This window comes from Bradyrhizobium neotropicale, from assembly GCF_001641695.1.
Taxonomy (GTDB): domain Bacteria; phylum Pseudomonadota; class Alphaproteobacteria; order Rhizobiales; family Xanthobacteraceae; genus Bradyrhizobium; species Bradyrhizobium neotropicale.
Map to the genome: position 1 here is coordinate 166,022 of NZ_LSEF01000089.1, position 45,874 is coordinate 211,895.

A 45,874-nucleotide genomic window follows, 5' to 3' on the forward strand; every position below is an offset into this window, starting at 1 on the left:
ATCTCCTCGCCGCGGCTCGCACCCGCGGTGGCAGCACAGACAGACGCCAGCGCAATCAGAACTGCCAAGGCTTTATGCCGCACCGCCATGGCTAGAACTTCACCGTCGCCGACAGCGACACACGCCGCGCATCGCCAACGGCGACGCCCAGATTGTTATTGGCGGAAGGGTAGTAGACGGTGTCGAACAGGTTCTTGACGTTCAGTTGATAGATGACCGGCAGGGCCTGGTAGTTCGTTTCATACGTCGCGAAGATGTCCGCGACCGCATAGGACGGGAGCACGAACGTGTTCAGGGCGTCGCCAGGCCGGTCACCGACATAGCGCGCGCCGCCGCCGAGCCGAAGCCGGCCCGGCAGCACGGTGCCGAAATCGTAGACGAGATAGAGCGAGGCCGTGTTCATGGCGACGTTCTGCAACTGCTTGCCGGCGTAGGTCGGGTCCTCGGTCACCCGCGCGTCGGTATAGCCATAGCTTCCGATCATGCTCCAATTGTCGGTGAGCCTGCCGGTGACGTCGAGTTCGACGCCGCGCGAGCGGACCTTGCCGGCCGCCGTATAGACGTTGAGGCTGGTCGCGGTGTTGAGCTGGCTGACCAGGACGTTCTGCTTCTCGATGTCGTAGACCGCAAGCGTGCCGGACAGGCGCTTGTTGAGGTCGAATTTGAGGCCGGTCTCGTACTGCGTCCCCTCTTCGGGCGCGATGTTCGAACCGAGTACGACGCCGCCGCCATTGCTCAAGGGAGCGATGGTCGAGTTCGGCTTCAGCGACTGCGTGTAGCTTGCATAGAGCGAAAGCTCGTCGGTGAGCTTGAAGATGGCGCCGCCGAGCGGAAGCACCGCATCTGCCGACACGTTGGTGTTGGTGATGAACGGCTTTCCGCGTCCGGCGAGCTGATCGTAGTCCATGTAGCGCACGCCGCCGACCAGCGCGAACCGCTCGGTCAGGTGCAGCGTGTCCTGGAAGAACAGCGACCACTGGCCGAGCTTGTCGGTCTGGGCGCTGTCGGTCGGCGACACCGTCGTACCTGGCCCGATCAACCCGTAGACCGGATTGTAGAAGTTGAAGGACGGGGTCGCCTGCCGGATCAGATTGTCGCGATAGATGGTGCGATACTGGCCGTCGCCGCCGAACAGCACCTCGTTGCGCATGTCGCCGAGCCAGAAATTGCCCGAGATGTAGGACGTGCCATAGCTCGAATTGCTGAGCGAGCCTTGCGTGCCGTCATTGCTGCGCGTCTCGACGCCGGTCTTGGCATTGACGCCGGTGATGCGGAGCTGGTTCGCACTAAAAGTCTCGGTGTTGTAGCTGTAGGCCGCAAACAGCTTCCAATCCTGGTTGAGGCGGTGTTCGACCGAGGCCTGCATCAGGTCGGAGGTGCCCCACATGTTGTTGAAGGGCTCATCCAGCCGGCGCGTCGCCGGGATTGCCAGCGGAGCGCCGTTGACGAAGGCGGTGCCGCGATCGAACGGGTAGATGAACTCGCGATGCTCGTAGTTGAGGTAAACCGTGGTGTCCTTGCCGTACCAGGCCAGTGATGGCGCCACCAGCATCTCGCGGTGGCGTCCGAAATTCCGCCAGTAATCCTCGCTGACGCCGTAGCCGATGAACCGATAGGCAAGACCTTGATCGCCGATCGGGCCGGTGATGTCGAACACGCCATCGGCGCCGCTCTTGGAGCCGCCATAGGTCGAGCCAAGCAGCGTCACCGAGCCGTGCTGATCGAGCTCCGGGCGCTTGCTGATGGTGTTGACGATGCCGCCGGGATCCATGATGCCGTAGAGCAGCGAGGCCGGCCCCTTCAGCACCTCGACGCTTTCGACCGCGGCATTGAGGCTGCGCCCCTGTACCAGCGGCATGCCGTTGCGCATGATCGAGCCGTCGCGGTTGTCGCCGAAGCCGCGGCGGATGACTGCGTCCTGCGTGCCGGCGAGCGTGTTGGCCTGGGTGATGCCGGAGACGTTGCCGAGTGCATCGTCGAGGTTGCGCGGCAGTTGGTCTTTCAGCACCTGCTCGGGCACGACGTTGACGGCCTGCGACGTGTCGAGCGGCGAAGCGCCGCTGCGCAGCGTGGTCGAACTCGGCATCGCGCGATAGCCGAGCTTTGCGGCTTGCTGCGCGGCGGCAGCCGCCGCGGCGCGCTCCGACGGCGTCGGCTCAGTGGCGCGCGGGGCGCCGCTGTTGCGCTGGCGCGCGACGGTTTGCGTGCGGCGTTGCGCGGCGTCCGACGCGCGCGCCGGCTTGGGCCGCTGCGTCGGTGCATCCACCGTCACCGGCGGCAGCGCCGCTTGCGCCTCTGCGGTCGTCGTGGTGGCGGGACATTCGGCGAGCAGGACGGCTGCTCCGAAGAGAAGACTCGCACGGCTCTTGCCGGCGCGGTTTCGATGGCAGCAGACGCGCTGGCCATCCACATAGGCACGCACTTTCGATTCACTTCCAAGTCAGGGACGTCGAGGTGTGCGCCTCTAGCAGTCGCCGGAGATGGAGAGAACCGTAGAGGAACTTGAATCCCTCTAGTGTTGAATCGTTCTAAGTGCAGATGGGCACCGCGCGGCAGTCATCGATGGGTACCGATCGCGGCACGCAACACGCGAATGCGCGGCAACGTGTCGCGGCGCTGCGCGAGCTCACGCGATCGCCGGACTCGTCAGCTCATCGAGCTTGCGCTTGGGCGCGGCGCCGTCGGACAGCGCGCGCAGCGGCGGACGGACGCGGAGCCAGCCTGCGTCGCCGGTCTGCGCCGCGAGGATCGCTTTCAGCGTCGCGAGGAAGGACGGCGTCTTCACCACGATGTCGACTGCGGCCTGCATGCGCGCCTCGACGTCAGCGCCGTCGATCATGCCCTTGACCAGCTCCGGCACGACGTTGGCCATGCCGCAGATCGTGCCGGCACCACCTTGCGCGATCGCGCGGGCGATGTCGGCTTCGTTACCGACGGTGATGGCGAGCTCGGGCGCGGCCGCGCGGAACGCCAGGAATTGCTTGAAGTCACCGCTGGAATCTTTCAAGCCCGCGACCAGCTTGCCGTAGCGATTGCGCAGGTTCGCGGCGACCGAGGTCGGGATCGCGACGCCGGAGACCTGCGGGATGTGATAGAGCGTGGCACGCAGGCGCTCGTCGGCGACCGCATCGATGACCGCGGCGAAAGCATCCTCGATCCCCTCGGGCGTGACGCTGCGATCGAAATAGGGCGGCAGCAACAGCACGTGGCGCAAGCCGAGGCCTAGCACGCCGCGCGTCAGCGCAATGCTGTCGCTGATCGCGGGAAAGCCGCCGCCAATGCCGATCCGCTCGGCCGCGACGCCAGCCTTGAGCAGCGCCTCGACGGTCGCGACCCGCTCGGCGACATTGAACGAGGTGCCCTCACCGGTGGTGCCGAACAGCACGACGCCATCGACGCCTTTGCCGAAGAGCCGCTGGGCATGCGCCGCCAGCCGGGCGTGATCCACACCGCCCTCCGACGTCAGCGGCGTCGCCGCCGCCACCCAGAATCCGCGAATTGCCTCGGTCATGACACCACCCATTGCTGCGGCCTCGGCGTAAGTCCCTGATTCATAACGATCTTCAGAGCTTGAGCGAGGCTTGTTTTTGCTTTACTTTTCATCTTGTACCTTACATACAAGAACGACGCAATTCCCCTCGCCTCGCTCCCGCTCAATGAGCTCCGGCCGACCTTAAGAAGGTGCTGCATGGACATGGTGCCCCCAGCCGACCGCCCCCTCCAATTGCTCGGCGCCCTGCGCGACAAGCTCGGCGCGGCGGCCGTGCTGACCGGCGCGGAGGTCCCCGCGCGCAATTGCAACGACTGGAGCGCGAGCCTGCCGCAAACGCCGCTCGCCGTGATCCGCCCGGTCGATGCGCAAGGCGTTGCCGATGCGATCGCGACCTGCCGGCAGGCGCGGCTGCCATTCGTGCCGCAGGGCGGATTGACCGGTCTCTGCCGCGGCGCCTCGCCCGAGCCGGGCTGGGTCGCGATCTCGCTCGAGCGCATGGTCGGCATCGAGGAGATCGATAGTGCCTCCGCGACGATGACCGTAAAGGCGGGCACGCCGCTCGAGACGATCCAGAAGGCCGCCGACGAGGCCGGCTTCTTCTTCCCGCTCGATCTCGGCTCGCGCGGCTCCTGCGCCATCGGCGGCAATCTCTCCACCAATGCCGGCGGCAACCGCGTGATCCGCTACGGCATGACGCGCGAACTGGTGCTCGGCGTCGAAGTGGTGCTGCCGGACGGCACCATCATCACCAATCTCAACAAGCTGATGAAGAACAACGCCGGCTACGACCTGAAGCATCTCTTCATCGGCTCGGAAGGCACGCTCGGCATCATCACCCGCGTAGTGCTGCGGCTTTATCCGAAGCCGCGCTCGACCATGGCGGCGCTCTGCGCGCTGAAGGACTATGCCGCGGTGATCGAGCTGCTCGGCGCCGCCCGCAGCGGGCTCGGCCCGCTGCTGTCGGCGTTCGAGGTGATGTGGCCGGACTATTGGGAGGTGATCACGGCGCGCGCCGGCGTGAAGCCGCCGGTCGCCGCAGGCCACGGTCTCTACGTGCTGGTGGAGGCGCAGGGCACGGAGGAGAGCATCGATGCGCCGCGCTTCCAAAACTGGCTCGAAGAGCTGATGGAGCGCGGAATGCTGGCTGACGCCGCGGTGGCGCAATCGCTGGGGCAGACCCAGGCGTTCTGGCGGGTGCGCGACATCTGCGCCGAATTCGGCCAGGTGCTGGGGCCGCACATTTCCTACGACATCGGCCTTGCGGTGGCGCGGATGGACGAGTTCGCCACGCGCTGCAAGGCGGCGCTCGCGCAGGGCATCACCGGATGCGAGAGCGTCTATTACGGCCATATCGGCGACGGCAACCTGCACCTCGTCTCCTGGGTAACGGGCCTCTCCGTCGAGCGCCAGCCGAAGGAAGAGATGGACGCGATCATCTATGGCCTCGTGCGCGAGATGGGCGGCAGCGTCTCCGCCGAACACGGCATCGGCACGCTGAAGAAGAAGTGGCTGGGGCATGCGAGGAGCGAGGCCGAGATCGCGCTGATGCGCACGCTGAAGGCCGCGCTCGATCCCGACCATCTGCTCAACCCCGGCAAGGTGATCTGACCGGCCGGTAGCGCCATGGGAGCGCCGATGAGAGCCTTGAAGCTCGATACGCCGAAATCGCTGTCGCAGCGGGTCATGCTGCGGCTGCGTCAGGCCATCGTCGACGGCGAGTTCGCGCTCGGCGCTGCGATCTCCGAGGAGATGGTGGCGAATTCCTTCGGCGTCAGCCGCACGCCGGTGCGCGAGGCGATGGGGCAGTTGCAGGCACAGGGCCTCGTGGTGATCAGGCCGCAGGTCGGCAGCTTCGTCTTCACGCCGAGCGCCGAGGACATCACCGCGCTCTGCACCTTCCGGATCGCGATCGAGCCGAAGGCCGCCGAGCTCGCCTTTCGTCACGACCGCGACGGCGCAATTGCGACGATGGGTGCCGCGATCGCAGCGATGGAGCCTGCGGTCGCGGCAAAGGACAACATCGCCTACGGCCGCGCCGATGCCGCTTTTCACGAGGCGCTGTTCGCGCATTGCGGCAATCGCTATCTCGTCGAATCCTACCAGCTCGTCTCGGGCCGCGTCGCAGCGCTGCGCACCAACCTCACCTCGCCGATCGATGTCAGGACCCGCACGTCGTTCGACGAGCATTGCAGACTGCTCGATTTGTTCGGGCGCGGCGAGCTCGCGGCTTTCGAGACGCTGATCACGACGCATATCACCAATTCGGGCGTGGCCTATGCGCGCGCGTTGAAGGTGGACTGAGCGGCCGTTACCGCCCGTCCTTGGGTTCGGGCCGATCCAGAAAATCGAGTGCGGTATTGATCTGTTCGAGCTGGTGCTCGATCTTGTCGCGCTCTTCGACCGCCTGCGCCTGATCCAGTTGCTCCACGAGCTTCTGCTTTCGCGCCAGCAAGTTCTCTATCACCGTACTCACAGCTCCCCCTCGCCCCAGACGAACATTCAGGCGAAATCCGGTTGCAGGCATGGGCGCTGACATGGCGGCAGTGCGCGCAATCCGGGCTCGCGTCGAACCCTTAACCAGAATGTTCGCGGAAGCAGTTGGTTCCTGGGGCCACGATCAGGGAACCGCCTGCGCAAGGCCTGCCCAGAACCGCGATCTATCACGCGCCCGTCGGTTGAATTCGCCGGTCCGCAGCCTTATGCGTAGGCGCCATGGACACCCAAATCACCGCCGAAAGACCCCTGATCGCCCGGGCGCGGCCCGGCAAGCCAGCGCCGTTCCTCCCCATGAGCCGCGCCGAGATGACGGCGCTCGGTTGGGACGCCTGCGACATCGTGCTGGTGACGGGCGATGCGTATGTCGACCATCCGAGCTTCGGCATGGCGATCATCGGCCGGCTGCTGGAGGCGCAGGGCTTTCGCGTCGGCATCATCGCGCAGCCCGACTGGCATTCGGCCGAGCCGTTCAAGGCGCTCGGCAGGCCGCGCGTGTTCTTCGGCGTCACCGGCGGCAACATGGATTCCATGGTCAACCGCTATACGGCGGACCGCCGCCTGCGCCACGACGACGCCTATACGGCCGGCGGCGAAGGCGGCGGGCGCCCGGACCGCTGCACCATCGTCTACGCGCAGCGCTGCCGCGAGGCGTTCAAGGATGTGCCGATCGTGCTCGGCGGCATCGAGGCCTCGCTGCGCCGGATCGCGCATTACGACTACTGGTCCGACAAGGTGCGCCGCTCGGTGCTGGCTGACGCCAAGGCTGACCTTCTGCTCTACGGCAATGCCGAGCGCGCCGTCGTCGAGGTGGCGCAGCGACTCGCCGCGGGCGAAGCACCGCGCGAACTCGACGACGTCAGGGGCGTTGCGCTGTTCCGCCGCGTGCCCGAAGACTACGCCGAATTGCACGCCGACGATCTCGATTCCGCCGACGAGGGCGCATCGCGCCAAAAAGGCGCGACCGTGATCCGGCTGCCGGCGCTCGAGCAGGTCGAACAGGATCGCGAGGCCTATGCACGCGCGTCACGCGTGCTGCACCGGGAGAGCAATCCCGGCAATGCGCGGCCGCTGGTGCAGCGCCACGGCGATCGCGATCTCTGGCTGAACCCGCCGCCGATCCCGCTCACCACCGAGGAGATGGACGCGGTCTACGACCTGCCCTATGCGCGCGCGCCGCATCCCTCCTATGGCGAAGCGAGAATCCCCGCCTGGGAGATGATCAAGTTCTCGGTGACGATCATGCGCGGCTGCTTCGGCGGCTGCACCTTCTGCTCGATCACCGAGCACGAGGGGCGCATCATCCAGAATCGCTCGGAAGGCTCGATCCTGCGGGAGATCGAGAAGATCCGCGACAAGACGCCGGGCTTCACCGGCGTGATCTCCGACATCGGCGGTCCCACCGCCAACATGTACCGGATGGCGTGCAAGGATCCGAAGGTCGAGGCGGCGTGCCGGCGGCCGTCCTGCGTCTTCCCCGAGATCTGCCCGAACCTCAACACCTCGCATGACGATCTGATCCGCCTCTATCGCAAGGTGCGCGAGACCAAGGGCATCAAGAAGGTGATGGTCGCCTCCGGCGTGCGCTACGACCTCGCGGTGGAGAGCCCCGAATACATCAAGGAGCTCGTCACCCATCATGTCGGCGGTTACCTGAAGATCGCGCCGGAGCACACCGAGCGCGGCCCGCTCGACAAGATGATGAAGCCGGGCATCGGCGCCTACAACCGCTTCAAGCGGATGTTCGATGCCGCCGCCGAGCAGGCCGGCAAGAAATACTATTTGATCCCCTATTTCATCGCGGCGCATCCGGGCACGACCGACGAGGACATGATGAACCTCGCGCTCTGGCTCAAGAAGAACCGCTACCGCGCCGACCAGGTGCAGACCTTCCTGCCCTCGCCGATGGCGACCGCAACGGCGATGTACCACACCGGCGTCAATCCGCTGCGCGGCGTGCGGCACAGCGGCAGCGACAAGGTCGAGGCGATCAAGGGCCTGCGGCAGCGCCGCCTGCACAAGGCGTTCCTGCGCTATCACGACCCCGACAACTGGCCCGTGCTGCGCGAGGCTCTGAAGGAGATGGGCCGCGCCGATCTGATCGGCTCGCAGCCCCACCAGCTCGTCCCCGCGCACCAGCCGCCCGGCACCGGCAAGGCCGCCGGCACGCGCCGGCCGCTGCGGCCGGGCGGCAAGACGCAGCGCTTCACGACCAAGGGCGTGCGGTTGATGAAGTAGCGGGTAAGCGAGAGGCGATCAGGTCCGGCCTGACGCTTTCGTGCCCCTACAACAAAAATATCGAAAACAACCCCATGCAAAGTAGCCGGCGGCTGCCGGCCTGATGCCGCGTGCCTCCGGCGAAGCCATTGAGAGGGCGGGTAAATTTCAGGAGCATGACGACAAACGGGGAGAATCCTTCGCGCGAGGGATGTCTTGACCTTCGTCTCATCACGCAACATATGAAGTTACATGAGGCGAGATAGCAGATTGTCGGGAGTCCTCCACGTGCTGCTGCACATGGCGCAGCAGCCCGGTCCCTTCACGTCCGAGACGCTGGCGAAGGCCATGGACACCAATCCCGTGGTGATCCGCCGGATCATGGCGGGCCTGCGGGACCTCGGTTATGTCCGGTCCGAGAAGGGGCACGGCGGCGGCTGGACGTTGGCTTGCGATCTTTCGAAGCTGACGCTTCGCGACGTCTACACCGCGCTCGGCAGTCCGCCGCTTCTGGCCATGGGCAGCAGGACGCAAGCGCCGGACTGCCTCGTCGAACAGGCCGTCAATGCCGCACTCGATCAGGCGTTTGGCGATGCGGAGGCGTTGCTGCTGTCGCGCTTTGGCGAGGTGACGCTGGCGATGCTGAGCGATGATCTGCGCAAGCGCCTCGGGTCCCTCAAGCTTCATGGCATGAGCGCGCACGCATGATCGGCTTCATCGAGTAGGACGACATCGTGAACGACATTCAAAACGCGTTCGCCGAACAGCAAATGGTGGCGAAATATACCGAAGGACCGCCGCGGTTCGTTCCCGGCTACAATTCCATGCTGTCCATGGCGGCGATCCTTCTGGCCGAGCGTGCGCATGAAGATGCGCGAATACTCGTCCTCGGAGCCGGCGGCGGCCTGGAGCTGAAGGCTTTCGCGCAGGCGCAACCGAGCTGGACCTTTGATGGCGTGGACCCGTCCGCGCCGATGCTGGACCTCGCCGGGCAAACGTTGGGTCCGCTCGCTTCGCGCGCGCATCTCCACCGAGGCTATATCGACGATGCGCCGGAGGGGCCGTTCGATGGCGCCACGTGCCTGTTGACCCTGCACTTCGTTGATGTCGAGGAACGTCTGCGAATAGCATCGGAAATCCGCCGCCGCCTCAAGCCGGGCGCGCCGTTCGTGGCGGCCCATTTCAGCATCGTCGGTGGCGCCGATGAGCGGCCGCTCTGGCTCTCGCGATATTCCGCGTTCCTGGCCGCATCCGGTGTCGAGCCTGACAAGGCGGTGGCCGCCCAAGATGCGGTCGGCAAGCGATTGAGCATCCTGACGCCCGAGCAAGATGAAGTGATTTTGCGTGAAGCGGGCTTCTCGGACACGACCCTGTTCTATACTGGGTTCACCTTCCGCGGCTGGGTCGCCTACGCCTGATGCGTCCCTGCTCCTCCAACACAGATAGATTGCCAGCATGAAGAAGATCGGATTCCTCTCGTTCGGACATTGGACGCCTTCGCCGCAGTCGCAGACCCGCTCGGCCGCGGATACGCTGCTGCAATCGATCGAGCTCGCCGTGGCAGCGGAGGAGCTCGGCGCCGACGGCGCCTATTTTCGCGTCCATCACTTCGCGCGCCAGCTCGCTTCGCCCTTTCCCCTGCTCGCCGCCGTCGGCGCCAGGACCAGCCGCATCGAGATCGGCACGGCCGTGATCGACATGCGCTACGAGAACCCGCTCTACATGGCCGAGGACGCAGGCAGCGCCGATCTCATCGCCGGCGGACGGCTGCAGCTCGGCATCAGCCGCGGCTCGCCCGAGCAGGTGATCGATGGCTGGCGCTATTTCGGCTATCAGCCGGCCGACGGCCAGAGCGACGCCGACATGGGCCGGCGCCACGCGGAAGTCTTTTTGGACCTGCTGCGCGGCGAAGGTTTTGCCGAGCCCAATCCGCAACCGATGTTTCCGAATCCGCCCGGCCTGCTGCGGCTCGAGNCCACATGCCGCAGGCCTGCGCGAGCGGATCTGGTGGGGCGCCGGCTCGAACGCGACCGCTGTCTGGGCGGCACAGCTCGGCATGAATTTGCAAAGCTCGACGCTCAAGAACGACGAGACCGGCGAAGCCTTCCATGTGCAGCAGGCCGCGCAAATCCGCGCCTATCGCGCGGCGTGGAAGGAAGCCGGCCATACGCGCGAGCCGCGCGTATCGGTCAGCCGCAGCATCTTCGCGCTGATCGACGATCGCGACCGCGCCTATTTCGGCGGCGGACGCGCGGAGGAGGATCAGATCGGCTTCATCGATCCGCGCACCCGCGCGATCTTCGGCCGCAGCTATGCCGCCGAACCGGATGTGCTGATCGAGCAGCTCCGCAAAGACGAGGCGATCGCCGAGGCCGACACATTGCTGCTGACCGTCCCCAACCAACTCGGCGTCGCCTACTGCGCGCATGCGATCGAGGCGATTTTGACGCACATTGCGCCGGCGCTCGGGTGGCGCTGAAGCGGAATGGCATGCCCATGGCAAGTGCACGTGTGCAGCCGCAATGGGTTCAAGTCAATTCGGCGACACGACTTGATCAAGCAGTACATCATCGATGTCGAGTGGCGCGCCCGCCGATGCAAACCACTCCTTTCGGGCGGCGGCCCTGCGGCGGACACGCTCGGTGATCGGCAGGTTCAGGAGGCCAATCAGATCGTGCATCTCCTGCTGAGCCAGTCGGTGTGACTGACCCGGCTTGGCGCCGAAGGTCGTCTCGTCCAGCGCATCGAGAGCAGTGAGGCCAGAGAGGAAAAGCTGGCGATACACGACGCGCTCGGCGCAGCCTCGGATATCTCTGAGCCCCAGCCTTATGCCGAGTTCGGCAATGTTGGGATACGGCAGTCGGCCCCGCGCCGAGCGATTGCGCAGGACGACCCAATCGGTCTGGCATTGGTCGAAATGGCGCCGATACCTGCGAGCTTCGCATACCATCTCGGCGTAGTGACCGGTTCCCTTCACCTCCTGCGTGATGGGGTCGACCGAGGCCAGCGAGCCGAAATCAAGAAAACTATCAGTGACGGGCGTCACCAGCGTATCGGCCACCAAATGTGCAAGGCGCATCAGATAAGTGTCGGTCGAGGGCGTATCGATCACGAGGAAATCGACGGACTTTTTGAGGTCGGAAACAGCCGCCTGGAAGGCGGCGAGTTCCTCGACTTCGTTGTCCTCCAAGATCGCGCCCTCGGCGCGCCGAACCAGACGGTGCAACGGCAGTTCGAGTTCGATCCGCCGATGCCAGGCCCAGATGCGCCGGTTTTCGATGTAGCGCGTCAGAGCTTCCTGATTGCTATCGAGATCGATCGTCCCGACGCGCTGGCCCTCTTTCAGAAGTGCGACGGCCAGATGCATGGCCATCGTCGTCTTCCCCGAGCCACCCTTCTCGTTGCCGATGACGACGACATACGGCGATCCCGCCCCTGCGATTGGTGTCGCGTGCAGCATCGCAGGCCTTATAAGTACCTGATTCCACTTTAGGACTAATGCGGTCGACCCACGCCTGGTTCCGAGCCGATCCTCATTGACCCCGGCCAACAAGGGACGCGCCGGTCATCCGACCGTCATCCTGGGCGCGCCATCCCGTGCTATTATGATGATCGACGATCCCGGAGCCTCGGTTGCAGCGAGAGCAATTCAAGATCGACATCCAGTCCGACGAGCCGGTCTGGACGGCCGCCCGGCAGGAGCTGTGGCGACGTATCGAGCAGCATGATTTCGAGCCGGACACACGGCTCAACTTCACCCGCCGGCTTGCGCGCGACCATGGCTGGAGCCTCGAGGAGGCCCGCGCGGCTGTCGATGCCTATCGCCGCTTCTGCTTTCTGGCCGTCGTCTCGCCGACGCCGGTCACGCCGAGCGAGGTCGTCGACGAGGTCTGGCACCAGCATCTGATCTATTCACGCGACTATTGGACAGTCTGGTGCGGAGAGAGGCTGCAGGCGCCACTGCACCACGATCCGACTCCCGGCGGCAGTGAGGCCCAGGCGCTCTATTGCCGGCAATATGCCGAAACGCTGGCGCTGCACGAGCGCGTGTTCGGGCCGCCTGCCCCGGAGCTGTGGCCGGCGACACACTTACGCTTCGGACGACAACGCTATCATGTGACCGATCGCAACCGCTGGCTTATCATACCAAAGCCCATGGCATGGATTCGACGTTTATTCAGGAGATGAACTGATGACCTTGAATCCGTTCGACTGGACGGCCGGCCCGTTCCTGACGTTCTACCTGACCATGGCGGCAATCGTCTTCCTGGCCGGCTACAGCCTCAGACTGCGGATCGGCCCGGCCGCGCACGCTGCCCGCAAACTCAACGCATTGGAGCTCGCTTATCTCTCCGGTGGCGCACGCCGCGTCGGCGATGCCGCGCTGCTCAGCCTGATGTCGGCGAACGCTGCGTCCATCGGACTCAGGGATCACAGGATCACCGTCACTGATCAAACGCCGCTGGGCACAATGATGGGGCGGCCGACACATCTGCCGGTCGAACCCGGCATGACACGGCAGCAGTTCCAGACCGCGGTCAGGCCACTCGTCGAGCGGATTCAAACGCGCTTGCAGGACATCGGCTATTGCCCGACCGACGAGCAGATGCTGTCCTTCCGCATGACCTTCCTGCCCTTCGTCATGCTCCTGATCGGCACAGGTTTCATCAAGGCTGCTGTCGGCGAGGCGCGGCATCACCCGATCGGAATTCTGGTCATCCTCCTGATGCTCACGGCCTTTGCGGGGTTCCTGCTCGCGCAGCGTCCGACGCGGACGCGAGCCGGCGCGGACGTTCTGGAGAAGTATAAGTCCTCCCACGCACGGGCCTCGCGCGCGCCGCTCGATCACGAGCTCGTCCTCGCCGTGGCGCTCTCCGGCGCCGTGGTGCTGTCGGGCACGCCCTACGCGTCGGTCTATGCCGCATCGAAAACGATGAGCGGCAGTGGCGACGGTGGCGGCGGATGTGGTGGTGGTGGCGGCGGCGGTGGCGGATGCGGCGGGTGTAGTTGAAGGGCGGCCGAAGAGAGCTGCCGTTCGCTCCGCGTCCAAGGGCCACGAACTCATATACAATTGAAATTTCTCGTGATTTTTTCTGCCCCCAATGGTTCGACAGACCGCCGACGCCGACCTCGGCCTCACCTGCTGTCGTCGGAAAAATTCAGCACCCCTCACGACAGCGTGCGCCTTTCGCTCCGGGATCGTAGTATTGTCGTCGAAAGCCGCCGAAGCTTCGAGGCTGCGCAGCACTCGATCGCGGCGCTTGAAGAGATGCACTCCAAAATCAAGCTGACGATTGCACCTGCGGTCGGACGGCACGGCAAATGGAGGACATTATGGCGTGGCGTGACGACAAGGCCCGGGCAACCCTGATCCGCGATGCAGCGGGTAGCGTGCCAGCGGGCAGGAGCCCCCGGGCCTTTGCCGAGCCGTTGTTCGGCTACACCAATATCGAGGATCTCGCCAATTACGATGCCGCCTCGCTTGCCCTCCTTGCCGAGCAGGCCTGGGAGCACGTGCAGCGGCGCACGGCCGGCAGCGCCGATATCCGCGTCGTCAATCCGACCTTGCCGAACGGGCGCGAGATTTCCGTGCTCGAGATCCTCAACGACAACATGCCCTTCCTGTTCGATTCCACCATGGCGGAGCTCGCCGAGCAGGGCATCGAAGTCACCTTGGTCGCTCACCCCATCATCGCCGTGGAGCGCGACGATGGGGGCAAGCTGCTGCGCTTCTACGGGGAAGCACTGCCGGACGGGGCAAAGGGCGCGCGCGAAAGCCTGATTCATCTCCACATCACGCGCCTGGATGCCGATGCCGACCGCCAGAAGCTGATCGACGGCCTGACCAGGACGTTGAACAATGTCCGCGCCTGCGTCGCCGACTGGCGCGTCATGCGCGACCGCGTCGAGGAAGCGATCAAGACGTTCTCTTCCAATCCGCCGCCGCTGCCGATCGACGAGGTCGCCGAAGCCAATCAGTTCCTGCAATGGCTGTGCGCGGACAATTTCACCTTCCTCGGCGTGCGCGAATATCGCTTCTCGCCCGACAGCGACGCCTCGGACGACATCACGACCGGCGAGGGCCTCGGCATCCTGCGCGATCCGGACGTGAAGGTGCTGCGCCGCGGCACCGAGATGGTGGTGATGACGTCGGAAATTCGCGAGTTCATGCACGAGCCGACCCTGCTGATCGTCATCAAGGCCAATGTCAGTAGCCGCGTGCATCGCCGCATCCGGATGGACTATGTGGGCATCAAGCTCTACTCGCCCGACGGCCGGCTCGAAGGCGAGCTCCGCGTCGTCGGCCTTTTCACCTCGGGCGCCTATACCCGCTCGGCACGGCAGATCCCTTATGTGCGCCTCAAGATTTCGCGGGTGCTGCAGCGGGCCGGCTTCGATCCGAACGGCCATTCCGGCAAGGCGCTCATGCATATTCTCGAAGATTATCCGCGTGACGAATTGTTCCAGATCGACGTCGACACGCTCTACAATTTCGTCATCGAGATCCTGATCCTCTACGAGCGCCCGCGCGTCCGGGCGCTGGCGCGGGTGGACAAGTTCGATCGCTTCGTCTCCATCCTCACCTTCATTCCCCGCGACAAATACGACACCGACGTCCGCACGCGCGTCGGAGCCTTCCTGGCGCAGGTCTACAAGGGGACCCTGTCCGCTTCCTACGTGTCATTCCCTGAAGGCGCGCTTGCGCGCGTCCATTTCATCATCGGGCGCTATGAAGGCAAGACTCCCGTCGTCGACCACGCCACGCTCGAAGCTGGGATCAGCGCCATTGCCGCGACCTGGGCCGACAAGCTGAAGACCGCGCTCACTGCGTCGACCGATGGTATGCGGGCGCGCATGCTCACCAACCGTTATGCCCGGGCTTTTACCGGTGGCTACACCGAAATTTTCAGCGCGGAGCAGGCAATTGCCGATATCGCCACCATCGAAAAGCTGACGCCAGCCCGCCCGGTCACGATTTCGGTTCACCGTTTCGAGGAGGACGATCCGAGGCGCCTCGGCCTGAAGGTCTTTTCGGACGCCGCACCGCTGTCGTTGTCATACCGCGTGCCGGTGATCGAGAATCACGGCCTGCGCGTGGTCAACGAGCGCACCTATCAGATCGTCCCCGGTAACCGGCCGGAGCCGGTCTGGCTGCACGACATGACGATCGAGACCGGTGACGGCCAGCCCATCGAGATCGACCCGGAATTCAGCCATCGCCTGGAAGCCTCGATCATGGCGGTGGTCACCGACCGTGCCGAATCCGACGGATATAACGGACTGATCCTGCGCACCGCCCTGGGCTGGCGGGAAGTCTCGACGATCCGGGCGCTGTCGCGCTATTTGCACCAGATCCGCGCTCCGTTCACCCAGGATTACATGTGGGAGACCTTGCGCAAGAACGCCGCGATCACGGCCAACCTGGTCGCGCTGTTCCAGGCCCGCCTCGATCAGCGCCTCGTCCTTACGGATCGCGAACGTTCGGCACGCGAGACGGCCCTTCTTGCCGAGATCGAGGAGCAGCTCAAATCCGTCGCCTCGCTCGATGAAGACCGCATCCTGCGCCGCTTCACCAATCTGGTGCAGGCAACCGTTCGCACCAATCTGTGGCAGATCGGCGAGGATGGACATCCGCGACCGGTGATCTCCTTCAAGTTCGAGGCGCGCCGGATCGACGACTTGCCCGCGCCACGACCGCTCTACGAGATCTTCGTCTATTCACCTCGCGTCGAAGGCATTCACCTGCGCTTCGGCAAGGTTGCGCGCGGCGGCCTGCGCTGGTCCGACCGGCCGCAGGATTTCCGCACCGAGATCCTGGGCCTGGTAAAGGCGCAGCAGGTCAAGAACGCCGTGATCGTGCCGGTCGGCGCCAAGGGCGGCTTCGTGCCCAAGCGCCTGCCGCCGCCTCTCAATCGCGACGCCTGGCTCGTGGAGGGCACCGAAGCCTATCGCATCTTCGTTCGCTCGCTGCTCGAACTCACCGACAATCTCGACGGCGACATCGTCGTGCCGCCCGAATCCACCTTGCGGCATGATAGCGACGACCCCTACCTCGTCGTCGCCGCCGACAAGGGCACCGCCACCTTCTCCGACGTCGCCAACGCGATCTCGGCCGAGAAGAACCATTGGCTCGGCGACGCCTTCGCCTCGGGCGGCAGCCAGGGCTACGACCACAAGAAGATGGGAATCACGGCGCGCGGCGCCTGGGAGGCGGTCAAGCGCCACTTCCGCGAACTCGGCACCGACATTCAGACCATGCCGTTCACCGCGGTCGGCGTCGGCGACATGTCCGGCGACGTTTTCGGCAACGGCATGCTGCTCTCGCCGACGACGAGGCTGGTGGCAGCTTTCGATCATCGCGACATCTTCATCGATCCCTCGCCCGATCCAACGACCAGCTTCGCCGAGCGCAAGCGGCTGTTCGATCTGCCGCGATCGAGCTGGCAGGACTACAACAAGTCGCTGATCTCGCAGGGCGGCGGCGTGTTCTCGCGCCAGCTCAAGGCGATCCCGCTCGCTCCGGAAGTGCGCACCCTGCTCGAGCTCGACAAGCCGCAAGCCACGCCTTTCGAGGTGATGACGGCGATCCTGAAGGCTCGCGCGGACCTCCTGTGGTTTGGTGGCATCGGCACCTATGTGCGCTCCTCCGGGGAGAGCGACGATCAGGTCGGTGACCGCGCCAACGATCCGATCCGCATCGCGGGCGGTGACGTGCGCGCCCGGGTGATCGGCGAAGGCGCCAATCTCGGCGTCACTCAACGCGGCCGCATCGAAGCGGCGCAGAAGGGCGTCAAGCTCAACACCGACGCAATCGACAATTCGGCCGGCGTGAACACGTCCGACGTCGAGGTCAATATCAAGATCGCGCTGGCGCGCCTCGAGCGCGAGGGACGCCTCAGTCCCGCTGAGCGCAACAGCCTGCTTGCCGCGATGACCGACGAGGTCGGCGTGCTGGTGCTGCGCAACAACTATCTGCAGACGCTGGCGCTCTCGCTCGCCGAGCGCAAGGGCGTGGCCGAGACCGGCTTTCTCACCCGCCTGATGCAATCGCTCGAGCAGCGCGGCCTGCTCAGCCGCGCGGTGGAGTTCCTGCCCGACGACGCAGCGCTCGCCGAGCGCACGAGGCGCGGCCAGTTCCTGACACGGCCGGAGCTTGCCGTGCTGCTCGCCTACGCCAAGTTGACCCTCTACGATGACCTGCTCGTCACCAGCGTGCCCGATGATCCCTATCTCGCCCGCGAACTGTCGCAGTATTTTCCGCGCGAGATTCAGGACAAATTCCCGACCGCGGTCGAATTCCACCGCCTACGGCGAGAAATCATCGCGACCAGTCTCGCCAACGCGGTGATCAACCGCGGCGGCCCGGCCTGTGTCGTGCGTCTGATCGACGAAACCGACGCCGATATCCCGACCATCGTGATGGCCTATGTGGCGGTCGATGAATGCTACGGACTGAAGTTGCTCAATGACGCGATCGATGCACTCGACACCTGCATCGACGGGCAGTTGCAGCTGTCCCTCTATGCGTCTGTGCAGGACCTGCTGCTCTCCCGCATGGTCTGGTACGTGCGCAATGTCGATTTCAAGGACGGACTGGAGGCCGTCGTCGCGCGCTTCGGCCCGGCGATCCGCCAGATCGTTTCCGGGCTCGACACCGCCCTGCCGTCGGACTTGCAGGCCGGGCGCAGCAAGCGGCGGCAGGAACTCACTGAGGCCGGTGTCCCGGCCGGCCTCGCCGGCGAGCTCGCCGATCTCGACGCTCTGGTCTCCGCACCCGACATCGTGACGGTTGCCGAGCGCACCACCCGCCCGATCGGCGATGCCGCCGCGACCTTCTACGCCGCCGAGGCGAATTTCCGTCTCGACCGCATCATCGCCGCCGCACGCGGCGTGCCCGCAAACGATTATTTCGAACGCATGGCCATCGATCGCGCCGTCGAGCAGATCGCCGGCGCCGAAAGGAGGCTGGCCGCGGACATGCTGGCGACCGGCCAGTCCGGCCAGCAGGCGGTCGAGACCTGGCTCGCGGCGCACCCCGAAGCGATCCGCATCCGCCGCTCGGTCGAGGAAATTGCTGCAAGCGGCCTGACGCTCGCCAAGCTGACCGTGGCGGCGAACCTATTGGGGGATTTGGTCAAAGCCTAAAGCATGATCCGGAAAAGTGCGAAGCGGTTTTCCGAAAAGATCATGCTCAAAAAAGAGCGCGTTGCGAGGCAGCGATGTGAGAAGCGCAACGCGAGCGCATGTTGCAGCCGGCGAACGGAGGAAGCCAATGATCCACGCCACTTGCCATACCGCCGACAATGTCCGCTGCATCGAGTTCGACGCCACCCCCTGGTTCAGCGAGGCTGACGCTCCGAGCATCATCGATTTGGCCCAACGCGGATGGACCAGCTCGGCGATTGCAGAGTCCCTCGAGCACCGACGGGGATACGAAGGCCTGCACGAACTCGTCGAGTATGCGGCGAAGCGACTGCAATTGGAATCCCTGGAGGACCCAACCTGGGAAACCTTCGAGTGTGTCGTCGATGGACCCGAGGCCGTCGCCTGGCTCGAGAAGAACCGGCCCAACGTCGTGGCAAGGATCCCGTAAGCCACGGAAAGCGCAGCAAGGTCACAATCGATTGGCGCAAACGACGCGGAAACGGCGCGCCCGGAGCGATTCGAACGTCCGACCCGATTGCGGCATTCGAGGGCAAGGCCTATGCTGAAGTCCGGCAATCACGCGGCCGCCCATCGTGCGGCGGGGGCAGCCTCACGGTGGATGGCTCGCATACCCATCCGGAGGCTACGCCATGTCCATTGCCCCCACACTGCACCGATATCTGGCTGCCGAGAACATCCAGTATGCCGAGATCCCGCACGATCTCACCATGTCATCCGCGCGCACGGCGCAAGCCTGCCACGTCTCGGGCGATCGTCTCGCCAAGGCCGTCGTGCTGCGGCATGACGGCGGCTATATGCTCGCGGTCGTGCCGGCATCGCACCATCTCAACCTGCCGGACTTGAAGGAGAGGCTTGGCGAGGATCTCGTCATGGCCAACGAAACCGAGATCAACCGCCTGTTCGCGGACTGCGCGCACGGAGCCGTTCCGGCGGTCGGCCGCTGCTACGGGCTCGATCTCATCGTCGATGACAGCATCCGCGCCCAGCCCGAGATCTATATCGAAGCCGGCGATCACGAGACGCTGCTCCAGCTCACCCATGCACAGTTCGCGCGCCTGACGGCCAGTGCACCGCATGGGCGCTTCAGCATGCACGACTGATGCGGCATCACGGCGGGATGATCCCGGTACACCTTCGTCGCGGCGACGCGTGCGGTCGCGGCCGGTTCATTATATAGTCACGTCACGGGGGCTGCGTTCGCAACGGAGGTCCTCCATGAAGGTCAAGGATGTGATGCACAAGGGTGTCGATTGGGTCAGCCCCGACACCCCAATCACCGAAATCGCGAAGCTGATGCAGGGGCACGACATCGGCTGCATTCCGATCGGCGACGGCGATCATTTGATCGGGATGGTGACCGATCGCGACATCGTCTGCAAAGGCCTTGCGCGCAAGGACTTCAACGTCGCGCGCATGACAGCGCGGGAGGTCATGACCGAAGGCATCCATTGTTGCCGGGAAGACGACGATCTGGCGAAAGCCGTGCATCACATGGAGACGCTGAAGATCCGCAGGCTGCCCGTGATCAACAAGAGCAAGCGGATGGTCGGCATGATCAGCCTGGGTGATATCGGCCAATCCGCCACCGTTGATCTGTTGACCCAGTGCGTCAAGGGCGTGTCGGCCCACCATTGAGGCAATGCGGGCCCGTCTCCGGAACTTCGCCGGCTCGCTCGCAGACCCTGCGGCCGGCGAACGGGCAGCGGATGATCCGCGGCTCGATTGATGAATGTGAGGAGCTGGTGCCATTGCGCGCGTGCTCCGTCGCACGCTCCCTGGTGGGATGCAGACATTGATCGGGTCGACGGCCCCGCGAAACGTTCCGGCCTAGCGCTTCGTCTTATGAAGGACCAACCTGCCCTGTGACGCAACACCACCCCATCTGGCGGACCAATTGACTTCCGCGGCGGAAGGTTGCTCGGCGCCCTTCTGATCCCAAGCTCCCTGCAGCGCAAACAGGGCACCTTGGGGATCGGCGCATCGCACGATCCAGCAACCATCGGGCAACTCGATCGGACCCTGGAGGACCCGGCCTCCGCCAGCATTGACGCGCCTGGCGGCCGCGCCGATGTCGTCGACATTGAAGTAGTAGAGCCAACAGGGCTGCGATACGCTCGGAAGCTTGGTGAGCATGCCGCCGATCGTCTGTCCGGCCGCCGAGAACAGCTCGTACAGATCTGCCGGATCGGCTTCAGCGGAGGCCTTCTGCCAGCCAAGAAGCGCGCCGTAAAATGGAAAGATCCTGGTCCGGTCTTCAGCCAGCAGCTCGTGCCAGCCGACGCGCCCGGGCTCGTCCAACCCGCAGGCCTGCCGCTGGCCGTATGACAGTCCGGTGACCAGAGCAAACGTCGCTCCTTGCGGATCGGCGACCACCGAAATTCGGCCGATATTGCTGTCGGTCGGCGGCACCAGAATGGCGCCCCCAAGACGGCGGATCTGCGCGGCCTTCGCATCCATGTCATCGACGGCGACATAGCCGACCCATCTCGGCGTCGCACCCATTCGTAGCCCCTCTTCGGGGAGCCCCATGAACCCAACGACCGGAGCGTCGCCAGCGTTGAGCACCGTGTAGGCCAGTTCCGGCGTCGACGCATCTTTCGCAGCCCAGCCGACGACCTTGCCGTAAAACGCAGCTGCTCCCGAGATGTCCGTCGTCAGAAGCTCGTACCAGGCGAAGCGTCCGGGTTGATCGACCAAGCTAATGTCCCCATTCAAGCGGGTAGACGATTGCGCACTGCATCAAACCACATCCGTTGCTCTCCGCTCTACAAGCGCGGATACTCGATGCAATCGACGGATTTGCGCGATATCGTTCATGAAGATGAATGCAATCTGAACGAGCTCATTACATTTCGTGTATGCGTGATTCTTGCCTGCCTTGTTTGCTCGGCGTAGGATCATCTTCTCAAGATCCTTCCAACTGGAGGATGCGGCCATGCAGCGGGCGAAGCAAGCTTCGAAAAAGAAGCGAGTGACCAATGTCGCGGTACCGGCGCTGGGAGTGGCCGGTCTAACTTTTTCGCTGGCGGGAAGTGCACTGGCGTCGACCGTGCCGACCGGCGACGTTCAACACAGGACGAACTTCGTGCCCAGCGGGGTGAGCCCGCTCAGCGAGGAAGAACTCGCTGACGTCAGCCTCGCCACCTTCCATCTCTTCGACAATGAAAGCGTCGGTGACCGCATACAGGTCGCACGGGGATGCGGCGGCTGTGGCTGCAGAGGTTGCGGAGGCTGCAGAGGTTGCGGAGGATGCAGGGCCTGCAGAGGCTGTGGTTGCGGCGTCGGCATCGGCTGCGGTGGATGTGGCGGCTGCGGCGTCGGCTGGATAGGCGTCGGCGTGCCGTGGGTGACGTGCGCAGGGTGCTGTGCATCGTGGGGCCGCTGCCGCTGGTGCTAGGAAGCAACGCTCCCTGACCATGTATCGACACGTCGCGATTTCGTCGGCTGGGCCTGCGAACGGCCCGGCCGATTTTTGCTTTCGTTGCACGTTCGCCGCGTCCGGCTGATCAGCTTGCCGATGGTGGGCGAGTGTGATCCAACTTATTCAGAAACAGGATCAGCGTGCTGACCCGATGACAGTCAATGGCAAGAGCCGCGCTGCGAGGCAGACCCGCAAGGGCATTTTGCGATTCGCGCCGAACTTCACCGCCTATCTAATTCCTCCCGATGCGGTCTGTCTCTATTCCGAGAACCGCAAGTTCTTCCTGCACGGCGATCTGTACTGCGCGGTGGCCGCGGCGATCGGAAAAAATGGCAAGGCTGCGCCGGAGATCGTTCGCCAGCTTTCAAGGAATTTTCCCGCCGACAAGATCGAGGAAGCGATCAGGCGGCTGCTCGATCGCCGATACGTCGTCAGCGGAGCATCGCGCGCATTCGATGGCGCCGTCGATGGATATTGGGCGAGCCTCGGCCTGCCTGTCGAGGTCGCGGAGCAGAATCTCCGCGAATGTCCTGTGCGGGTGGAATCGATCGATGTCAAAGGCGCCAAAGAACTCGCCGCGGCCTTGAGCCAGCTCGGCGTTCGGATCACCAAGCGCTCGCCCAAGCTCACAATCACGCTGGTGAGCGACTATCTCGATCGGCGGCTCGCTGAAGTGAACAGGGAGCGCGCCGGCGATGGGACGCCCTGGCTGCTGGTGCAGCCGTCCGGCGTGTTTCCGCTGGTCGGACCTGTATTCAAGCCGGGCGAGAGCGGCTGCTGGACCTGCCTGTTCGATCGCATGATACGCAATCGGGAGATCAAGGGATTTCTCGACCGCGGACCGGCGCAAGCGGTCGCGATATCACCCCTGGTCAGTGACACCGTAGGGCAGATCGCCATCCACTTCGCTGCCGTTGAGATCGCGAAAGCGATCGCCTCGGGATTTCGCACCGATCTGCGCGATCACATCGCAAGCTTCGACCTGACTGGGGCGGTGATCGGCAAGCACTACGTCGCGCGGCGCCCGCAGTGTCCGACCTGCGGCAGCAAGAAGCTGCAGAATCCGCGCCGGACGGCGGCGCCGATCGAGATTGCGGAGGGCAGAAAGCTCATCATGACGAGCGGCGGATACCGCACCGTGACGTCGCGAGCCACGGTCGCGCGGTTCCGCAAGCACGTAAGCCCGCTGACCGGCGTCGTTTCGCGGCTCGAGCGGATCGAGGTCGATCTGCCGATGAACACCAATTTTTTCGCCTACCACAATTTCTCTGCGCCAGCCTGGAACGTCGACCAGCTCAGATCCGGACTGAGCGGCGGCAGCTTCGGCAAGGGGTCCACGGCCGAGCAGGGCGAGGCCAGCGCACTGATGGAGGCGATCGAGCGCTACTCGGGCATTTTCCAGGGTGACGAGATCAGGACGAAGCGCCGCTTTGCCGATTTCGCTCCCGGCGACGCTCTCCTCCCCAACGACGTCCAGCTTTTCAGCGACACGCAGTTTCAGAACAGGCATGCCCCGCAGGGGGACGATTCGCATCCGGTGCCCGAGCCGTTCGATCCCTCGACCAAGACCGAATGGTCGCCGGTCTGGTCGTTACGCGACAAGCGTTTCAAATATCTTCCGACCGGCCTCCTGTACTTCTTCTACGGCGGCTTCCACACCGATTCCAACGGATGCGCGGCCGGCAACACCCGCGAGGAAGCCATCGTTCAAGGCTTCCTCGAACTGGTCGAACGCGATGCCTACGCCATCTGGTGGTACAACCGGCTGCAGCGCGCCGAACTCGACCTCACGCAATTCGACGATCCCTATGTGCGGGATCTGCAAGCCCAGTTTGCCGATGCGGGGCGCAGGCTTTGGGTGCTCGACATCACCAGCGATCTCAGCATTCCCTCCTACGTGGCGATCATGCACTGGATGCAGAACGGACACGAGAACATCGAGTTCGGCTCCGGCTCGCATTTCGATCGCCGCATCGCCCTGCTGCGTTCCCTCACCGAGCTGACCCAGTTCATGTCGATTGGCATGATGGGCGGCGGAAGTGGCGAGAAGCCGACGCTGGACGGCGTCACGCCGCTGCGCCTCGACGATTACCCGTTCCTGATCCCCAGCGACAATCCGCTTCTCCCGCCGGCGCCGAGCCTCAAGGTTCACGGCAATACGCGCGACCAGGTCAATGCCTGCATCGAGATTGCGACCCGGGCGGGATATGATTTCCTCGTGCTCGACCAGACGCGGCCCGACGTCGAAGTCCCCGTCGTCAGAGTGCTCGTTCCGGGCTTGCGGCATTTCTATCGCCGCTTCGGGCCCGGCCGGCTCTACGACATTCCGGTGAAGCTTGGATTGTTGGATCGCCCGCGACTGGAAAGCGAACTCACTACGTTCCTTCCCCACACCTGAAGGTTGGCCTCGTTGCGCAACGTCCGGAAAAAGCCGGTCAGGAAGAGCGCGCCAGTCATCGCAGCCCGGTTGAACGGTCGTTTTTCCTTTCATATGCAGGCCGACGGAAGCATCGCCGCGGCCGTGGGCGGCTATTCGGTCAATCTGGGACAATTCAGCGCGGCGGCGATCGAGCGCGCGGGACAACTCAGCACCGGCCTGCCGCTCGCCTCCCTTGCCGGCAAGAGCGTGCTCGCGCGGCAGGTTCATGCCCTGCTGCAGCGACTGGCGCGGCACGGGCTTCTCGAATACCGCCTGTCCTCTCCGCATGACGAGCAGGACCTCGTGGTCCTCGAGCCGCAGGTCGCCGAATACTGGCCGCAAGCGGCAAAGCTGGGGAACGGCGATACCGTCGTGCTGTCGCGCTTCGCATATCTGCGCCGGCGCGGCAACGAGATGGTGCTGGAATCGCCGCGCGCCGGCGCGCTGTTCCGGATCTGCGATCCCGCCATCGCGGCCACCCTCGCGGCGCTGTCGCGGCCCCAGAAGATCAGCAAGCTTCGCCGCGACGCGGCCTCCTTGAGCCTCGATCTGCTCGGATTGCTGCTTCATAGCCGGATGCTGATCAAGCTCAGTGCGAAAGACGGCGACGGCCTTCGGGTGAATGAAGGCGACGGCAATCTCGTTCTCTGGGATTTCCACGATCTCGTGTTTCACACGCGGAGCACGGAGGGCCGGCATGCCAATCCGGTTGGCGGCGCATTCACCTATGCGGGCGTCGTTGCACCGCTGCCCGCGGTGCGTCCGCCCTGGCCCGGCAAGCCAATCGACCTCGGCAAATTCGCAACGCCTGAGCCGGTCTCGTCCTTCGCGAAGCTGCTCCGCGAACGCCATTCAATACGCGATTTCGACGACCAGCATCCGATCACGCTCGCCGAGCTCGCGCAGTTTCTCGGCACGACGGCCCGCGTGCTGTCGGAATGGAACGGCGCAGGTTTCGACGGCGGTCCGGAGCTCACCTACAGCGCAAGACCCTATCCGTCGGCAGGCAGCGCGTATGAGCTTGAATTGTACCTGGCGGTCTCGAACTGCGAGGGGCTTGCACGTGGCCTCTACCACTACGATGCAGGCGGCCACGCATTGGTCGCGATCGACGCCTCCGCCCAGCAACTCCAGGCGCTTGCCAAGGCGGCCGAATTCGCGATAGACGCATCCGGTCCGCCGCAGGTCCTGATCACGATCGCCGCGCGCTTCGGGCGGATCTCCTGGAAATACAGCTCAATCGCCTATTCGCTGATCCTCAAGGATGTCGGCAATTTGATCCAGACGTTCTACCTGGCGGCGACCGACATGAGCCTTGGCGGCTGCGCCATCGGCACCAACAACATCGATCTGTTCGCGAGAATGACGGGGCTCGAATTCCACGTCGAGGGACCGGTCGGTCAATTCGCGCTCGGACGCGGATCGCGTCTCGTCCGGTGACTGGTATGAAACTGACTTATCTAGCGCTTTTGGGCGCCCTCGGCGCCGGGTGGACATTCGCGACGGCTCCTGCCGCCGCAGGCCAAGCGTCGAGTCCGTTTCCTGATCCTCCCGGCTATCACCCGGCGGTCACACCACCGGCCCCCGGGAATTCCGACGCGAAGCCGCCGGTCCATGCGCCCTCACGCCCGTGGGTACGACAGCCGTCGCCGCAACTCGCAGCGCGGTTGCAGGGGTGGCGTGTGAACATCGGGCCCGACAAGTCTGCGCCAGATCCGGCAAAAGGCGTGTTTGCTTCCGATTGTTGCACCGACACGACGATCCGGTTGCTGAAGAGTGGCTCGTCAGCTTCGATCAAATTGGCTCCCGTCGCATTGCGAGTGCGCTACGTTCCCAAATCGGAGAGCCGCACCGATCCGAAAGATCAGGTCATCACCCAGGATCTGGTCGACGTGCTTGCCGGCCGCGAGATTGCACGCTTCATTGCCTCGCAGCGGCTTGGTAGTCCGCGCCTGAATGCTGGACAGAATCTTGCTGTCGTACTGGTGCAGGAGTTCGATGCGGCGTTGAGTGCGCCCGGGCACAAGGAGCACATCTGGTCGATCAACTGGCGGGTCGAGACCAATCCCGGCAAGCCCGACGACTATGTCGGTTACGAGGCGTGGGGTCTGTTCACGCGGGTGAACGGCGCGTTGAAACCCTTCCACCTTGCCGCCCGTGAATCGTGGTCGAGCGGCGAGAATTCAAACTACTTCTATGTGCTCGCCACCGGCGATCTTGACGGCGATGGAATCGACGAAATGGTGGTGCGGGAGATGGTCTTCGAAGGGGAGGAAGACCTGGTCCAGCTATGGGCGTGGGAGCGCGGCATGCCAGTCACGATCAGCAAGATTCCCTAGGTGCAGAATCGTTGCACTACGTCTGCGCGCTTCTGCGGAGGAGCGATGCGCGCTCAAGGCCCGGCAAGCGTCGCGATTCGTCCAAGCTTCTACGATGGCTCAACGGAATGCGGGGCTTCTACATGACGGCTTTCAGCATCGCCTCATCTATGAGGTTGGGCATCCAAGGAACAGCGCAGGAGAACTCGCTTGCCAAGGCAGAACATCTCGTCCGGTTACGCCTTTGAAGACGCGTACGGATACTCACGAGCCGTCCGCGTCGGAAATCAGGTCTTCGTATCCGGTACAACGGCCCGTCCGCCGGATCTGGGCGGCGATGCCTATGTGCAGGCGAAAGCCGCGCTGGCGACCATAGCCGACGCGCTGGCCAAGACCGGCGCGGGAATGCAGCACGTCGTTCGTACAGTGGTGTACGTCGTCGACATGGCTGACACCCAGCATGTTGCCCGCGCCCATTCTGAAGCTTTCGATCAAATCCGCCCTGTCAGTACACTTGTCCAGGTCAGCGCCCTCACCCCGGCCTCCGCACGGGTCGAGATCGAGGCAATGGCGATCGTCTGCGGCTGACCGGATGCGATTATTGGCGATAACAAGAGCGTTGGACCTATTCGTCGGGGCGCTCCTCGCAGCGCTCGCTCTCGCTGAACCTGCAAAGGCGCGCCCGGCGAAGTGTTTGCTCGAGATCGGCGAGGCGCACTACATCGGTTCAGTCTGCGAATTCACGCGCACGGACGATAAAGGCTCTTCTCGCATTGCCGACGCGGGTCACTCGGGCATTGAAGCCGAAGTAAAGGTCACCGGCGCCGGACAAGGCATAGCGAGCTGGACAGATCCACGCAGCAAGACGCGCCAATGGTGACGTGCGGGGCACAGCACAATGACCATGCAATAGTTCCCTGGCTGTCGGCGGCGCTCAGGGGGTCCCAGTTGACGCTGACGACCTCCCGCGCGCTGAAGGCCCGCCATAGCCGAAAGGAGATTGGAACCCTGGAACTGGTGATGCGTTACGACGACGGCGCAGGTGAGAAGGCCGCGTGGAAGGTGACGAGCCCCAGCTTTCGCTGCCGAGATCATCGAGATAGCTCCGCTATCGTCCGCATGATTGACCGGCATTGGCCCACCTCGGTGGAGGTCTCCATGTCAAATGGCGTCGGTTCGAGATCCAGCATCCAGGAAGCAGCCACCGGCCGGCACGACGAAAAACACGCCGGATGGAGCTGGTGGTATCTGCTCTTCATCATTCAATTCATCGCCGTGCTCTGGCCGCCATTCTACAACATGGCCGAACCCGATCTGATCGGCATGCCATTCTTCTACTGGTACCAGCTTCTCTGGGTCATCGTTGGAGCCATCCTGACCGCAATCGTCTATTTCGCAACTGAGGACTAGCCGGCCCACGGGCACGATCACACAAGAGGGAGTCGATAACGAGGGAGGGCCAATCGGGAGGGAATGCCGTGCAGGACGTCAACTGGACTGCCTTGATCATCTTCCTGGTGCTATTTGCCCTGATCACGTGGCTCGGCTTCGCCGCGGCGCGGTGGCGCAAGGGCGACCTCGACCAGTTGCACGAATGGGGGCTTGGCGGACGTCGCTTCGGCACGATCGTCACCTGGTTCCTGATCGGCGGCGACCTCTACACGGCCTACACCTTCATTGCCGTTCCGGCGCTGGCTTTCGGGGCCGGCGCGATCGCCTTCTTCGCTGTCCCGTATACGATCGTCGCTTATCCCATTCTCTTCCTGGTTTTTCCGCGGCTCTGGTACGTCTGCCACCGGCACAACTACATCACGGCCGCCGACTTCGTCCGCGGGCGCTTCGGCAATCGCTGGCTCGCATTGGCGGTGGCGGTCACCGGCATCGTCGCGACGTTGCCCTATATTGCGCTCCAGCTTGTCGGGCTTCAGGTCGTGATCGGCGGGATGGGCGTTTCCGGCGAGGGCTACAGCGGCGACCTGCCGTTGCTGCTCGCGTTCATCATCCTCGCCGCCTTCACCTATTCGAGCGGACTGCGGGCCCCAGCATCAATCGCCATCGTCAAGGACATCCTGATCTACATCACGGCGTTCGCCGCCATCATCGTCGTTCCCATACAGCTTGGCGGCTTCGGGAACATCTTCGCGGCCGTACCGGCCGAGAAACTCCTGCTGGCCACGCCCGGCGCCAATACGACCGGCGCGTACGGCGCCTACGCGACGCTGGCGCTCGGATCAGCGCTCGCGCTCTTCCTTTACCCCCATTCGATCACGGGTATTTTGAGCGCCAGCAGCGGACACGCCGTCAGGCGCAACGCGGCACTTCTGCCGGCCTATTCGTTCATGCTTGGCCTGCTTGCGCTCATCGGCTTCTTCGCCATTGCCGCGGGCGTCGGCAAGCTTCCCGAATACGCAACCGGCTTCAAACAGTTCGGCAACAATTTCGCGGTGCCGGCCCTGTTCCTCCACAGCTTCCCGTCATGGTTTGTCGGCATCGCCTTTGCCGCCATCGGCATCGGAGCGCTCGTGCCGGCTGCGATCATGTCGATCGCCGCCGCCAATCTCTACACGCGCAACATTCACCGCGAGTTCATCAACGGCGCGCCCACCGACAGGCAGGAAGCGCAGATGGCAAAGTGGGTGTCGCTGATCGTCAAGTTCGGCGCGCTCGCCTTCATCGTCTTCGTGCCGTCGAAATTTGCGATCTACCTGCAGCTCCTCGGCGGAATCTGGATCATCCAGACGCTGCCCGCCGTGATGCTTGGTGTCTACACGCGCTGGTTCAACGATTGGGCGCTCCTCGTCGGATGGGCCGCGGGCATTGTCGCCGGCAGCGCAATGTTCGTCGCCGCGAATCTCACTCCGACCTACGCTCTTGCGGTGGGCAACCTCACCTTTCCCGGCTATTCGGCGCTGTACGCCGTGGTGCTCAACCTCGTCCTGACGCTCGTCCTCACACCGCTGTTCAATCTCGTCAGCCGCACTTCGGCCGATGAGACTCTCGCGGCCGAATATCGAGCGCCGTTGCGAACCTGAGAAAGCATCGCAAGACAGAAAAGCGCGCTGTCGCAGGTTCAGTTGTGACCGGCAGAAGATGGTGCGCCCGGAACGGTTCAAACGTCTGTCCCTCGGGTTCGTAGTCTGGGGCGAGCCCTCTCCTCCAGCCGTCCCCTTTCACCAATTCACCCTGAACGTCCCTGTGCCGGCATAACTCTGGCCGGCGCTCGAGAACTCGCCGGTGAAACGCGCGGACAGTTCCGACCAGCGGTTCAGCACCAGGCGCGAGCCGAGTTCGACGCGGCCGGCGTCGCTCGCCGCACGTGCGCCCTCGACTGTGAAGGCCGGGACCGGCATCGAGATCAACGATGCCGTGACGTCGCGGTTCGGCGAGAATTCATGCACCCAGGCGAGACTTCCGAACGGCATCCACATCATGCCGTTGCCGAGCGTGAAGCGGGCATCGAACTTGCTGCCAAGGAAAGTCGGGAGCGATGAGACGCCGCGCGAGGCGTAGCTCAGGCCGAGCACGCCCGGACCAGCACCGGTGACGCTGGTCTCGGTATAGCCCTCCTGCCACAGCCTCGCAGCCTGAATTGCGGCGAACGGCGTGACCGTGACCGTGCCGAAATCGTAGCTGCGGCCGACCTCAAGGCGTCCGCCGAACTGGTCGCTGCCGAACGAGCCCTTGGCGACCTCGTCGGCGCCGATGCCGGTGATTGTGCGCGTCGTGGAATTGTTGAAATGGCTGTAGGCGAGCTGGCCCGAGAGGTAGGTCACGCCGAAGCGCTGCATCGCATAGCCGCCGAGATGGGCGCCGTCGAGCCTGCCGGAGGTCAAGCGCTCATCGACATTGAACGTCGCGCTGGAGCCGCCGACGGCGATGCCGACGAGCAGATCGGGACCAAGGAGATGGTCGACGCCGGCCGCGCCGCCAGCGATGCGGTCGCTGAAGCCGGCGCTGCCAATGCTCGCATCGCCCGACAGCGACTGATTGCCCCCGAAGCCCGACGCCCAGGCGTGCCATTGCGGCTCGACCCGCGGCGGCGCCTTCAGAGCATTGAAGGCTGAAGTGACCGGGCGCTCCGAGGCGTAACCGAGCGCGCCCGAGCCCGCGGCATCGCCGCGATGGCCCGCGCGCCACGCATCCATCTGGCCGTCCATGGTCTGGCCGAACAGGCTGCCGACGGCGAAGGCGGTGTTCTGCGTGCCGCTGGTGCCCTCACCCGAGAGCTGGTCGAGCACGCGCACTGAGCCCGCCTGCAACAGATTGGAATAGAACGCCGCAGCCGCGCCGGTGAGCGAGGGCGAATAGCCGGCCTCGAGCGCGTTGCCGACCGCGCGCTGGTTCGCCGTTTCCCCCGCGACCGCGCCAAAGCCGGAGCGGGTCAAGGTCAGGTCGACGCTGGTGCTGTTGTAGGTGGCTGCCGCGCTGTAGAAGGCCGATGACGTGGTGACCTGATCAAACCGGCCATTGAGCGGATTTGTCGCTGTGAGGACACCGCTGTAGAGCGTCGTCGGCGCATAGGTCCCTGGCTGGATCACCGCACGCAACGTGCCGCCGAGATTGGCGGTCGTGGTGGTGAAGGTGTCCGCGGCACCCGCCGCGTTCACCCGCAGCGCCAGGACGCCCGTCGCGGTCTGGGTGAACGTCCCCGGAAACAGGTGAGCAGTGCCCACCGGCGTGCTCGGGTCGGTGATGGTGACGAGCCCGGCGTTGGTGAACGTATTTGTGTTGAAGGGGTCGTTCACAAGCAACCGGCCGTCGATCGTGCCGTTGTTCGTCAGCGAGCTCTGGGCCATGAGACCAAGGACCGACCCGCCGGCAGAGGTGGTGGCGATGGTGCCGTTGTTAACGATCGACTCGTTCATGCCGATGATGAAGAGGCCCGAGGTGCCACGGATCACACCTTTGTTGACGATGGTGTCGCCGTCGCCAAACACATTAACGCCCGACGAATTGCCGCCAAGGGCATTGATCGTACCCGTGTTGGTAAACGTGATGTTAGCGCGCAGTGCGACGCCGATGTCATTGGTCGAAGCACTGTTCCCAACAGTGATCGTTCCCGAATTCAAGACGTTGTTGTTGACTCCGAGAATATTGAAGCCATTACTCGCCGAACCGGTCAAAGTAATCGTGCCGATATTTGTGGCCACGCTCCCCGCAGTGGACAGGTCTATACCGAACACGTTGAACGAACTCGAAGTAATGGTGCCGTTGTTCGTCACCGCATTCCCAATGCCGCTTACCAGAATGCCGTTTGATTGCGCCCCGACAGAGATCAAGCCATTGTTGGTAACGGTATTGCCGCCGCCATCTCCCCTGATAGCGGACGAATTGTCCCCCGTCGTAATCGTGCCGTTGTTTGTGACGGTATTGTTCTGATTGAGCCAAATTCCGTTAACAATCGCGCCAAGCGCAATTGATGCGTCCGGCTGCACGGTCACGGTATAGCCATTCTGCGTGCCGTCACCGAAACCGGCGGTGGCGGTGCCGCTGCAGGTAACGCTGGTGCCCGACTGGTCGCACGCTGCATGAGCCGGAGCGGTCGCCCACATGATAGCTGCGGGCGCCAGCGCCCAAGTCATTTTCCGAAACATCAACCCCTCAAGAGATTTAGCAGATCAGAACGAAACCCTAGAGGGGCGCGATTGCACCGTCGTCGCGGATTGCGAACCCGGCGGTGCGCTTTCGCGACCACTTGGCGCGGCGACATCGAAAAGCTGCCGGATGTGCCTCGGCTGCAACAGAAGCGCGGACCTCGCCGCCGGCAGCCGGTTACTCGTCCCGGTTCAGCGCGACAGAGCGCAGAGCGCCCGGCGTCGTTCCAAACTCTCTCTGGAACAGGCGGTGAAAGTGCGAGACGCTGGAGAAGCCGCATTCCAGGGCTATATCGGTGACGTTGAGGCGCCGATAACGCGGCGAGACGAGCATATCGCGCGCACGGTTGAGCCGGCGGCGCGTCACTTCCTCGGTGAAAGACGTTCCCATTTCGGAAAGCAGGCGTTGCACGTAACGGGGGGTGATCCCGAGCCGGCGCCCCAGTGCGGGCAGCGAGAAATCGGCCTCCCCGGCGTGTTGCTCCAGCTCACGATAAATCGCCGCCACGCGTGCCGCGCGCAAACCATCCGGGTCCTGGCGGGCGGACGCGTCCGCCAGTTCGACGGCTGCGGCGATCAGATCGGCAATGTGCCTTGACGCATATCGAAGCGCCGAAGGCGCGTCTGCCTCCAGCGGAGACAACAGGACCGAGACATACGCGTTCATCAGCGCCATTGCCGTTGACCGCCCCGGCACGCGCAGCATGAAACGATCATTGAGCTCCGGCAGATGCGCGGCCACCCGCGCGCGCGGCGCCTGGATCGCAAGCAGGTTGCAGTTTGCGTGCTCGACCCTGATCCAGGACGGCGCACATTGCTCGATCAGGACCGAGTCGCCTGCATCCAGGTCAACGGCAACGCCCTTCTGCTCGACGCAAATCCGACGCGTGCCGGAATTGCAGAGCAGCACGACATTGTCGGTATTCTCCGCAGCGACCTCGCGCGCCGACCGCGCTATCGTCTTGACCGTGCCATAGATCGTACCGACCGACGTCTTGTCGACCACTGCGATCTTGAGCTGCCCCTGAAACGGCCGGTCGGCCACCGGATCGGCGTTCAACCGCACGTAACCCGAGGACAGGGTGGAAATCCAAAGATCCTTCCGTGACCTTTCCTCGCCCGCCAACGTGGAGGAGTCAAAAATGATCCTTTGCAAGGCTTATTCCCGGTCGTCTGGCTGATAATCCATGGCCAAGAGACACCCATATCCTCAATGACGATCAGACATGCCGATCGCCGGCCGACGGCGGCTGTCCGGCTGGTGCGCCGGGGAGCATCTCTCAAGAAGGAAAAGCCGCTCTGGGCGCCCCTCAATATTTTGCTACCGCGGCATTGCCAAAACGATAGTTTACACCGACGCGCACGATGTCGTCGGTGAGGCGGCTGCTTGCTTGCAATGTGCCGACGAATGGCCAGATGGCTACCTGGGTGAGGCCGCTGCTGATCGAGCCAAAATCGAGGTGAAGGTACTCGATCTTGCCGGTCCATCCGCCGACAAGCGCGGACTCGAATCCGGCGCCAACCACCCATCCTAACTTGGCTTGACCGAAATTGCTGGTAATCGAGCCACCCGGGTTAGGCGTACACGGAGCCAGACAGACTTGCGGCGCGACAGTCAAGGTCGTGCTAGCGTCGATCTCTCCATAAGCAAGTCCGCCCGTCACATAGAACAACGACCGATCCGATGGCATAAACCCGATTCGTCCGCGCAAGGTGCCGAACCAGGGCAGCGATTGTGAATGGTTGAGCGGCGCGTTGGTCACTGTCGGCGGCGGCTGCACGCAGGGTGCAAGACATTCATTCGGAGAGGTGAGGGAAGCAGTGGACTGCCCCTTACCCTGCTGACCGGTAGCCTGGATGTCGGTCTCGACACCGAAGATCAGCCGATTGATCTGCATATTGTATCCGGCCTGCAGCCCGCCAAGCGCCCCACTGATGCGTCCCGACGTGGAGTTTGCGACGGCCGTGTCGAAACGGCTGCGCGGATCGAAGCTGGCGTCAACGCTTGAACGTCCCCAGCCTCCGCCAACATTTACACCGGCATAGAAGCCCGTCCAGTTGTAGACTGCCCCATACGCAGTCGCCTTGACTGGGAAATCCGCGGCGGAAGCCACCTGCGTCAACGCGAGACCAAGTGTAACTGCCCAAGCAAGTCTTCCGGTGATAGTCATCGCCCCTCTGCAACCGATGCACGCGTCTGAAAAAGCCAAGGAGCTTTACCGAGGGCGGGGCATGCTGGCTTGGAATATGCGCTACACCGACTTGGACTGGTCGCTACAATCCTCGCGATTGCAAATCACTGTGGTCGCCTTGCCACATGAGCAGGCGCGCTGGTCCGGTGGCATGGTCGCGTCCGGCCGTGTTTGAAACGCCAGGCGCTTCCGACTGGAAGTCACCATCGAAGGCCTTTGCAAAGGCCTTTGAACGCCGCGCAATTTCTTGCGACAAATGGGCGCGGGGATATCTCACTCTCAATGGAGCGATCGTTGGTTATTGGCGACGAATTGATTGCGTTGGAGCTTTCCAGCTCGGCGTTCTCCGAACGAGACAGGACCGAAGCCTTTCACGAGGTCTATGGCCGCGAAATTCTGAAGCTGGATATCGAACCTCTGCCCGAGACGACGCTCCAGGTCGATATGAACCTGCGCGCTTTGCCCGGAATGTCCGTGGCTATGGCGACCGTTTCTCCGATCGTCTGTCGCCATACCACGTCGATGATCGACAACGATGATCCGGTGATCGTGCTTAATCTCGAAGGGACTGCGACCTACAGGCAGAACGGCCATGAGACGAATCTCGGTCCCGGCGATGCGATTCTCACCACCAATGGCCTACCGGGGACATCGATTAGTCACGACGCGAACCGTGTGATCAACTGGCGGATCAGCCGCACGCTGATCGCGCCGCTGGTAAAGAATTTTGATCAAGCCGTGGGAAAACCTCTCGACAGGCACAATCCAGCACTTGCTTTCTTCCTGGATTACCTCGGCATCGTCAATGAGAGGCAGACGCTCGCTAAACCGGGAATGCGACGGGCCGTGGTGACCCATATGCTCGATCTCGGCGCCCTCTTGCTGGGCGCGACTCCCGATGCGGCTGAAATGGCTGACTTGCGCGGCGTTGCAGCGGCCCGCATGCGGAGCATAAAGGCGCATATCCGCGCCCAGGCAGGTGCCCCTGATTTCAGCCTGGCTGCCGTCGCCGCGAAACAGGGCATCTCCAAGTCCTACGTGCGCAGGCTCTTCGAGATCGAAGGCACGAGCTTTACGGAATTCGTTCTGAATCATCGACTCGCCGTGACTTACAAGATGCTGACAGATCCCAGCCTTGCAGGCCGATCAATCAGTGAGATCGCACATCAATCCGGGTTCAACGACATCTCGTACTTCAATCGCACCTTTCGCCGCGTCTACGGCATGCCACCATCGGAGGTCCGCGTTCGCAAGTGACCAACCGGACCTATCGGTTTGCCCGTTTCGTGACCGCCCTGGCGCCTTGCGATGTTCAATCCCGTTTGGCTTGGCGAGCACTCACGAGAAGGTTTGGATTTCGCTATCGCAAACCACCAGACGTTCGATGAAGCTGGCCATGTAGGCCTTCATTTCCTGGTGGGCCGAGCTGACCTGATAGCGATCGTGCGCGGCTGAATCGGCAAATGCGCCTATGACAGCATGGTCCAGCCCATCAGAGCGACTTGCCAGGTTGGGCTGAAAATCATAGCCGGCGACGCCGTCGCATTCCGACTTGATGCGCGCGCAATAGTGCTGCACGCGCTGGTGGAATTGCGCATCGGCATCGCGATTGAACTGCATCATCACCACGTGCAGGAACATCGGAATTACAAGCGCGCCCGGCGCGCCTCCCCCTTTACATGCGCGCCAGGAGGCCGCCGTCGATCGCCAGCACATGCCCGTTGACGAACGAGGCGGCCGCGGAAGCCAGGAACACCACGGCCGGAGCGACATCCTGCGGGGTCGCCCAGCGGCCGGCCGGCACGGCCGAGGACAGGAAAGCCTGGAATTGCGGATTGTCCTGCAGGCCTTGCGTGAAGTCGGTGCGGACAAAGCCCGGTGCCAGCGCATTGCACGTGACCCCGCTTGCGCCATATTCGACCGCCAGCGCCCGCGTGAAAGCAGCGATAGCTCCTTTGGCGGTGGCGTAGGCGGCGATGTTGGGCATGGCGGCCTGTCCTGCCACCGAAGACATCAGCACGATGCGCCCGAAGCCGCGCTGCGTCATGCCGGGCAGCGCTGCGCGCGCGCAATTGAACGCGCCATTGACATGGACATTGTGTAGCGCCTGCCACTCGTCCGGCGACATCTCCACGACGGGCTTGCGGTTCTGATTCCCGGCATTGCTGACCAGCACATCGATGGGCAGGCCCTCGGCCTCGAGTTGCGTCAGCGCCTTGGCGACGCCCGAACCGTCGGCCACGTCGAAGGCCAGGCCGCGAGCCGCGATGCCCTCTTGAGCCAACCGCGCCGCCGACTCCTCGCAAGCCTGCGCACTCAGGTCGTTGATGACCACGCGCGCACCAGCCAGGCCGAGACCGCGCGCAATGGCGAACCCCAATCCGCGTGCTGCGCCCGTCACGAGCGCTACTCTCCCCCCGAGACCGAAGGTCTCGCTCAGGTAGTCGTGCTTCAACTTTTGTCCCCTCGGTCATCGACGTCGACGGTTTGCCCCCGCGTTTCCGCTTCGGAGCAAGCCTGCACTTTGGCCGCCCGCCTTTAAGTAAGTCGCAACATATAAGACTATTTACAAACTCTCAATAGAGAGAATATTGTTGGATCTCCAACAAGAACCTGGAGGAGACACCATGGCTTTGGAAACACCCGGCTGCCCTGCCCTCGACGCGCTGCCTCCGCTGGCCTCGCGCTTCCTGAAAGTGGGCGAATTGCCCTGGAAACCCACGCAAGTGCCCGGCATCGACATGAAGGTGCTGATGCAGGACAAGGAGACGGGCCTGCTGACCGCATTGTTCCGCTGGCAGCCGGGGACCGAATTGCCGCTGCACGAACACGTGGAAGTGGAGCAGACCTTCGTACTCGAAGGCTCGATCGTCGACGCCGAGGGCGAGGTTTGTGCCGGCGACTATGTCTGGCGCCCCCGCGGTAACCGGCATGTCGCGCGGGCGCCGAATGGCGCCCTGGTGCTGAGCTTCTTCCTGAAGCCGAACCTGTTCATCGACGCATTCGCCGGCCAGACGCTGGAATAGGCACCCACGCGACCGGTCAGCATAGGCCGGCGCTCAAGCCAATCCCCGAGGAAACATGCCCATGCAATTCAAATACAAGAACGTCGTTGCCGCCTGCCTGCTCAGCACTCTGCCAATGGCGGCACACGCGCAAGTGTCCGACAATGTCGTCAAGATCGGCGTGCTCGGCGACCAGTCCGGCATGATGGCCGATCTATCCGGTCAGTTGGGCGTGGAAGCCGTCAAGATGGCGGTGGAAGACTTCGGCGGCACCGTGCTCGGCAAGCCGATCGAAGTCGTCTCGGCCGATCACCAGAACAAGGTGGACGCCGGCTTGTCCATCGCGCGTCGCTGGTACGAGAACGAAAGCGTCGACATGATCCTGGACGTGCCGAACTCGGCCATCGCGCTGGCCGTTCAGGATCTGACGCGGCAGAAGAAACGCGTGGTGATATACACCAGCGCTGGCTCTGGCGAGTTGACGGGAAAAGCCTGTTCACCAAACGGCATCCACTGGACCTACGACACCTATGCCTATGCGACCGGTGTGGCCAGCGGCGTCACGGATGACGGCGGCAAGAGCTGGTTCTTCGTCACCTCGGACTACGCATTCGGTCATTCGCTCGAGCGCGACGCCTCGGCGGTGGTGAAGGCCAGGGGCGGCGAAGTGCTGGGCAGCGTCCGGCACCCGATCTCAACCTCCGACTTTTCGTCCTTCCTGCTGCAGGCTCAAGCCTCGAAAGCGCAGGTCATTGGTCTCGCCAATGGCAGCGGCGACACCATCAACAGCATCAAGCAAGCGTTTGAGTTCGGCATCATGGGCAGCAAGCAGCGGGTGGCCGCGCTGTTCATGAGCATCGTTGACGTGCGAAGCCTGGGCCTGGAGTATGCGCAAGGGCTGAATTTGGTGGAGCCGTTCTACTGGGACCAGGACGACAAGGCACGCCAATGGTCCGAACGTTTCTTCAAGCGCACCGGCCGCATGCCCTCGATGGTACAGGCCAGCAATTACGGCGCGACCATGCACTACCTGAACGCCATCAAGGCGGCCGGCACCGATGCATCCGAACCCGTATTGAAGAAGATGCATGAAACTCCTATCAATGATTTCATGACCGACAACGGCAGCATCCGCGCAGACGGCCGCGTCATGCGCGATCTTTATCTGTTCCAGGTCAAGAAGCCGGCCGAATCGAAACGCGACTGGGACTACTACAAGCTGGTACGCAAGATTCCCGCTGAGCAGGCATTTCGACCGCTCAACCAGGGCGGATGCCCGTTGGTGCAGCAATGAGCGGGGGTGCCACCGGCTTGCTGGCCGGGAAGCGCGCGGTGGTGACGGGCGGGGCCAACCCGCGCGGCATCGGCGCAGCGATCGTGGAGTTGTTCCTGGCGCAAGGCGCCAGCGTCGCCGCGTTCGACAGCGCCTACCCCGCTGCCCCGCAACCGGTCGCATTGGACCGGCGCGTCAACCTGCATTGCGATGTCGCGAGCATCGCGTCCTGCGATCAAGCCGTAGAGGCGACGATCTCCGCGCTCGGTGGCATCGATATACTCGTGAACAATGCCGGCATCGTGGCCGCCACGCGCATCTGGGACATGCGCGACGATGAATTCCGCCGCATGATCGAGGTCAACCTCACCGGCACCTACAACATCACGCAAGCGGCGTTGCCGACATTGATGCAAAGCGAGCGCAGGCCCGCTATCGTCAATTTGGGATCCACTGCAGCCCTGCGGGGCGGCGGCCTGCTGGGCGGCTCGCACTACGCGGCTTCCAAGGGTGGCGTCATCAGCTTCACCAAAGCCCTGGCGCGAGAATTGGGACCACGCGGCATTCGCGCAAATTGCGTGGCGCCCGGCATCATCGAAACTGATATGACCCTCGGAAAATTCGGCGAGGATTGGGAGCGGGATCTGAAACAAGGCATTCCGCTGCAACGCTTCGGCTCGCCAACCGAAGTGGCGCAGGCCATCCTGTTCCTCGCATCCGATCTTTCTTCCTATTCAACCGGCATTGTGGTCGACGTCAACGGCGGCTTCCACATTCACTAGGCACGCCAACACACAATGAGCTCTCCAGATCGCATGCTGTCCATTCTGGACCTCTTCCGCGACGACACGACCGCCGTGTTTCAGGAAGCTGTCATGGCGCATCTGGAGTGCTCCCGCGCGACTGCATACCGTTACCTGAAATCGCTGACCGAAAGCGGGCTGCTGACCCCGACTGCCGGCGGCGCCTACGTGCTGGGCTCGCGCATCATCGAACTTGACCGACATCTTCGTCAGCACGACCCCTTGATGCGCGCGGCACGTGATGTCATGCGCGCCATCGGGGACGAACTGCATGCCAACCTGATGCTTTGCAGCTATTACGGCGACAAGGTCATGTGCGTAGACCGCTACTGGCCCGACACGTCCATCGAATCGAGTTATGCGCGCGGACGACCCTTTCCGATGTTTCGCGGAGCAACGGCGAAACCCATCCTGGCAAATCTGCCGCCCTATCAGTTGCGCAACCTGATGCTGTGGCATGCGGACGAGATCCGCAGTGCGGGGCTGGGCGAAAACTGGGATCAGTTCCGCGCCAACCTCAAGCGCCTGCGTGCCGCCGGCGCCTACGTCTCGCACGGCGAGGTCGATCGTGGGCTGCTGGGTATCGGAACAGCCATCTTCAGCCCCGAGCAGAAGGTTGTCGGCAGCCTGGTCTTCATCACGTCGGAGGCCCGCACGCCGCCCGAGCGCTTGGCCCTGTTGCAGGCGCGTATCCAGAGCGCAGCCAAGCAGGTCTCTCAGAACCTGCACGCCCCGCGCGCGAATGCGCCTGCAATCGGCATCTTGCCGTCGCGGCCGCGCCGACTGAAATCGCCCACGAGCACAGTTGCTGCCGATGCGGCCGTCGCAAGGCCCTCGAAACGGCCATCAAGTCGGCGACGTTAAAACGCTCCGCAAGCTCGGACGCTGTTCCGCCCCGACATGCCGATGCGGGTCCCCAATAAAACGGGGACCGCAACCAACGTCAGCGCCAAATCGGGTTCACAGTCTTGTTCTGGATGGCGGAGAAATGGCGCGCCCGGAACGATTCGAACGTCCGACCCTCAGATTCGTAGTCTGATGCTCTATCCAGCTGAGCTACGGGCGCGTGTTTCGCAAACAGCGATTGCGGGCGGGGCCCGCACGCATCTTCCGGGCTGAGCCGGAAGGGGTGCGAAAGAGCGCTCTGACTAACCGCTCTTGCCCCAGTTGGCAAGGTCTGCCTGGGCGGTATTTTGGGCCATTTCCGCCTCTAGCTCGTCATTCCGGGGCGCGACGAAGTCGCGAGCCCGGAATCCATAACTACGGGCCGGGGTTATGGATTTCGGGCCTGGCCCTTTGGGCCATCCCCATTGCGCAATGGGGAATGACGGGTTCACTCGGCCTCTGGCCGAGTCTTACGCCCTCGCCCGCTCGTTGCGGATCGAGAGGAGTTCCACGGGACGGTCGGGGATGACGATCCGGAAGGTGGCGCCGATGGTGCCTTCGACCAGGTGGATGTCGCCGCCATGGGCGCGGACGAGCTCGGCGGCGATCGCAAGGCCAAGGCCGCTGCCGCCGGGGCGCCCCGAGGTCTGGAACGCCTCGAACAGGTGCTCCCGGGTCTTTTCGGGAACGCCCGGTCCGGTGTCGGAGACTTCGAGAATCGTGACGGCGCCTTCGCGCTTGCCGGTGATCCGGATCTGCTGCACGCCGCCGTCGCCGGACGAATGCGTCTCCAGCGCCTGGGCGGCGTTGCGGACGAGGTTGAGCAGCACGCGGAAGAGCTGGTCGGGATCGGCGTCGATCGCGAGTCCGCGCTCGATTGCGGCGACCCAGGCGATCGAGGCGTCGCTGGCAAGGCCCGCGGTCTCGCGCACCTCAAGGACCACCGGCTCGATCAGGATCATGCGGCGATCTGGCGCGGCCTCCTGGGCGCGGCCGTAGGACAGCATCGACTGGCAGAAGGCGATCGCGCGCTCGAGCGAGCGCACGAGCTTTGGCGCAAAGCGCTGCACCCGCGGATCGGGCACGCTGGCGAGCTGATCGGACAGGAGCTGCGCCGAAGCGAGCAGATTGCGCAGATCGTGGTTGATCTTGGAGACGGCAAGGCCGAGTGCCGCGAGCCGGCTCTTCTGATGCAGCATCGACATCAGGTCGCGCTGCATGTCCGACAGCTCGCGCTCGGCCACCCCGATCTCGTCGCCGCGCTGGCTCGGCACGATGATTCGCGCCGAGCTCTCGGGATTCTCGTGGAAGCCGACAAGACTGGCCGTCAGCCGCCGCATCGGCCGCACGAACAGATAATGGAGCGCGAGATAGACGAGGCCGGCGGTCAGGACCGCGATGATCAGCGCCACCACCACGACGTTGCGGGAGAAGCGGTACATCGATTGCCGCAGCGGCTGCTCGTCGGTGACGATTTCGATGAACTGGGCGTTGCCGACGCCCGGGCCGACGATGCGGATCGACTGGTTGCCGGTCTCCAACATCATCTCGAACGAGCCGGTGATCGCCTGCCACACCGTCATGTCGCGCAGGTCGATGTCGTGCTCGATCGCGGTTGGCAGGTTGTCGCTGGCGAGCAGCCGGCGCTGCTGACCCATCTTGATCGCGACCGCGCGCGCATTGATGCTTTTCAGGATCTGCCGCGACAGCGATTCGGGGACCATGCCGAGCGGCGCGGCGTCGAGCACGAGGGCGGCGGTGTTGGCGGCGGCGACGCGGTCGTTGAGACGGTTGACCCAGAAGTTGGCGATGGCCGGCACGTAGAGCAGGATGGCCGCGATCATCACCAGGGGAACGGTCAGCAGCAACAGCTTGCCGGACAGGCCGAGCCGACGCGGCTCACGCGGCCGCGGCGCCGGCTGCTCCATATCCTGGGTCGGCTGGAGGTCTGTCGCTGCCACGAAATTCGCCCTCACTGCCTTTGCGGGTGGAAGAATGCGGCCCGCCCCAAGTCCGGTCAAATTACGGTTCGCTAATGTCCCGAGGTGGGATGTAAGGCCGGAAGCGGCGAGTCGCTACCTCATCGGTTAAAAACACCGTCGAAACAGTGATATTCACCCGATCTGCGCCCACTAGCGGCGTTGACGAAATGAGGACGCTCGCTTATAAGCCGCGCCGAATTGTCCGCGTTGACCCGGCTTGGCCGGGAGCGGCTCTCTTGGGGCCGAAAAGGGCCCGTTTTGGGCCGCATCTTCCGGACTTTACCTTCAATTCTACAGGCAAATTGCCCGGTCAGCGGAGAACAACCCGTGAAGCGGACTTATCAACCCAGCAAACTGGTGCGCAAGCGCCGTCACGGCTTCCGTGCCCGCCTCGCCACCGCCGGCGGCCGCAAGGTTCTCGCCGCCCGCCGCGCCCGCGGCCGCAAGCGTCTGAGCGCCTGAGCCGGACCCTTTTGGGATTTCATCATGGAACGGCTAAGGCAGCGGGCGGATTTCCTCGCCGTTGCCAATGGCGCGCGGGCGAATGCCAGCGCGTTCGTCCTGCAAAGCCGTCGCCGTGATGACACCGGCCCGATCCGGGTCGGGTTTACCGTTACCAAAAAGAACGGCACCGCCACCGAGCGCAATCGCATCCGGCGCCGGCTTCGCGAATTGGTGAAGCGGCTCGATCCGGTGTCAATGCTCCCCCATCATGATTATGTGCTAGTCGGCCGAAGGGAGGCGCTCACGCGCGACTTCGCGACGATGCTCGACGACCTCCGCGCCGCGTTCAGGAAGCCCGCACGGCAGGCGCCCAAAGGACCGTCGAAGGGACGCGGCCCGAAGGTGGGCCCGTCCCCCGCGACCATCCGCAAACCGGATTGATGACGAGACACAAGAGATGACCGACAACCGCAATACCATTCTCGCCGTCATTCTGTCCGGCTTGGTGCTGATCGCCTGGCAGTACTTCTACAATGTGCCGCAGATGGAGAAGCAGCGCGCCCAGCAGCAGACGCAGGCCGAGCTCCAGAAGAACGCGCCGCAGCCGACGGCCTCTCCGACGCCGGGTGCTACGCCGCAGTCCGGCAACGCACCGCAGCCCTCCACGGCACCGGGCGCGAGCCAGCAGGCGCAGCCGGTCGTCAGCCGCGACACCGCGCTTGCCGCGGCTCCGCGCGTGAAGATCGACACCCCGCGGCTTGCCGGCAGTATCTCGCTGAAGGGCGGCCGCATCGACGACCTTGCGCTGGTTCAATATCGCGAAACGGTCAATTCGAGCTCGCCGCCGATCATCCTCTATTCGCCCTCGGGCACGGCGGAGCCCTATTATGCCGAGTTCGGCTGGGTCGCCGCGACAGGCGTGACGGCGAAGATGCCGGACTCGACCACGACCTGGCAGCAGGACGGCAGCGGCAACCTCACGCCGTCGACGCCGGTGGTGCTGAAATGGGACAATGGCGAGGGCCTGACTTTCCGCCGCACCATCTCGGTCGACGACCACTATCTCTTCACGGTCAAGGACGAGGTGAGCAATGTCGGCAACGCGCCGGTCACGCTCTATCCGTTCGCGCTGATCTCGCGCCACGGCACGCCACAGGTCTCCGGCTACTACATCCTGCATGAAGGCCTGATCGGCTATCTCGGCGAGCACGGCCTGCAGGAATATGCCTACAAGAAGATCGACGAAGCCAAGCAGGTGAACTTCAAGGCGACCAACGGCTGGCTCGGCATGACCGACAAGTACTGGGCCTCCGCGCTGCTGCCGGACACCAATGCCCAGCTTCAGGCGCGCTTCTCGTCGAACCTCTCCGGCAATGTTCACACCTACCAGACCGACTATCTGCTCGATCCCGTCACCATCGCGATCGGCGGTACCGCGACGGCGAACGCACGGCTGTTTGCCGGCGCCAAGGAAGCCGGCGTGGTCGGCATCAACTTCCCGTTCGCCGGCCTCGGCGGCTACAACAAGGAGCTCGGCCTCAACCACTTCGATCTCCTGATCGACTGGGGCTGGTTCTACTTCATCACCAAGCCGATGTTCCTGGGGCTGGACTTCTTCTATCGCTTCTTCGGCAATTTCGGCATCTCGATCCTGCTCGTCACCGTGATCGTGAAGCTCCTGTTCTTCCCGCTGGCGAACAAGTCCTACGCCTCGATGGCGAAGATGAAGTCGATCCAGCCGCAGCTTCAGGCGCTCAAGGAACGCTTCCCCGACGACAAGGTGAAGCAGCAGCAGGAGATGATGGAGATCTACCGCAAGGAGAAGATCAATCCGGTCGCCGGCTGTCTTCCCGTGGTGATCCAGATCCCCGTGTTCTTCTCGCTCTACAAGGTGCTGTTCGTCACCATCGAGATGCGACACGCGCCGTTCTACGGCTGGATCAAGGACCTCTCGGCGCCCGATCCGACCAATCTGTTCACCCTGTTCGGGCTGATCCCGTTCGATCCGACCACGATCCCGGTGTTCGGCCATTATCTCGCACTCGGCATCTGGCCGATCATCATGGGCATCACGATGTGGTTCCAGATGAAGTTGAACCCGACGCCGCCGGATCCGACGCAGCAGATCATCTTCAACTGGATGCCGCTGATCTTCACCTTCATGCTGGCGGGCTTCCCGGCGGGCCTCGTGATCTACTGGGCCTGGAACAACACGCTCTCGGTGCTCCAGCAGAGCTTCATCATGCGCCGCAACGGCGTGAAGGTGGAGCTGTTCGACAATCTCAAGGCGACGTTCGCAAGGAAGGCGACGTAGGTTAGGGGTACTTCGAACCTCATCCTGAGGAGCGGCCGCGAGGCCGCGTCTCGAAGGATGGCCACGGGCACCGGGGCCTTCATGGTTCGAGACGGCGCTTGACGCGCCTCCTCACCATGAGGGACTGACACGGAGCCGTGGGCTTGAACGACAATACCGACGATAAGCTGATCGAAGCCGGGCGAAAGCTGTTCGCCCGCGACTGGCAGTTCATCTGGGCTTCGCCCTCGATTGCGACGCTGCCGCCGATGGCGGGACTGGAGATCGCCTTTGCCGGCCGCTCCAATGTCGGCAAGTCGAGCCTGATCAACGCGCTGACCGGCCGCAACAACCTTGCGCGCACCTCGCACACGCCGGGCCGGACGCAGGAGCTGATCTTCTTCGAAGTCCCGGGAAAGTCCGACCTGCGGCTGGTCGACATGCCCGGCTATGGCTACGCCAAGGCGCCGAAGACGCAGGTCGCGTCCTGGACCGACCTGATCCACAAATTCCTGCTGGGACGCGCCAGCCTCGCGCGCGTCTACGTGCTGATCGATGCGCGGCATGGCCTCAAGGAGGTCGACCTCGAGGTTCTGAAGACGCTCGACCGCTCGGCGGTCAGCTATCAGATCGTGCTGACCAAGGCCGACCAGGTGAAGGCCGCCGAGTTGCAGTCGCGCATCGCCGAGACCGAAGCCGCCCTGACAAAACACCCGGCCGCTTTCCCCAACGTGCTTGCGACCTCCTCGCGCTCATCGACCGGTATGGCCGAGCTGCGTGCCGCAATGGCGCGGCTGCTGGACGAGCGGGGATCATGATGGCTGCATTCCGCCTGCTGATTGGGCTTGCCGGTTTGATGGGCGCCGCCGGCGTGG

Annotated in this window: 40 protein-coding genes, 1 tRNA gene and 2 pseudogenes (1 of these 43 only partly in view); 30 read left to right on the forward strand and 13 right to left on the reverse strand. The window is 63.8% G+C overall.

Annotated elements, in window-relative coordinates; translation table 11 throughout:
* The 3 genes from AXW67_RS28900 to AXW67_RS28910 all read right to left on the reverse strand — a co-directional run.
* Window positions 1–68 carry the 5' end (the start) of an extracellular solute-binding protein gene (locus AXW67_RS28900; protein ID WP_245315764.1) on the reverse strand. It extends 940 nt beyond the left edge of the window, so 68 of the gene's 1,008 nt are visible here — the first part of the coding sequence; the start codon lies at window positions 66–68; its stop codon lies beyond the left edge, outside the window.
* Window positions 69–91: 23 nt separating this feature from the next.
* Complete coding sequence (locus tag AXW67_RS28905; RefSeq protein ID WP_063680628.1) at window positions 92–2,422, reverse strand: TonB-dependent siderophore receptor; 2,331 nt, start codon at window positions 2,420–2,422, stop codon at window positions 92–94.
* A 204-nt stretch (window positions 2,423–2,626) separates the two neighbouring features.
* Window positions 2,627–3,511 carry a dihydrodipicolinate synthase family protein gene (locus tag AXW67_RS28910; RefSeq protein ID WP_063680629.1) on the reverse strand — a complete coding sequence of 295 codons (885 nt, stop codon included), beginning with the start codon at window positions 3,509–3,511 and terminating at the stop codon, window positions 2,627–2,629.
* Between the two features lie 177 nt (window positions 3,512–3,688).
* Here AXW67_RS28910 and AXW67_RS28920 point away from each other — a divergent pair, with 177 nt between their 5' ends.
* Together AXW67_RS28920 and AXW67_RS28925 are read left to right on the forward strand one after the other, a co-directional pair.
* The gene (locus AXW67_RS28920) at window positions 3,689–5,101 is read left to right on the forward strand and encodes an FAD-binding oxidoreductase (RefSeq protein WP_063680631.1); all 1,413 of its coding nucleotides are present in this window, start codon (window positions 3,689–3,691) and stop codon (window positions 5,099–5,101) included.
* A gap of 27 nt (window positions 5,102–5,128) precedes the next feature.
* A complete protein-coding gene (locus AXW67_RS28925) occupies window positions 5,129–5,794 on the forward strand; it encodes a GntR family transcriptional regulator (RefSeq protein ID WP_063680674.1) in 666 nt (221 codons plus the stop codon).
* 7 nt (window positions 5,795–5,801) lie between these two features.
* On the opposite strand, the gene AXW67_RS43345 is transcribed toward AXW67_RS28925, so the two are convergent.
* Window positions 5,802–5,945, reverse strand: coding sequence for a hypothetical protein (locus tag AXW67_RS43345; protein ID WP_201723734.1), 144 nt, complete (start codon window positions 5,943–5,945; stop codon window positions 5,802–5,804).
* 260 nt (window positions 5,946–6,205) lie between these two features.
* Here AXW67_RS43345 and AXW67_RS28930 point away from each other — a divergent pair, with 260 nt between their 5' ends.
* From AXW67_RS28930 to AXW67_RS44445, 5 genes and pseudogenes are all read left to right on the forward strand, one after another.
* A complete protein-coding gene (locus AXW67_RS28930; RefSeq protein ID WP_063680632.1) occupies window positions 6,206–8,224 on the forward strand; it encodes a YgiQ family radical SAM protein in 2,019 nt (672 codons plus the stop codon).
* A 231-nt stretch (window positions 8,225–8,455) separates the two neighbouring features.
* Window positions 8,456–8,911, forward strand: a complete 456-nt coding sequence (locus tag AXW67_RS28935; RefSeq protein ID WP_063680633.1) for an Rrf2 family transcriptional regulator — start codon at window positions 8,456–8,458, stop codon at window positions 8,909–8,911.
* 62 nt (window positions 8,912–8,973) lie between these two features.
* Complete coding sequence (locus AXW67_RS28940; protein WP_063680634.1) at window positions 8,974–9,621, forward strand: class I SAM-dependent methyltransferase; 648 nt, start codon at window positions 8,974–8,976, stop codon at window positions 9,619–9,621.
* Between the two features lie 37 nt (window positions 9,622–9,658).
* On the forward strand, window positions 9,659–10,177 hold a 519-nt coding region (locus AXW67_RS44440; protein ID WP_245315766.1), incomplete at its 3' end, for an LLM class flavin-dependent oxidoreductase.
* Between the two features lies 1 nt (window position 10,178).
* Window positions 10,179–10,682: pseudogene (locus AXW67_RS44445) on the forward strand (LLM class flavin-dependent oxidoreductase); the annotation flags it as partial.
* A gap of 54 nt (window positions 10,683–10,736) precedes the next feature.
* Here AXW67_RS44445 and AXW67_RS28950 read toward each other — a convergent pair.
* Window positions 10,737–11,663 carry a division plane positioning ATPase MipZ gene (locus AXW67_RS28950; protein ID WP_063680635.1) on the reverse strand — a complete coding sequence of 309 codons (927 nt, stop codon included), beginning with the start codon at window positions 11,661–11,663 and terminating at the stop codon, window positions 10,737–10,739.
* A 173-nt stretch (window positions 11,664–11,836) separates the two neighbouring features.
* On the opposite strand from AXW67_RS28950, the gene AXW67_RS28955 reads away from it, so the two are divergent.
* The 6 genes from AXW67_RS28955 (at window position 11,837) to AXW67_RS28980 (ending at window position 20,005) form a co-directional block, all read left to right on the forward strand.
* Window positions 11,837–12,391, forward strand: coding sequence for a glycine-rich domain-containing protein (locus AXW67_RS28955; RefSeq protein ID WP_201723729.1), 555 nt, complete (start codon window positions 11,837–11,839; stop codon window positions 12,389–12,391).
* Between the two features lie 4 nt (window positions 12,392–12,395).
* Window positions 12,396–13,214: a TIGR04222 domain-containing membrane protein gene (locus AXW67_RS28960; RefSeq protein ID WP_063680637.1), complete on the forward strand. Its 819-nt coding sequence runs from the start codon at window positions 12,396–12,398 to the stop codon at window positions 13,212–13,214.
* Window positions 13,215–13,525: 311 nt separating this feature from the next.
* A complete protein-coding gene (locus tag AXW67_RS28965) occupies window positions 13,526–18,349 on the forward strand; it encodes an NAD-glutamate dehydrogenase (protein ID WP_063680638.1) in 4,824 nt (1,607 codons plus the stop codon).
* Window positions 18,350–18,476: 127 nt separating this feature from the next.
* Window positions 18,477–18,797, forward strand: a complete 321-nt coding sequence (locus AXW67_RS28970; protein ID WP_027552162.1) for a hypothetical protein — start codon at window positions 18,477–18,479, stop codon at window positions 18,795–18,797.
* A 202-nt stretch (window positions 18,798–18,999) separates the two neighbouring features.
* Complete coding sequence (locus AXW67_RS28975) at window positions 19,000–19,470, forward strand: aminoacyl-tRNA deacylase (RefSeq protein WP_027552161.1); 471 nt, start codon at window positions 19,000–19,002, stop codon at window positions 19,468–19,470.
* Between the two features lie 115 nt (window positions 19,471–19,585).
* Window positions 19,586–20,005: a CBS domain-containing protein gene (locus tag AXW67_RS28980; RefSeq protein ID WP_063680639.1), complete on the forward strand. Its 420-nt coding sequence runs from the start codon at window positions 19,586–19,588 to the stop codon at window positions 20,003–20,005.
* 192 nt (window positions 20,006–20,197) lie between these two features.
* On the opposite strand, the gene AXW67_RS28985 is transcribed toward AXW67_RS28980, so the two are convergent.
* Window positions 20,198–21,067 carry a VOC family protein gene (locus AXW67_RS28985; RefSeq protein WP_245315768.1) on the reverse strand — a complete coding sequence of 290 codons (870 nt, stop codon included), beginning with the start codon at window positions 21,065–21,067 and terminating at the stop codon, window positions 20,198–20,200.
* An 875-nt stretch (window positions 21,068–21,942) separates the two neighbouring features.
* Here AXW67_RS28985 and AXW67_RS28990 point away from each other — a divergent pair.
* The 7 genes from AXW67_RS28990 to mctP all read left to right on the forward strand — a co-directional run bounded on the left by AXW67_RS28990 (window position 21,943) and on the right by mctP (window position 29,560).
* Window positions 21,943–24,189, forward strand: a complete 2,247-nt coding sequence (locus AXW67_RS28990) for a TOMM precursor leader peptide-binding protein (RefSeq protein ID WP_063680641.1) — start codon at window positions 21,943–21,945, stop codon at window positions 24,187–24,189.
* Between the two features lie 93 nt (window positions 24,190–24,282).
* Window positions 24,283–25,650, forward strand: a complete 1,368-nt coding sequence (locus AXW67_RS28995) for a SagB/ThcOx family dehydrogenase (protein WP_063680642.1) — start codon at window positions 24,283–24,285, stop codon at window positions 25,648–25,650.
* A 5-nt stretch (window positions 25,651–25,655) separates the two neighbouring features.
* Window positions 25,656–26,549, forward strand: a complete 894-nt coding sequence (locus tag AXW67_RS29000; protein WP_145927935.1) for an FG-GAP repeat protein — start codon at window positions 25,656–25,658, stop codon at window positions 26,547–26,549.
* Between the two features lie 189 nt (window positions 26,550–26,738).
* Window positions 26,739–27,116: a Rid family hydrolase gene (locus tag AXW67_RS29005; protein WP_063680644.1), complete on the forward strand. Its 378-nt coding sequence runs from the start codon at window positions 26,739–26,741 to the stop codon at window positions 27,114–27,116.
* A 106-nt stretch (window positions 27,117–27,222) separates the two neighbouring features.
* Window positions 27,223–27,408, forward strand: coding sequence for a hypothetical protein (locus AXW67_RS29010; RefSeq protein WP_145927936.1), 186 nt, complete (start codon window positions 27,223–27,225; stop codon window positions 27,406–27,408).
* A 368-nt stretch (window positions 27,409–27,776) separates the two neighbouring features.
* On the forward strand, window positions 27,777–27,938 hold the full coding sequence (locus tag AXW67_RS44450; protein WP_245283932.1) for a DUF3311 domain-containing protein: 162 nt from the start codon (window positions 27,777–27,779) through the stop codon (window positions 27,936–27,938).
* 68 nt (window positions 27,939–28,006) lie between these two features.
* Entirely contained in the window at window positions 28,007–29,560 is a 1,554-nt protein-coding gene (mctP, locus tag AXW67_RS29020; protein ID WP_063680646.1) for a monocarboxylate uptake permease MctP, read from the forward strand.
* 138 nt (window positions 29,561–29,698) lie between these two features.
* On the opposite strand, the gene AXW67_RS29025 is transcribed toward mctP, so the two are convergent.
* The 3 genes from AXW67_RS29025 to AXW67_RS29035 all read right to left on the reverse strand — a co-directional run bounded on the left by AXW67_RS29025 (window position 29,699) and on the right by AXW67_RS29035 (window position 34,293).
* Window positions 29,699–32,122 (reverse strand): autotransporter outer membrane beta-barrel domain-containing protein, encoded by a 2,424-nt coding sequence (locus tag AXW67_RS29025; RefSeq protein WP_082908086.1) that lies wholly within the window; start codon window positions 32,120–32,122, stop codon window positions 29,699–29,701.
* A gap of 178 nt (window positions 32,123–32,300) precedes the next feature.
* A complete protein-coding gene (locus AXW67_RS29030) occupies window positions 32,301–33,278 on the reverse strand; it encodes an AraC family transcriptional regulator (protein WP_145927937.1) in 978 nt (325 codons plus the stop codon).
* 154 nt (window positions 33,279–33,432) lie between these two features.
* The gene (locus tag AXW67_RS29035; protein WP_082908087.1) at window positions 33,433–34,293 is read right to left on the reverse strand and encodes an outer membrane protein; all 861 of its coding nucleotides are present in this window, start codon (window positions 34,291–34,293) and stop codon (window positions 33,433–33,435) included.
* A 315-nt stretch (window positions 34,294–34,608) separates the two neighbouring features.
* Here AXW67_RS29035 and AXW67_RS29040 point away from each other — a divergent pair, with 315 nt between their 5' ends.
* Entirely contained in the window at window positions 34,609–35,571 is a 963-nt protein-coding gene (locus tag AXW67_RS29040) for an AraC family transcriptional regulator (protein ID WP_161491307.1), read from the forward strand.
* Window positions 35,572–35,652: 81 nt separating this feature from the next.
* Here the strand turns inward: AXW67_RS29040 and AXW67_RS29045 are convergent, their stop codons facing one another.
* Window positions 35,653–35,955 carry a Dabb family protein gene (locus tag AXW67_RS29045; RefSeq protein ID WP_063680651.1) on the reverse strand — a complete coding sequence of 101 codons (303 nt, stop codon included), beginning with the start codon at window positions 35,953–35,955 and terminating at the stop codon, window positions 35,653–35,655.
* A gap of 34 nt (window positions 35,956–35,989) precedes the next feature.
* Window positions 35,990–36,769, reverse strand: coding sequence for an SDR family NAD(P)-dependent oxidoreductase (locus AXW67_RS29050; RefSeq protein WP_027552148.1), 780 nt, complete (start codon window positions 36,767–36,769; stop codon window positions 35,990–35,992).
* A gap of 172 nt (window positions 36,770–36,941) precedes the next feature.
* Between AXW67_RS29050 and AXW67_RS29055 the strand changes: the two genes are divergently transcribed.
* The 4 genes from AXW67_RS29055 (at window position 36,942) to AXW67_RS29070 (ending at window position 40,259) form a co-directional block, all read left to right on the forward strand.
* Complete coding sequence (locus AXW67_RS29055; protein WP_027552147.1) at window positions 36,942–37,340, forward strand: cupin domain-containing protein; 399 nt, start codon at window positions 36,942–36,944, stop codon at window positions 37,338–37,340.
* 115 nt (window positions 37,341–37,455) lie between these two features.
* The gene (locus AXW67_RS29060) at window positions 37,456–38,613 is read left to right on the forward strand and encodes an ABC transporter substrate-binding protein (protein WP_245315770.1); all 1,158 of its coding nucleotides are present in this window, start codon (window positions 37,456–37,458) and stop codon (window positions 38,611–38,613) included.
* Window positions 38,610–39,374: an SDR family NAD(P)-dependent oxidoreductase gene (locus tag AXW67_RS29065; protein WP_063680653.1), complete on the forward strand. Its 765-nt coding sequence runs from the start codon at window positions 38,610–38,612 to the stop codon at window positions 39,372–39,374. Before AXW67_RS29060 ends, AXW67_RS29065 begins: the two co-directional genes overlap by 4 nt.
* 33 nt (window positions 39,375–39,407) lie before the next feature.
* Window positions 39,408–40,259, forward strand: a complete 852-nt coding sequence (locus AXW67_RS29070; RefSeq protein WP_201723730.1) for an IclR family transcriptional regulator — start codon at window positions 39,408–39,410, stop codon at window positions 40,257–40,259.
* A gap of 125 nt (window positions 40,260–40,384) precedes the next feature.
* Here the strand turns inward: AXW67_RS29070 and AXW67_RS29075 are convergent.
* Together AXW67_RS29075 and AXW67_RS29080 are read right to left on the reverse strand one after the other, a co-directional pair.
* Window positions 40,385–40,461: transfer RNA gene (locus AXW67_RS29075), tRNA-Arg, on the reverse strand.
* A gap of 289 nt (window positions 40,462–40,750) precedes the next feature.
* Window positions 40,751–42,241 (reverse strand): sensor histidine kinase, encoded by a 1,491-nt coding sequence (locus AXW67_RS29080; RefSeq protein WP_201723731.1) that lies wholly within the window; start codon window positions 42,239–42,241, stop codon window positions 40,751–40,753.
* 348 nt (window positions 42,242–42,589) lie between these two features.
* Here AXW67_RS29080 and rpmH point away from each other — a divergent pair, with 348 nt between their 5' ends.
* The 5 genes and pseudogenes from rpmH to AXW67_RS45110 all read left to right on the forward strand — a co-directional run.
* Window positions 42,590–42,724, forward strand: coding sequence for a 50S ribosomal protein L34 (gene rpmH / locus AXW67_RS29085; protein WP_008542748.1), 135 nt, complete (start codon window positions 42,590–42,592; stop codon window positions 42,722–42,724).
* Between the two features lie 24 nt (window positions 42,725–42,748).
* Window positions 42,749–43,147: a ribonuclease P protein component gene (gene rnpA / locus AXW67_RS29090; RefSeq protein WP_027552142.1), complete on the forward strand. Its 399-nt coding sequence runs from the start codon at window positions 42,749–42,751 to the stop codon at window positions 43,145–43,147.
* A gap of 16 nt (window positions 43,148–43,163) precedes the next feature.
* Complete coding sequence (yidC, locus tag AXW67_RS29095) at window positions 43,164–45,020, forward strand: membrane protein insertase YidC (RefSeq protein ID WP_063680655.1); 1,857 nt, start codon at window positions 43,164–43,166, stop codon at window positions 45,018–45,020.
* 143 nt (window positions 45,021–45,163) lie between these two features.
* A complete protein-coding gene (gene yihA, locus AXW67_RS29100) occupies window positions 45,164–45,817 on the forward strand; it encodes a ribosome biogenesis GTP-binding protein YihA/YsxC (RefSeq protein ID WP_027552140.1) in 654 nt (217 codons plus the stop codon).
* Window positions 45,814–45,874 (forward strand): annotated as a pseudogene (locus AXW67_RS45110) (DUF423 domain-containing protein); the annotation flags it as partial. The gene yihA and the pseudogene AXW67_RS45110, both read left to right, overlap by 4 nt.

Excerpts from the sequence above, each read along its gene's own strand:
- AXW67_RS28980 (WP_063680639.1), top strand. The coding sequence starts at position 19,586 with ATGAAGGTCAAGGATGTGATGCACAAGGGTGTCGATTGGGTCAGCCCC.
- yidC (WP_063680655.1), top strand. The coding sequence starts at position 43,164 with ATGACCGACAACCGCAATACCATTCTCGCCGTCATTCTGTCCGGCTTG.
- AXW67_RS28970 (WP_027552162.1), top strand. The coding sequence starts at position 18,477 with ATGATCCACGCCACTTGCCATACCGCCGACAATGTCCGCTGCATCGAG.
- AXW67_RS29025 (WP_082908086.1), bottom strand. The coding sequence starts at position 32,122 with ATGTTTCGGAAAATGACTTGGGCGCTGGCGCCCGCAGCTATCATGTGG.
- AXW67_RS28930 (WP_063680632.1), top strand. The coding sequence starts at position 6,206 with ATGGACACCCAAATCACCGCCGAAAGACCCCTGATCGCCCGGGCGCGG.
- AXW67_RS28950 (WP_063680635.1), bottom strand. The coding sequence starts at position 11,663 with ATGCTGCACGCGACACCAATCGCAGGGGCGGGATCGCCGTATGTCGTC.
- AXW67_RS28995 (WP_063680642.1), top strand. The coding sequence starts at position 24,283 with ATGCAGGCCGACGGAAGCATCGCCGCGGCCGTGGGCGGCTATTCGGTC.
- AXW67_RS28965 (WP_063680638.1), top strand. The coding sequence starts at position 13,526 with ATGGAGGACATTATGGCGTGGCGTGACGACAAGGCCCGGGCAACCCTG.
- AXW67_RS29035 (WP_082908087.1), bottom strand. The coding sequence starts at position 34,293 with ATGACTATCACCGGAAGACTTGCTTGGGCAGTTACACTTGGTCTCGCG.
- AXW67_RS29055 (WP_027552147.1), top strand. The coding sequence starts at position 36,942 with ATGGCTTTGGAAACACCCGGCTGCCCTGCCCTCGACGCGCTGCCTCCG.
- AXW67_RS28925 (WP_063680674.1), top strand. The coding sequence starts at position 5,129 with ATGAGAGCCTTGAAGCTCGATACGCCGAAATCGCTGTCGCAGCGGGTC.
- rnpA (WP_027552142.1), top strand. The coding sequence starts at position 42,749 with ATGGAACGGCTAAGGCAGCGGGCGGATTTCCTCGCCGTTGCCAATGGC.
- AXW67_RS28910 (WP_063680629.1), bottom strand. The coding sequence starts at position 3,511 with ATGACCGAGGCAATTCGCGGATTCTGGGTGGCGGCGGCGACGCCGCTG.
- AXW67_RS29060 (WP_245315770.1), top strand. The coding sequence starts at position 37,456 with ATGGCGGCACACGCGCAAGTGTCCGACAATGTCGTCAAGATCGGCGTG.
- AXW67_RS29000 (WP_145927935.1), top strand. The coding sequence starts at position 25,656 with ATGAAACTGACTTATCTAGCGCTTTTGGGCGCCCTCGGCGCCGGGTGG.
- AXW67_RS28990 (WP_063680641.1), top strand. The coding sequence starts at position 21,943 with ATGACAGTCAATGGCAAGAGCCGCGCTGCGAGGCAGACCCGCAAGGGC.
- AXW67_RS29065 (WP_063680653.1), top strand. The coding sequence starts at position 38,610 with ATGAGCGGGGGTGCCACCGGCTTGCTGGCCGGGAAGCGCGCGGTGGTG.
- AXW67_RS28920 (WP_063680631.1), top strand. The coding sequence starts at position 3,689 with ATGGACATGGTGCCCCCAGCCGACCGCCCCCTCCAATTGCTCGGCGCC.
- AXW67_RS28960 (WP_063680637.1), top strand. The coding sequence starts at position 12,396 with ATGACCTTGAATCCGTTCGACTGGACGGCCGGCCCGTTCCTGACGTTC.
- AXW67_RS28940 (WP_063680634.1), top strand. The coding sequence starts at position 8,974 with ATGGTGGCGAAATATACCGAAGGACCGCCGCGGTTCGTTCCCGGCTAC.
- AXW67_RS29070 (WP_201723730.1), top strand. The coding sequence starts at position 39,408 with ATGCTGTCCATTCTGGACCTCTTCCGCGACGACACGACCGCCGTGTTT.
- AXW67_RS28935 (WP_063680633.1), top strand. The coding sequence starts at position 8,456 with ATGAGGCGAGATAGCAGATTGTCGGGAGTCCTCCACGTGCTGCTGCAC.
- AXW67_RS29045 (WP_063680651.1), bottom strand. The coding sequence starts at position 35,955 with ATGTTCCTGCACGTGGTGATGATGCAGTTCAATCGCGATGCCGATGCG.
- AXW67_RS28975 (WP_027552161.1), top strand. The coding sequence starts at position 19,000 with ATGTCCATTGCCCCCACACTGCACCGATATCTGGCTGCCGAGAACATC.